This window comes from Streptococcus sp. ELY_125 (assembly GCF_058314535.1).
On the sequence record NZ_JBZFUM010000018.1, the window covers coordinates 1 to 46,817 of the forward strand.

The window sequence follows — 46,817 nt, forward strand, 5'->3', positions numbered from 1 at the left end:
TAATCTGGCTTTTCTTTGTGAAACATGGCCTTACCTCACAAACTGTTTTCTTTTAGTATACTCCTAAACAGAGCAAAAAGCTCTTAGAAATGTAATTCCAAGAGCTTTGTCTTCAGTCTGAAAGGCAGGTCATTGAACCTGCCTTTTTTATTACTTAAATATTATTTATAGAAAATTACTTAAAGCCACGCATCTCAGAATATTTTCTAATTTTTTCTCCTAAATAACTTTCAGGATGTCTTTGTAAGTAATGTTGACTCCTATAAATAAGACTATCACCATTCTTCATTTTTATATGTTCTAAAATAAGCGGCCTTAAGATTTCCTTATCCCCGATTTTCAAATAATTTAGAATTTCATTACCGTACTGATATTTTTTGACATAGCCTAGATAATTACCTTGCCAATGAGAGTCATCTTCTCGAAAACTTTGAAAACTACTTAAGGAATTCAGTAGCTTTTCTGATAATTCCAAAATATAAGTTGCATACAAAGCATCTATATCTTCATACTCAAAATATTGTTCTGTATATTTGCCAAGTATTTCATCAACGTTATCCTTATTGAGACTATTAAGTAAATCACTATCCCATAATTTACCACTGACTATACTCTTTATTTCATCTGATTCAATGCCACCTTGATATCTACGCATTTCTTGCTGAATTGAAATAATTGATTCTAAACTTTGATACGTACTATTATCTTGAACATATTGTTCCTTATAACCGTAATAGCTCCTCCCATCAATAAACGTATCAATTTTTTCTTTTAAAATATCATAATAAAAACCATTCAGGTAGTCATTGATAAATGCTAATTTATTGTTGAATTTCTGTTCACTCTTTGCCCGTTCGTCATAATATTTCCAAAATAAAGTGTCAACATTTATAGCTTTTTCTCTAGCTCGAAAAATTCCTGTCATAAACAATTCAAAGTGTTCTTCAAAGAGAATGTTGTATACTTCTCTGACATCAACTACCTCTAATCTAATTTTTTCAAATTCAATATTAAGCGGCATATAGCCCAAAACTATTCTCCAAAGATTTTCATCATATTTCTCAAAAAGAATATCTAAAATAATCATTGATGATAAAAAAGATTTTAATTTCCAATGTTCAAAATCATTACCAAAACAAATTTCGTCATAAGATTCAAACATTAGATTACGCTCTATATAACTATTTTTTTCATTATCGCCTAACCCCATTTTTGTTCCATATTCATCTAATTTACAATTATTTAAAACATCTTCAATTGCATTAGGAGTATAAAGATAACGATTCTTTGAGGTCACCTTTCCCCTTCTAATAAGACTAATCAATGGAGCATTATTTGAAGAAATTTCTTTATTAGTAAGCTTTTTATATTTCTTTTTTATACTTTTATCCTGCCCCGTAAGCCAATAAAATTCTCTAGAAGGTCTTAACTTTCGTTCTGAATTTATAATCTTAATTGTAGAATCTAATCTTAATGAAGCACAATCAATAAAATATTGCTTTGTTCTCTTAAAATTCATATTTCCTCTATTAAAAAGTGGTATTTTTTAGCCTGTTTTTTATAAAAAACACCTAAATTATACCACTTTTTTGTAGATATAATGTAATTATCCCTAATAAAGGGAAATTTTTAAGTCCTAATCGATGCGCATCAAATGGACGGATAGAAACTCAAACATAGCTACATCTATAGATGATTTCTGTGTTCATAGTTTCGCCGTTTCTTTGGTGTGCTTTTTCGTGCCCTTATTCGGCTGGCTAGTGTGTTTCTAATCTGTCCAAGGACGGAAAGGAACACGTTATGGCTAATAAAGTCAAAAACAAACGAAACGCAAACATTACTAAAGCTGTTAAAGCTGGTGACTGGTCTAGTGTAGATAAATTGCTCAGTCAGCCATTTGAAAATCTGAAACGTAAAGACAGGGATTACGGTTTATCTAGCCTCAATGCTGAAGTTAGAACTGAGGGAGAAGCTACAGAAGTTATAGATTTATATGCTGACAATACTTTCAATCCAATTGAAGAGTTGCTAGTAAAAGAGCGGAACGAATATCTTTATGAAGCTCTCTCAAAACTTACAGAAGATGACCGCCACATTTTCTTAGAGATGACTTTAAGTAGCGCTTCTGCTCTTCAGTTAACACGGGAAACTAAATATAAAAGTCATAAGACTGTTCTAAGCCATTATCAAAAGGCTCTGGATACATTAAAAGAAGAACTAAAAACTTATTTTTAATTTTTTTAGACAGGAATTACCAATTTCCTGTCTTTTTTCTCCTTATAGATGAGGAGGAAAAAATTATGACCTAATCAATAGTCCAGCTCATGACTAAAACCGAGCTATAGACTACTCTAACGCAATACAAAATGAAAGATATGAGGTAACTCACATGAAAACACGTAACCGTAAAACTGGCTATTCTGCTAATACTGCTAAAGAATACATTGACAACAAACAGGCTATTCACTGCCTTAGTACCGAACTAGAATCACAGTTAAAGTTTGAAGATAATCAGCCTACCGGTGAAATCATTGCCTATAAGGCTTGGTTCTCTCAAAAAGGACTCCCTCCTTTCCAAGTAAAATTTGAGTCAGAAATTGACTTGCCTAGCTATATGGCTATGGTTGAATTTGACACTCTTGAAGCTTGTGAAGTTGGCTTTAATGTTTATTTCCGTGCTCAAAACATCAAGGAGATTAAATAATGACTAAGAGAGAATTAGAACAATACCTACTTCAATCCCTGAATATGGGACTTGGAGCGCTGATGCAAGGTGAGACTAGCTATACAAACAGCTTCGACACCAAAATTATGCCTGATGGGTTCCTATTTATTCCACGGCTTCCAGCAGGTTATATCATTGATGATGACTTGTATCAAAAAATCTTCCTGATTGCCAATGCATCACTTTACCCACGCTATACCCTGCTCAAACAGAACTCTGCCTATTTCATGGCACTTGATACGGATGATATTCATGTACAACGTGGACTATTCTTTCCTTGGAAAAAAGGCGTTTCTGAGCGTTTAGTTATCTCAGACCTAGAGGAATTTGCTGGGGGACAAGATAAATATATCTTGCCTATCATGAAGAATCTATCTCTTAACTATAACAAGGTCACTTCACTAGCTATCGCTGGGAATAGTGGTTCGGGTAAGTCCTATGCGCTCACGTACTTCCTGAGCTTACTCAAAAACTTCTCAGAGCTTATCATTGTTGACCCTAAGTTTGATACTCCCTCACGCTGGGCACGTGAGAATGGCATTGCCGTAATTCATCCTCAAAAGAATCGTTCTAAATCAGATTTTGTCAGTGAAATCAATGAGAATCTTAGTTCTTGCTTGGGACTCATTCAGCAACGGCAAGAAATTTTGTACGACAATCCTGAACATCAATTTGCTCATCTCACTATTGTTATTGATGAAGTCCTAGCTTTATCGGAAGGGATCAATAAAACGATAAAAGACTCTTTCTTCTCTCTACTTTCACAGATTGCACTCCTTGGTCGTGCGACTCGTGTTCACCTTCTTCTGGTTAGTCAACGTTTTGACCATAATACCATCCCTGTTTCAGTCCGTGAACAGCTTAATGTTCTCATTCAGATTGGTAATATCAATAAAAAAACGACACAGTTCTTATTTCCTGACCTTGACCCTGAAGGCATTGTTATTCCGATTGGCAAAGGAACAGGCCTCATTCAAATCATTGATAATGAACACCCTTATCAGGTACTTCCCCTTCTTTGTCCTACTTATTACACCAAGAAAGGTATTTTGTAGCTATGAAAAAAAGCTTCTTTCAACGAACATATAACCTCGTTAATAACCTACTTCTATTGGGATTCCTCAGTGTGGTTATTAGTCTGGCTATGAGTTATCTCAGCTTCTTAATTGGAGAAATAACTATATCAAGCCTCACAAATGAAATCAGTCTCATTCAATCAAAGCTAAATATAACTGAATATTACACCAGCTTTTTAGGTGCTCTGCTAGTAATTAGTGCTATCTTTTTGATAAATACAGAACTACTGGAGCGTTTCTTGCGTGATTCTATTCTGAATTATTTCAAGTCCATCTATCAAACGATACGCTTGCGGCACTTCTTGAAACAGGATGAAAAATCTGAATCAGTTATTACCGTTGATAATCAGACGACTATTACAAAGTTCAATCCAATTCTCAAGAACTTCAATAAAACCGTCAACAAGTGTACTGTAGATGTCCGAAAAGAATCCGTCTCAGTCTTTATCAAGTATCCCAGCACTCAGCAAGCACAGCAGTTACTAGGAGAAATGGAAGCTCATATCAAAGAAGAAATTTCAAGCAGAAATCCTAATTACTACTTCTCTTCTCCAAGTAGGGAAGGTAATAAGCTCTGGTTCAAAGGTGCTAGAAGATAAACTAAAGGCGGTACTTGGCTCACAAGGTGAAAGCCAAAAGTACCGCCTTTTAAAATCTATCAAAGTCATGTAATGGGGCTACTACGACCCCCATTACATCAATAATCAGTAATCACTATTACCAAACTACTGGCAAACATCTCCTAATAGATAAGACCAATAGAAATGAGGTGACTGCCTTTGGCAAAAGATAAACGTTCTAACAAATGGACATTTCTACTCTATAAAGAAAGCGCTCCTGACAATTATTTGAATATTCTTGAAGAAATGCACATTCCATTTGTTCTAAGTCCTTGGCATGACAAAGATATCAATAAAGAGACTGGGGAATTTAAAAAAGCTCACAAACACGGTGCTCTGTTCTTTGATTCTTTAAAAAGCTATTCCCAAGTTTCTGAATTATTGACCAGTAAGTTAAACACACCAGCTCATGTAGAAATTGTGATGAGCCCTAAGGGAATGTATGACTATTTTATACATGCGGAAAATCCTGACAAAACTCGCTACAACATTGAAGATATTGAATCAGGCTGTGGCTTTGAGTTGGATAAGTTTCTTATTGATAACAATAGTGATGAATTTCTCTCGTCTGTCATCGATATTATTGAGGATCATAACTTCACGGAATTTAATAACCTAGTCAGATACGCACATCAAGAAGACAAGATGTTACTAAATCTCATTGTAGATAAGACCTACTTCTTTGCCAAATATCTTGATTCACGAAGACATAGCACTAACAATGAAAGGAAAACGGATGATTAACATTGTAGATAAAGATGACCTTATGGTATTAACAGGGTATTCACAAAGTCAGTGTAAAAAATTGATTCGCAAAGCAAAAATCAAATTAGTTTCTGATGGATTCTCTTGGTATGATAATAAGCGTGTTGGACGCGTTCCAATCAAGACTATAGAAGACATACTCGGCTTTAAGTTATCTTATAAAAATGGTATAATTCATGATGTACTTCAAAATGCTGGTCTACATGATACAGGAGAACAGCAATGACAGTTACAAAACAAAAAAAACGGAAAATGGTCTGTAGATATCAGTGATGGTTTTAGTCATTTGACAGGCGAGCGTGTCCGTCACCGTAAAAAAGGGTTCAAAACTCGTAAGGAAGCTGAACAGTATGAAGCAGATTACAGGCTTAATCATCTTCATAAGAACAAGCCTAATGATAAAATAAGTATCAATTACCTCTATTCTCTGGTCCGTCAAGAAGACCAACTAAGGGGAAATAAAAGAGGAACAGTTGATACTCAAGAATCCTATTATAACCAGTATGTTTCTAAATTTTTCGCTAATGCTGATATGAGACTTGTTACCATTAACGATATTAAAGAATATCGTGATTGGCTTGTTCAGATACCCAGTGTAAAAGGTGGAACGTTATCTAATACTCATATCAATCAACAGATGATATTCCTGCATAAATTGTTTGATGTTGCAATTGCAAAGCGATTTAGGAATGACAACCCTTGTAACGGTCTTAAAAGACTACCTGAACAACACAAGGAAATGTCCTACTATACTCCTGAGCAATTCAAACTATTTGATAGTCTCTTTAATGAGGAAGAATATCGCTATCAATTACTCTATCGAGTATTAATGTATACAGGTGCACGCCTTGGAGAAGCCTTGGCTCTCACTTGGAAGAATGTGAATTTCACTGAAAATTATATCGATATAACACATAGTGCTTATTATCGAAAAAATCAAGTTCACATTGGAACGGTTAAAACAACTCAATCAAGAAGACGCATCTATATACATTCTGCTTTTGCTACTGAGTTACAAAACTGGAAAGAGAAACAAGGAAATCTTCTTTCAGAATTTACGGATGACCTTGATAGCTTACAAATCTTTCAAGATTCTCCTGAAGTTCTGACATCATCTAATGTTACTAACTTCAGGACAAGATTCAAAAAGAGACTACCTAAGAATCTTAAAATGATTCGTAATCATGATTTCAGACATTCTCATGCAGCTTTCCTAAGCAGTCAAGGACTACGGAATGGAGAAGGAAAAGATTATATCTTTTTCACCCTCATGAAACGTTTGGGGCATTCATCCATTAACACAACTATCAATGTTTACTCTCACCTTTTCCCATCTCAACAAAAAGAGGTAGCCAATGCTTTTGACAGCTTCTAAAAAGTGGTCACAATTGGTCACCACCCAAAAAATAAAAGGGTCTAAACCCTTGATACGAAAGGAAACTATTAATCTTATGATGAATATGCAAAACATGATGAAGCAAGCCCAAAAACTGCAAAAACAGATGGAACAAAAACAAGGCGAGCTAGCTGCCCAAGAATTTATCGGCAAGTCAGCTCAAGATCTAGTTGTTGCAACTTTTACAGGCGATAAAAAATTAGTCTCTATTGACTTTCAAGAAGCCGTCGTTGATCCGGAAGATCTTGAAACCCTATCTGATATGACAACCCAAGCTGTCAATGATGCGCTGACTCAAATTGATGAAGCAACCAAGAAATCGATGGGAGCTTTCGCTGGTAAATTGCCGTTTTAAAAAGAATCGCTTGGATATTTTTCCAAGCGCTTTTTTAATCTTATCAACCGATTTTATTGGGTGATATAGATCTCCATATTAAAAATCTTAGTTAGGATATAAAAAGTAAGTCCATTGAGCAAAACCAGCGCTCCCACGATCATCAGCGTTAATTCAACACCAATTAACATCACACCTGTACTCTGTGAAATCATTAGAGTCACTAAGGGCAGAACCAATAACATAGAAACTGACTGAGCTGACTTGCTGGTTTTGATATACTGGGAGACCCCTAAGACCAAAAAACTCGATAACATCACAAGCAAAGGAGAAACCAAGAGTCCGCTCATTAACCAAGTCATATTAGGAAAAAGCAACTGCTTAAAGATATGATAGCCCATCACATCGACAACCACAGCATAAACGAACATGGCCATCCAAGTCACTAAAATAGCTGGAATCATAGAGGCTAGCATTTTCCCAATGATAAGATTACGGGTACTGATAGGGGTGCTGAGCAAGCCTTCCAAGGTCTTATGTTCCTTTTCTCCAATAAAGCTAAAACTAGCCATCAAATTGGAAAAAATAATCGGTAGCATCATAAAAAGAGGAAGCATAAAAAATACCAAGATGGCATAAAGTGGTGCTAGCTGACTATCAATAGTCTTGGGAAGAATTGACATCGGGAGATGATCAATGAAACTCTTCATACCATTGATAGAGCTAAGGAGAGCTTCGTTGGTTCCAAGCGATAACAATAATCCGGGAAGGATAAGGCTAAAGAGTAGAGGGAGAAAAATGAAAAGCCCTAGAATACTCTTATCTGAGAAAAAATCCTGCAAATCCTTACGGACAATTACTAGAATTTGTCTCTTATTCATCTTTTGCACCTCCTATGACCTCTAAATAAAGGTCGGTTAAACTAACAGATTCACGGACTAGGCTATAGAGTTGACAGCCTTGAGTCGTCAAATCTCGCACTAGGTGAGGAATCCCCTGACGTGTGATGTTTTTAACAAGGAGATAGCCCTTTTCAGCAGATGCTTCACCATATAGTTGAGCTAGTGTCTTCCCTATTGCTAATGGTTCCACTTCCAAGTGCAAGGGCTGCCCATCATCATAACTAGCTAGTAGGGGTTGCAAGTCCCCAGCTAATAAAATCTTTCCTTCTGACATAATAGCCACCTCATCTACTATCTCCTCTAAGCCGTGTAACTGGTGTGTACACATCAAAACGGTCGTTCCACGACTGGCAACGAGTTCCTTTAAGTAACTGAGGAAAGATTCTACCATTTGCGGATCTAATCCTGTAGTAGGTTCATCCAAAATCAAAAGCTTTGGCTGATGTAAAATCGCTCTAGCTAGAGCAGCTTTCTGGCGATTTCCTTTGCTGAGTTTCCCAACTGGTTCGTCCAGATAAGTCTCTAAATCCAAGCGTTCCACCACTTCACTGATCGCTTGTTCAATATCAGAATCATCAAGACCATAAAGCTGACCCCAGATTCTTAGATTTTCTTTGACAGATAGCTGCTCGTAGAGGTTGCCGTCATTTTGAACCCCAATATGCTTTAATAAATCAGCACGATTCCTTGTTGTTAGTGATTCCCCAAAAAGCTCAATCCTTCCGCTATCTGCTTTTAGCATTCCTAAAATAGTCCGTATCAAGGTAGTTTTCCCTGTCCCATTAGGACCTAAGAGGGCAACAATGCGACCCGCTTCTATATTTAATTCAACACCCTTAAGTACCGACTTATGTTTGAAATTTTTTGTTACTTGTTGACAGCTTAAAATGGGTTTTATCATTAGTCCACCTCCTTAGCCAATTCTAAGCAAAACGATTTTTGCTGGCAATGAGGGCAGGTTAGTTTTCGTGTCCTCGGTGTATGCGAAGCGAAAATAAAGGCTTTAAGCGAAACATTAAAGATTCGATGACAGTTCGGGCATAGATAAACGACGCGTCGATGATATCCGTACATAATCCCTGTCACGATGAAAAAAATGATTGGTAAAGCAAGCACAATCGTCCATTCATAGTTGCTACCATCAACAAAACTTGCATAGACAATGGTAACTGCCATCATCAGCACTAGACTGCCCCATAATTGCCATTGCAATCGACGCCAGTGTTTTTGATTTTTCATGCTTAGCGAAATGTCTGAAAGAGCTTTAAGAGACTGATTATCCTGTTTCTTCTTAAGCCTGTCAAGCAAATTGACAGCAGTGTCAAGTTTGCCCTGTCTATCGCTGATTTCTGCCTTTAGCTCTGTAATACGGTCGTTTAATAGCATCTGCAAGATCTGACTGACATTATCTTCAACCAAAACCTTTTTAATGTCTTCAATGGAAAAATCCATCTCCCTTAGAAAACAAATCAGTTTGAGCTGTTCAGCATCATGTTCTGTGTAGATGCGACGCCCACCTTCGGTTAATTGCGACGGTTTCAAAATGCCACGTTGATCGTAATATTGCACTGTCCGCACCGAAACACCAACCAACTTAGCTAATTCACCAGTCGAATAAGTCTGAGACATCTCTTTTATCTCCTTATATAAGATACAAAGGGCCGGTTCGCTGGACCAAAATCTCATAGGAGATCGACGACATGTGCTTAACACACGAGGAGGTCGATCTTTTTCCCGAGGAAATTAGGCCCGTGTTTAAGTTACTAAGATACAAGGGGCGACCGCGGATCAAGCCAAGCTGAACTTTCTTCCATTTACCCCTTGTTCTCCTATATCCTAGCAAATGACGCTGCGTTACATGCAAGCCAAAACATCACTTTTTTAGTATTTATTAATCGAATAAATCCCCCAAAGCTGCAAACGGATTGTCGCCATGCGCTTCTTCCTGCTGACTAAGGTAATCCTTGTTACTATCCAGTTCTAAAAAGGCTTTGTAAACACGCGCCGTCATTCGAGCATCCTCTAAGCTATCATGCCCACGTCCCTTGATACCCAAAAAGTCAGCTACACTTGTTAATTTAAGATTGACAATACCGTTTAAATCAGTCGAACGGCGCTCATAAGCCTCATCAAAAATATCAAGGGCATACTGCTTACTCAAATCCAAATCATTCTCAGCCAGAATGGGCAGGTCTGATTTTTCAGCATTATAGCCGATCAAGGGGAGCTCACCGATAAATGATTTAAATTCAGCCAGAACTACTTCTAACTTTGGTGCTGAGGCAATCTTATCTGCTGTAATCCCTGTTAAACCATTAATAAAACTTTGCAAAGGTACATCCGTATACACATAACGATCAAAATGACTGACCTCCTCATGATTTAGGATCCTCACGGCCGATATTTGAATAATATGACTGACATCCTCTACCCTATTAAATTCTAGATCAAAAGCAATATAAGCGTCTAATTTTTTCATGATATATCCTTCTTTTCAATAAAAAAACTGTCCTAAGACAGCCTCTGTATTTTCAATTACTTGCCACCAAACACCCGAGCAAAAAATCCTTTCTTTTGTGCACGAGCTTGCTGAATTTGAATCTCTTCAACTTGTGTACGAGCCTCATCCAATTCCAATTTAAGATTTTCACTGTCCTGCATAGCCGTTAAAGTCAGCTGTTGCTGCTGATCCAGCTGCTTATCTTTCTGGGCAATCTGGACATCCTTGATACTGAGCTGCTCATTCATAGAAGACAGCTGAACATCTTTGGCTTTAAGCTGATTATAGAGACGCTCAATTTCAGCATTCTTCTCATCAACCAAGATTTCCATTAACTCGCGCTGCTTAGTTTCTTCACTAACAGGTTCATCTTCAAAAATCGTCTTCTTATAGATTTCCTCGAGCTTAATTAAACCGTCGCGATTGACAACTGTAACGCCCTTCTCATTTTTATCGACAAACTCCTCAGGCAGAGTCTTGACACGATTATTTACTGCTTGGCGACTGACACCAAGAATTTCAGCTAATTCGCTGACAGTCTTTTCAATAGCCATAAAGTCCTCTTTTTATCCGAAAATTCTTATAAAATAGTATCATAATAGGCCTTTACTGTCAATCTACAGGGAATCCCCCCACAAGTACGCAAAGAAAATAGACATCATAAGATGTCATTGTGCGCATTTCAGCGTGAAAATTAATGGACAAAATAAAAGGTTGTTTTCTGAAAAGTTAGTCTCTAGTATTTTTATTTCTATCTACTTAACTATGCTTACCTCTGTAAGATAGGATAATATGGGTAGTTGATAGATTTGAACTAGTTGCTCCTTTTCAGCAATTTTACTAAAATTTAGATAACAACTCATCCAACTATTAACATTAACAGTAATCATCAAAACTGGTTCCAGCAACAATCCCATGCTATAATAAAGCTATGACACATTATCACACAATTATTATCGGAGGGGGACCAGCCGGTATGATGGCAGCCATTGCCAGCAGTTACTACGGCTTCTCCACCCTCCTGATTGAAAAGAATAAGCGCTTGGGTAAAAAATTAGCAGGAACTGGTGGCGGCCGCTGCAACGTTACTAATAGTGGAAACCTAGATGATCTCATGGCTGGTATCCCAGGCAATGGCCGCTTCCTCTACAGCGTCTTTGCCCAGTTTGATAATCACGATATTATTAACTTTTTCAAAGATAATGGGGTTGCCCTCAAGGAGGAGGACCACGGTCGGATGTTCCCTACGACCAATAAGTCACGCACCATCATCCAAGCCTTGGAGGATAAAATAAAGGAGTTAGGCGGCCGCATTTTGACTGAAACTGAGGTCGTATCTGTCAAAAAGGATCATGATCGCTTTGTACTTAAATCAGCCGATCAGTCCCTTACTTGCGATAAACTCATCGTCACAACGGGAGGTAAATCCTATCCGTCAACAGGATCGACTGGGTTTGGTCACGACATTGCCAGACACTTTAAGCTGGAGGTTACGCCCTTAGAAGCAGCTGAAAGTCCGCTATTAACTGATTTTCCTCACAAACTACTGCAGGGGATTTCTCTGGACGATGTCAATCTCACCTATGACAAGCACAGTATCACCCATGATTTACTCTTCACTCACTTTGGTTTATCTGGCCCAGCCGCCTTGAGACTCTCGAGCTTTGTCTCGGGTGGCGAAACCGCCCACTTGGATCTTTTGCCAGCTATGAATCAAGAGCAGCTGAGCGCCTTTCTTGAGAAAAATCGTGAAAAAACCATTAAAAATGCTCTTAAACTACTACTCCCTGAGCGACTAGCAGAATTTCTAGCACAGGATCAGCCAGACAAAGTTAAACAGCTCAACCCTAAAAAACTAGAATCCTTATTGACATCTATCAAGGATATGCCCATCAAAATAACGGGTAAAATGTCCCTAACCAAATCCTTTGTCACCAAAGGCGGGGTAAACCTCAAAGAGATTAGTCCTAAAACCCTTGAAAGCAAAAAAGTAGCAGGACTACACTTTGCTGGAGAAGTTCTCGATATCAATGCTCATACTGGAGGCTTTAACATCACTGCTGCCCTCTGTACCGGTTGGGTTGCCGGTAGTCCCCACTACTAGAGAACAGTATGACTACCTTCTTAAACAAGTATGATATTAAGTTTTCTAACAGTTTTTCTTAAGTATGCTTTTAGTGATTTTGATTATAATTATCTCATAATTCTTCTTATTTAACCCTTTGCAGCCCTAGCGGCTGCTTTTTCTTCTATTTTGATACAAGCCTTTCCCCTATTTCAAATTTAAAAAGAGTGGCTGAGTCAGTCACCCATTTTTTCTATAAAATTTCTTTTAATCGGTCAATATCTTCTTGCGTCGTTGACCAGCTGGTTGCCAGGCGAATTACCGTGTGATCATCGTCATATTTTTCCCAAAAGCTATAGACCACTTTTTTTGCTAAGGTCTTAAGCTGCTCATTTTCCACAATGACAAACTGCTGATTAGTTGGTGATTCATAATAGAACTGATAACCTTTTTCTCTCAGTATAGTTTTAAGCTGTTCTGCATAATTAAGGGCTTCTTGACCAATCTTGAGATAAAGATTATTCGTAAAGAATTGATCAAACTGCACACTAATCACGCGCCCCTTGGCAAGAAGCGCACCGTGTTGTTTGACTTGGGTTGCAAAGTGCTTAGGCTGATTATTGCTGGTAAAGACTACTGCTTCACCCAGCAAAGCCCCCAATTTAGTTCCACCGATATAAAAGACATCAGCTAACTCTGCTAAAGCAGGTAAGTCCACATCATTTTCCTTAGCTGCCAGACCGTAGCCCAAACGAGCACCGTCAATAAACAATGGCAACTCATGTACTTGGCAAACTTGGCTCAGCTCCTGCAATTCTTTATAAGTATAAAGAGCACCGTATTCAGTCGGCTGAGAAATGTAGACCATACCCGGAAATACCATGTGCTCGTGATTGCCATCAGCATAGAAATCTTCTAGAAAATGCTTGACATCACTAGCCCTAATTTTCCCATGCTCCTGCGGTAACTCCAAAACTTTATGCCCTGTGAATTCAATAGCACCAGCCTCATGGGTCGCAATATGACCTGTTCGGGCGGCAAGGACACCCTCATAGGGAGCAAGGACTGTATCGATAACGATCTGATTAGTCTGTGTACCACCGGTTAAAAAGGTCACCTGCGCTTCTGGACAGCCACTAGCCTCTCTGATTTTCTGAGTTGCCAATTCTGTGTAACTATCCAGACCATAACCGGTTAGATTCTTCTCATTAGTTTCTAATAAAGCTTCCAGCAACTTAGGGTGTGCTCCTTCATTATAGTCGTTTTCAAAATGAAGCATAGATCCTCCTTCCTAAATATCTGAAAAATCATAGAGCTGTGGATACTGGCCACACTCTGGATTTTGGGGATGGCAAATTTCACGACCAAAGAGAATCATCGCTTGATGGGCTGGCAGCCATTCTTCTCGCGGGAGCACTTCCATGACACGCTTTTCGACTTCAAGCGGTGTTGCCGATTTTTTAACAATCTCATGGTGTTTACAAATGCGCTCAACATGGGTATCTACCGCAAATGCTGGAATACCAAACCCCACACTCATGACCACATTAGCTGTTTTTCGCCCCACTCCTGCCAAGTTCTCCAACTCCTTACGAGTCTGAGGTACCATACCACCAAAGTTGTCAACCAATTGCTGGGCACACTTTTGCATGTACTTGGCCTTATTACGATAAAGACCCAAGCGTGAGATGTATTGGGATAGGTTCGCTTCACTAGCCTGAGCCATGGCTTGTGGTGTCGGATAAGCTTCAAAAAGGGCTGGTGTCACCTTATTAACCGCTGCATCAGTCGTTTGAGCTGACAACAAAACAGCTATCAACAATTCAAAATTATTCTTAAAATTCAAACTGGGCTTAGCATCAGGATACAAGGCAATAATTTCCTCAATAACCTTGCGCGCCCGCTTTTTAGATAAAACCATATCACTACTCTTTTCTACCTTAGTTATTATAGCATGAGTGATCAATCATCATTGCGCTTAAACTATCCACCGTAGCAAGGCAAGGCTGACGATACCAGTAAGAACCGCATACAGAAGATTCTTTGTCCGAACAGCAACAAAAAGTGTCGGTAGGCTAGCCAAAATTTCTAAACTATTTAGTATAGGAAGACGGCCGGTCCTCTCTGTGACCAAACTTGATAAAGTCAAAGCAAATAAAATAGTCACAGGTAGGTACCTTAAAAAACGGACAACAAGATCAGGAAGGCCACGATACTTAACTAGAATAAAAGGAGCTATGCGCGGAAGCCAAGTTACTACAAACCCCAACAAAATAGCTGCCAAAACATCATCAGTGAGCTGCATCCAACATCACCCCCACACTACAACCCACCAAGGTTGCTAGTAAAACAGCTAGAGACTCAGAAACCAGTAAGACCAAAAGGAAGTAGGAAACAGCAACAGCTAAAAGAACAAGTGCTAGTTTCCTTACTCCTGACGGTAGCATGGCTTCAAGTTGAAAAACTAAGAGACCGATAAACATAGCTATCAAGGCAAAATCTAACCCCAGCAGCTCGGGATTAGGAATAAAACTCCCCATTAAGGCACCTGCTACACTTGCCAAAATCCAAGCTAAGTAACTAAGAAGATTATTTCCGTGCATCCAATTCGCTGTAATATCTTTATTGTGAACAACTTCCCCCAAAAGGACGCCATAGCTTTCATCAGTAATTAAACTAGCTATCAAAAGATTTTGAATAAAAGGTGTCCGAGTGAATATAGTGGTTGCGTGTAGACTCATTAGCATGTTGCGCAAGTTGATCAAAAAGACCGTCACTGTAATCGTCAGTAAATCAGCCTGAGCAGCCAGCATGGCTACCATAGCGAATTGAGCCGAACCACCATAAACCAACAAACTCATCAATCCTACCTCTAGAATTGACAAACCAGCCGAGGCAGCAACCACGCCAAACGCAATTCCGATCGAGACATAGCCTAATGCTGTTGGTAAAGCAGCTTTGACACCTTCCCTAAATCCTTTTTCTCGCATATCATGCTTCTTTCAATTTTTTGAAATTTTTATCATTATAACAAATCAAAAATGCCAAAACAAGCGCTTTGACATCTACTTAATCCATCGTTTCAAAGGCAAGACTTGGTTTAGCATTGAGAGACAACTCGCCCCTATGCCCCTTTTCAAACTCAACTGCGGCCGCTAAGGCAATCATTCCAGCATTATCACCGCAAAGGCGCAAAGGAGGGATATTCACCTTAACATCCTTGATTTCCTGAGCTATCCGCTCGCGCAGCCCCTGATTAGCAGCAACACCGCCTGCAACGATTAAGGTCTCAACAGGGTACTGCACCAAAGCCTTCTTAGTCTTTACCATAAGAATATCTAAAACTGCCGCCTGAAAGGACGCTGCTAAATCCTCTAACACCAGATCTTCTCCCTTTTGTCGGGCATTGTGATGGAGATTGATAAAGGCTGACTTCAGTCCAGAAAATGAAAATTCCAAATTGTCCTCCCTGATCATGGCCCGTGGAAAGTCATAGATATCCTGTCCCTTGTGGGCTAAGTCATCAATCTCTCGACCAGCTGGATACGTCAAGCCCATGACACGCCCTACCTTGTCGTAAGCTTCACCAACAGCATCATCTCTGGTTTCCCCTATGATCTTATAGTCACCAGGTTCTTTGACATAAACTAGCTCTGTATGTCCACCAGACACCAAAAGCGCCATAAGTGGGTAGGATAGGGGGCCTGACTCACGCGCCGCCATGAGATGTCCTGCCATATGATTAACTGGAATTAAAGGAAGGCTGTTTGCCCAGGCAAAAGCTTTAGCTGCAGCCATTCCTACTAAAAGGGCACCAACCAAACCTGGGCCATAGGTCACAGCCACCGCATCTAAGTCTTCAGCCTTAAGACCAGCTTCGGCTAACGCATCCTTGATACAAAGGGTAATCACTTCGACATGATGGCGACTGGCCACCTCAGGCACTACACCCCCAAAACGCTTATGGCTTTCCACCTGACTCGCAATGATATTGCTGAGGAGCTCATCATCATTTTTCAAAACGGCCACACTGGTCTCATCGCAGGAAGACTCAATAGCTAAAATATATCTATTCTTTGTCATATTTATAAACCTCCAGACTGCCTATTGTTCCTTAAAATCACTTCGACGTATTCAACAGGCCCTATTTTTTAATACTTAGGTCTTAATCTTCTGCCAGACGCTGCATAATCAAAGCATCTTCCACAGGATGATGATAATAATCCTTGCGTCGAGCCACCTCTTTAAAGCCAAATTTTTGGTAGAGTTCCTGAGCCGGCCTATTAGACGCGCGTACCTCTAAAAAAATTGTCTCCGGCCTATGAATGATTTCTTCCAGCAGACGGCTGGCTAATCCTTGACCTTGATAGTTTGATTTTACAGCAATATTAGTTAATTCTAACTCGCCGACCAGATTTTGAATAGACATAAAGCCTATAATAGCCTGATCTTCGTAGACATAAAAATAGTCCGTATTATCCTGCTTCAGGTCTGTCAACACTTGCTGCAAGGTCCATGGTGATTGTTCATAAACATCACTTAGAATATCAAAAACAGCCTGAGCTAATTCTTCCTGTTTCATCTACACACGTTTAACATAATCACCAGGATCCGTATCCTGATGGGTCTTAAGCCAGGTTTCTTCTGCTTCTACTCGCTTCAAATAATCGGGGATAAAAGCATCGACATCCGCTGCCGATAAAGCTCTTCCTACCCGAGCAATGAGCCGAGCCGAAGGTAAACTAGGCACAAGCTTAGCCCAAGGTATGGTATCTTTAATTTGTGATTGAAAAGCTTCCACTTCCCCCACAAAAGTGACATTAGGATACTCTTTAACAAACGCCAAAACATCAGACAAACTGCTATGGCGTTCTTTAGTGACTGAGTGTCCCTCCAGATAAAAACCGGCATAAACGTTATTGCGTCTAGCATCTATCAATGGAACAATCAAACCCTCCTCATCAAGATCTGTTAAGGCTAGCAAGCTAGAAACACCAACCAGATCGATATTCAATGTGTAAGCTAAGGTCTTAGCCGTTGCAACAGCCACTCTCAACCCCGTATAAGAGCCTGGCCCCTGAGCAACCGCAACCCGATCTAAATCACTAGGTTTCCAGCCAGCTTGGGCCATTAAAAAATCAATTGTCGGCATCAGGCTGATACTATGATTCTTTTTAACCGTCAAGGATAGGTCAGCCACCAACTGATCATCTTCCATCAGAGCTACTGACAAAGCCTGATTGGAGGTATCAAAAGCTAATAATTTCATCATTTCCCCTTGTCAATTTCCTTCCTATTTTAACATAAATTAGAAGGCTTAGCACCCAAGACAACCCTATCTTTCTTAATCCTTTTTACTAATCCCTCACTTTATGGTATAATTTTGGTAGTTATAACGATTCAGGTCAAATCTATTACTCTATACAATTTCATAAAAAGCAATCAAAGTGAACCAGCTTTTTTCTGTCTTCTTTGATTGCTTTCATTTAGGTTTGCCTGACCAATCAGAAAGGATAATCATGATCTATAAAGTTTTTTATCAAGAAACAACCGACCGCAGCCCAAGACGTGAAACAACTCAGGCCCTCTATCTTAGCATTGATGCCAAGGATGAATTAGAGGGACATATCAAGGCTCGAAAATTAGTAGAAGCAAATACAGACTATAACATTGAATTTATTGAACTACTATCTGATAAACACCTTGAATACGAACAAGAGACAGATGCCTTTGAATTAACGGAGTTTTAATATGTCAAACATCAATCTGAAACCCGAAGAAGTTGGGGTTTATGCTATTGGTGGACTTGGCGAAATCGGTAAGAACACCTATGGAATCGAATATCAAGATGAAATTATTATTGTTGATGCCGGCATTAAATTCCCAGAGGATGACCTTCTAGGTATCGACTACGTTATCCCCGACTATTCCTATATTGTCGAAAATGTTAATCGCATCAAAGCCTTAGTTATCACTCACGGGCATGAGGATCACATAGGTGGTATCCCCTTCCTACTTAAACAGGCTAATGTCCCTATTTACGCAGGCCCTCTGGCTTTAGCTTTGATTCGCGGTAAACTCGAAGAACACGGTCTCCTGCGTGAAGCCAAGCTCTACGAAATCAATGACAATACAGAGTTGACCTTCAAAAATCTTAAGGTCACCTTTTTCCGTACGACCCACTCGATTCCAGAACCCCTTGGAATTGTGATCCATACACCACAAGGAAAAATTGTCTGCACCGGTGACTTTAAATTCGACTTTACCCCAGTAGGAGAACCAGCGGACCTGCATCGAATGGCTGCCCTCGGTGAGGATGGTGTCCTCTGCCTTCTCTCTGATTCTACTAACGCCGAGATTCCAACCTTCACCAACTCAGAAAAAGTTGTCGGCCAATCCATTATGAAGATCATTGAAGGTATTCATGGACGTATTATTTTCGCTTCTTTTGCTTCCAATATCTTCCGGCTTCAACAGGCTGCTGAAGCTGCAGTTAAGACTGGGCGTAAAATTGCAGTTTTTGGCCGCTCCATGGAAAAAGCTATTGCCAATGGGATTGAACTTGGCTACATTAAGGTTCCAAAAGATACTTTCATTGAACCTAATGAAATTAAGGATTATCACGCTAGTGAAATTTTAATTATGTGTACAGGTAGTCAAGGAGAATCCATGGCTGCTCTAGCTCGTATCGCCAACGGAACTCACAGGCAGGTCACCCTGCAGCCTGGAGATACTGTAATCTTCTCGTCCAGTCCAATTCCGGGTAATACAACCAGCGTTAATAAATTGATCAATACCATCCAAGAAGCTGGCGTCGATGTTATCCATGGTAAAATCAATAATATTCATACTTCTGGACACGGTGGCCAGCAGGAGCAGAAACTTATGCTCCGCCTCATCAAACCTAAATTCTTCATGCCCGTTCACGGTGAATATCGTATGCAAAAAGTACACGCAGGCCTCGCTGAAGATACAGGTGTTCCACGTGACAATATCTTTATCATGGAAAACGGTGATGTTCTTGCTCTTACTGAGGATTCAGCTCGGCGTGCTGGTCACTTCAACGCCCAAGATATTTACGTTGATGGTAACGGTATTGGCGATATCGGAACAGCTGTTTTACGCGACCGTCGCGATTTATCAGAGGATGGTGTTGTTCTAGCAGTAGCTACTGTTGATTTCAAGAGCAAAATGATTTTAGCAGGTCCAGATATTCTCAGTCGTGGTTTTGTCTATATGCGTGAATCAGGAGACCTCATCCGTCAGGGACAGCGCATCCTCTTCAACGCTATTCGCATCGCCCTTAAAAATAAAGACGCTAGCATCCAAAGCGTTAATGGTGCTATCGTCAATGCTCTGCGTCCTTTCTTATATGAACAGACCGAACGTGAACCAATTATTATTCCAATGGTCCTAACACCTGATAATGATAACTAGCTCAATAAGATACTGAGCAAAAAGTGGTTGGGAGTAAGACTATACGAATGCGATGAACACTGTTCATTTTATTCCTACTCCCCTAATTTTATAGAAAAGGCTGTTGCTTATCACTACAGATACCAACTAACAATAACAGTATTAAGTGTTGATTGGCCTCTCCATTGCGGAAGAAAACGGCCAAGATAACAGTCTTGAATTTTAATTTCTTTTTTATCACAAAAAGCCTTGCTAAGATGGTTGTTTAGCAAGGCTTTATCTTTTTTATTTTTTATCAAGATAGATTGTAAAATAAAGTGCAACAAAAAAACTCATAGAGCCTCAATCGTGTAAACTATAAGTAACCACACTAAACAGTACACGAGAGGAATCTATGAGCTACCACCATATTACCATAACTGAACGTATTAAGATAGAGGCTTACTTAGAATTAGGACTGAAGCCCAGCCATATTGCTTCAAAATTAGGCGTCAATAGGTCTACCATTTTTAGGGAATTGAAGAGGTGTCAGGGAAACTACTCAGCTTCCATAGCCCAAAAGCACTATGATTTTCGTGCTAAACGCAAAGGGAGAAAATCTATTTGTACACCAGAGCTCAAAGGTCGAAAAGTTAGGTATTGATTTTTACTTCGCAGACGCCTACTCCTCTTGGCAAAGAGGGAGTAACGAGAATTCAAATGGGCTACTTAGAGAATACTTTCCCAAGAAAACTGACTTATCCTTGATAAGCGATGAGGAATTGTATTCAGCTTTAGTTGAAATTAACCAACGCCCACGAAAATGTTTAGGTTACAGAACAGCTTTTGAGGCACTGTTGAATGAGTTTTAAAAAAGTTGCACTTATTATTGCAATTCATCTCAAGCATTAGGATAAATATAACTAACAGAACCAGGTGTCACACTGTTATTAGGATCGAACCAACCGCGATAGTTGCCGATTTCCTGCTGATCCTTATAGTTTGATTCAAGAACTTGAATTTGTCCATCAGCACTAACATCTGTAACATAAGCTACATGGCCATAGCCACCGTCAGTCCAGCAAACGATAGATCCAACTTGAGGTGCTGAACCTACAGTATAACCATCATTCGCCGCACTGCTAGCCCAGTCACCACCATTACCCCACCAGTCTCCGGCCCAACCAGTCAACTGTTTTACACCCCACGTACACTGACCAACAGGGTAGGTATTGACAGCCGTATCCACTGATGCAACAGACCCCTGATCTGCTGCAGGGGCAGCTGCATCTGTTGCAGGCGCTGCAGCTTCTGCTGGGGCTGCTACACCAGCCACTTCAACAGTCTGTCCTGGAAGAATCGTACTTGAAATAGTCATCCCGTTATTAGCTGCTAGTTGATAAGGATCCATACCGTGCTGTTCTGCAATGCTAAAGAAACTATCACCATTTTGAACAGCGTAAGTCTCAGCGTGAGCTACTTGACCAGCCAGACCAACTAATACAGCTGTTGCAGCAAAAAGGCTAGCAGTTGTTAATTTTTTATTCATGTTTATTCCCTCTCATCAGTACTATAATCTCAGCAAAAGAGCCTTAGCAGACAGGCTCAGTACTCTTTAACTGGGTTATGTGATTAGTTTAACAGAAAAAAATAACAACTCCATTAACTCCCAATTAAGAAACATCGTTATTCTAATGACATTCCTCTTGAAATTTGTTATTTTTTTAATCAAAATGACATATAAAAAGAGTTGAAACACAAATGCCCCAACCCTGAACTTTTTCCTTAAGGATCAATATAAATCTAAATAGTTGTCAACTTCCCATTGAGAGACAAAAGCTGCATAGCTAGACCACTCCAAACGCTTGGCCTCTACAAAGTTAGGATAAATATGATCTCCAAGAGCGGCCTTAACAACATCATCTTCCTGCAAGGCCTTAACCGCATTGTGCAAAGTAGAAGGCAAGTCACGGATTCCCGCTGCCTGACGTTCCTCCTCTGTCATCACGTAGATATTGGACTCGACTGGCTCTGGCGCTTCGATCTTATTTTCAATACCATCAAGACCAGATTCAAGTAAAACAGCTAAAGCAAGATAAGGATTAGCTGTTGGATCAACTGAGCGCAACTCTAAACGCGTCCCCATTCCGCGTGAAGCTGGAACACGAATTAATGGAGACCGATTTTGCCCTGCCCAAGCGATATATACCGGTGCCTCATAACCGGGAACCAAGCGTTTGTAAGAGTTAACTGTAGGATTGACAATAGCCGTGTAATTATAGGCATGCTCCATCAAACCGCCTAGGAAGTAATAGGCATTTTGGGAAAGCTGCATGCCTCTTGGATCTTCAGGATCAAAGAAGGCATTTTGACCATCCGCATTGAAGAGAGACATGTTACAATGCATCCCAGATCCATTAATACCAAATTTAGGCTTAGCCATAAAGGTCGCATAGAGACCGTGCTTACGCGCAATCGTCTTAACCACTAGCTTGAAAATTTGGATGTGGTCACAAGCCTGCAGCACATCACTGTATTTGAAATCAATCTCATGCTGGCCAACAGCTACCTCATGGTGGCTAGCCTCTACTTCAAATCCCATTTGGGTCAGAACATTAACAATTTCACGGCGCGTATTGTCTGCTAAATCAGTTGGAGCAAGATCGAAATAACCACCTTTATCATTAACTTCAAGTGTTGGATTTCCCATACTATCCATTTTGAATAGGAAAAACTCCGGCTCAGGCCCTAAATTAAAGGATTTGAACCCCAACTCTTCCATGTGACGAAGGGCACGTTTTAAATTACCGCGAGGATCACCTGCAAAAGGTTCACCTTGAGCAGTATAGATATCACAAATCAGACCTGCAACAGCCCCATTTTCCCCTCCCCAAGGAAAAACGGTCCAGGTATTAAGATCCGGGTAAAGATACATGTCTGACTCATTGATGCGGACAAACCCCTCAATAGATGAACCGTCAAACATAGCCTTATTAGACAGAACCTTATCAAGCTGCTCATCAGTAGCAGGTATCTCTACATTTTTCATTGTTCCTGCAATATCTGAGAACATTAAACGCAAGAAAGTAACATTTTTCTCTTTGACTTCGCGACGGATATCATCTGCTGTGATTGCCATGACGGCCTCCTTTTTCTAATTTCCATAGAAGACAAAAACGTAAAGCCCCTGTCTCCTAAAATATCAATCTATATGATTTCGTCATTTACATACGAAAACCACCAATGTTGGAATTGGGTGAAGTAAAACGCGCCTGATTTCGCAACTCGTCCTGAAGGATACGACGGACGTCGGCATCAGTTAATGGCTTTTGCTTGTCTTTTACTGCTTGTTTACGTTTTTCGTACTCCTTCTTAATTGCAGCAATATTAAGTCCTTCATCCAAAAAATCTTTAATTTCCAGCAAGACATCCATATCATTTAAAGAATAGAGACGACGATTACTAGAACTACGGTCAGGAGTTAAAAGACCCTGATCCTCGTAATAGCGGATCTGTCTAGCAGTTAAATCAGTTAGTTTCATAACCGATCCAATTGGGAAAACGGCTAGAGAACGCCTGAACTCTTTTTCTCGCATAATAACTGTAACTCCTTTCACATCCCATTATATCTGAAAATTCAGTCTTGTCAAGCTCGAATGTTACATTTTCTAACATAGATAAAACAACCTTATTAAGAACGGTTCCTACACAAAATCAAAGAGAAAAAACCAGCAAAACTGTTTTCAATAATAAGAAGTATTTTTAAGTCAGTAGGATCAGATTATAAATAAAAACTAAGCTTAAGTAACTAGTCTAGTTTGGTTATCTGGCTCCAATAACATTAATCCTTCCTGATCAAGCGCTTACGTAGCCAATCCACATCTATATTAACTAAAGTAGCTATAAACACTCCTATAAATGTTTCAAAGATACGAGCAACAGTATAGGTAAACGTATCTCCTGCGGGAATTGAAAGAGTAATAATTAACAGAGCAGCAACGCCACCGATGACACCCGATTTATTATTCATAGCAACATTGGTCATGATCGTCAACATCGTAAAAATCGGCACAAATACAAGCGTCACCCATAGGAGATTATCAAATAAAGCAGTTAAGCCAAAGAATAACAGTGAATAAACACCACCAATTGTATTCCCTAAAATACGAGAAGCCCCAAAATGGACACTCTTGTCAAAATCCTCTCTTAAACTAAATACGGCCGTTAAAGCACCAATTTGTAGCCCTTCAAAGCCAAATAAAGAAAAGAGGGAGAGAACTAAAAATACAGCTAAACCCGTCTTAAATGTTCGCATCCCTAATTTAAACTCTTGGGGATTAAAGCGAAATCGTCCCAATATTGAATCCTACCTTCCACAAGTTCACTTCCTTATTCATTCTATCATAGTTTTGGATGATAATCACAAAATTTTCTGATAATTCCTGCTGTCCTCCCTTCTCTATTTCCAACTTATAATACAGCCATTAAGAGAAGGGGATACTGTTTTTCAAGCGTCAGACTTAGTTTATAGTTAGGCTTTCTAACGAAGAACGGGGCCGATCGAACTATCGAATTTCTATATTTTCATAAGATCTCCCTTAGTCATCCCACAGACTTCGACGCTTTAATTTTTCTTCATAGAGGCTTCCTTTAATATACTCCGCCAACAAGTCATTAAGGATATTTAGCTCAGTTGCATAGCGCTTTTCCATTGATCGATCAAAACTTTGCTCAGCTTCTTTTATTTTAGCAATAAGATCCTCACCAGTTTGTGTCAAAGACAGTAGAGACCGGCGGCGATCGGACTCCGATATTTCTTTTATGATTAATCCTTTTTGAATCAGACTCTTCACCAATCGACTGGGGCTTCTTTCCTCACAAATTAATAATTCTCCCAAATGCTTTAGAGATAATGGACCATATTCCTTTAGCACCAATAGAACCTCACTCTGATTAGGGGTAACACCTGCAGATGACATTAAGTGAGTGTATTCCTTCATAGCTATATTATCAGCGCTTCTAAATAAATATCTAAACTGTTTTCCTAGCGAATCCATTGTTTCTCCCCACCTCATTATTCTTGTCTACTATTTTACACTAGATTAGGTAAATTGTTGACAATAAAATAATTAAAAACTAGAATAGATTTAAATAGATGACATATCATCTATTTGGCGATTTATCAAAAGGAGTTCTTACATGACCACAACCACTTCATCCCGAATTATCAAACACGCCTTTGTTACTGGGGCAACCGGACTTCTGGGTAACAATTTAGTCCGCGCCCTATTGAAGGAGAAAATCCAAGTGACCGCTCTGGTTCGCTCCATGGACAAAGCTAGACAACAGTTTGGTACCTTGCCTATCCGTTTTGTTCAAGGAGATATTCTCAATCCAGAAAATTATAAATCTCATCTATCCGATTGTGACAGCCTCTTTCACACAGCTGCTTTTTTTCGTGACAGCCATAAAGGTGGCAAGCACTGGCAAGAACTTTACGATACCAACATCACAGGAACTATAAATCTCTTGCAGGCCGCTTATGATGCTGGGATTCGCCAAGTGGTACACACCTCATCCATTGCTGTCCTTACAGGCCAGCCTAACCAGCTCATTGATGAGACCATGTCCCGCAGCCCCGATACCAAAATAGAATACTATCGCAGTAAAATTCTCAGTGAAAATGCTGCTAAAGATTTTCTGGCTAGGCATCCCGATTTATTTTCAACCTTTGTTCTGCCTGGATCCATGTATGGTTCGGGAGATATGGGACCGACTTCCACAGGCCAGATGATTTTAAATTATATGCAACAGAAACTTCCAGGGACTATCAAAGCCAGCTATAGCGTAGTTGATGCTAGAGATGTGGCAGACATCCATATCCGAGCTATGAAATATGGCCGCAAGGGCGAGCGTTATTTGGCTGCTGGACAATACATGACCATGCAGGAACTAATGAATACCTTGGAGGCCGTGACAGGAATTCCTGCCCCCAAAAGATACATTCCTCGTCCCTTGCTACGAACCCTTGCTACTTGGAATGAAATCTATCACTCAATTACCGGCAAACCTGTCTTAGTCAGTAAAGATTTAGTAGGCCTTTTTGCCAAGGAATACCAACGCACCCACTTTGATCATACTAAAACCAAAAAAGAACTGGGAGGATATTTCCGCCCAGTTGAAGAGACAATGTTAGCTACCATCAAATGGTACCGTAATCACGGTTATTTGGATTAGCACAAAAATGAGAGTGGGACAGAAGTCAATTGATATAAAAAATCGACTTCGTCGTCCCACCTCCGCACAGTTGATTAGGATAGCCGCTAACAATTGCGGAGCAAGGATTTAGGACCTCCATCAGCAGTGGTTCATTGGTGCTAAAGCACCTAATGAACTATGCAAGGGAAAGACTTCTTGACAGGGCCAACCAGTTTTTTCCCAACCACTGGCCTAGCAAATAAAATTAACCAAATAAATAAGGCTGAGAACTTCCTCCAGCCTTATTTTTGATATCGACTCTGCTTCTTTTCTGCAAAATCAAGATTTTGCAGAAACTGATGGGCTCAACCTTATTTTTCTGTCAACGCAGCCAAGCCTGGTAATACTTTATACCTTGCTAGATTTTCTAACTCACACCGCTTCGTAGAAACTCTACGCGATGTACAGAAAAAAAGAGACATCCGTCTCTTTTTTTCTAGCCTTCAAAGCCTATTTCTCAGTAAGTGCTGCAAGTCCTGGGAGAACTTTTCCTTCTAGTAATTCCATTGACGCGCCTCCACCCGTAGAAATCCATGAGAATTTATCAGCACGGCCAAGATTGATTGCTGCTGCAGCTGAGTCACCACCACCGATAATTGATTTAACACCCGGTTGTTTAACGATAGCATCCATCACACCGATTGTACCTGCTTGGAAGTCAGGGTTTTCAAAGACACCCATAGGACCATTCCAAACAACTGTCTTAGCACCAGTAAGAGCTTCGTCAAATTTAGCAATTGATTTAGGGCCAATGTCAAGACCAAGGAAGCCAGCATCTACAGCTTCACCTTCAGTGTCTTTAACCTCAGTATAGTCAGCAAATGCATTAGCTTCTTTTGAATCTACCGGCAAGACTAATTTACCATTTGCTTTTTCAAGCAGAGACTTGGCAACTTCTAACTTATCTTCTTCAACCAAAGAATCACCAATTTCGATACCTTGAGCCTTGAAGAAGGTATAAGTCATACCGCCACCGATAAGAACTTTATCTGCTTTTTCAAGTAGATTTTCAATAACACCGATCTTATCAGATACTTTTGAACCACCCAGGATAGCGACAAACGGACGTTCTGGCGTTTCAACTGCCTCTTGGATATAAGCAATTTCATTTTCAAGAAGGAAACCAGCAACCGCTTTTTCAACGTTTGCTGAGATACCAACGTTTGAAGCATGCGCACGGTGAGCTGTACCGAATGCATCGTTTACAAAGATGCCGTCGCCAAGACTAGCCCAGTATTTACCAAGTTCTGGATCATTTTTAGATTCTTTTTTACCGTCAACATCTTCAAAACGAGTGTTTTCAACCAAAAGAACTTGTCCATCTTCAAGAGCATTGATAGCTGCTTCCAATTCGTTACCGCGAGTAGCTCCTGGGAAAACAACATCTTGACCAAGTTTAGCAGCTAAGTCTTTAGCGACTGGTGCAAGAGATTTACCTTCTTTATCAGCTTCTTCTTTCACACGTCCAAGGTGAGAAAAGAGAATTGCACGTCCACCTTGTTCGATGATGTATTTGATGGTTGGAAGCGCTGCAGAGATACGATTATCATTAGTGATGACACCATCCTTCAGAGGAACATTAAAGTCAACACGAACGAGAACTTTTTTACCTTTCAAATCAACGTCTTTAACAGTCAATTTCGCCATTACATAAGACTCCTTTTTATATTAATACCTGTATTATATCACAACATAAGGGGATAAGACAATCAAATGAAGCATTTCACAAAATTCTACTCGATAAAGAGACACCAAAAAAGAGAGCCCACAGGCTCTCCTACTATCACTAATTAATAAAATTATTTAGCGATTTTTGCAAAGTATTCAAGAGTACGAACCAACTGTGAAGTGTATGACATTTCGTTATCGTACCATGAAACTGTTTTAACCAATTGAGTGCCATCAGCACCTTCAGTTACTTCTGTTTGAGTTGCATCAAACAATGAACCAAATGACATACCAACAATATCAGAAGATACGATTGGGTCAGTGTTGTAACCGTACGATTCAGTAGCTGCTGCCTTCATAGCTGCATTTACTTCATCAGCAGTAACCTTCTTGTCAAGAACAGAAACAAGTTCTGTCAATGAACCAGTTGGAACTGGAACACGTTGAGCATGACCTTGAAGTTTACCATTTAATTCTGGCAATACAAGACCGATAGCTTTAGCAGCACCTGTTGAGTTAGGAACGATATTAGCTGCAGCAGCACGAGCACGACGGAAGTCACCTTTACGGTGTGGTCCATCAAGGATCATTTGGTCACCAGTATAACCATGAATAGTTGTCATAGTACCAGCTTTGATACCAAAGTTTTTATTCAATGCATCTGCCATTGGTGCAAGACAGTTTGTTGTACATGAACCAGCTGAGATAACTGTTTCAGAACCATCAAGAACATCATGGTTAGTGTTAAATACAACTGTTTTAACATCTGATCCACCAGGAGCAGTGATAACAACCTTCTTAGCACCACCAGCATGCAGATGTTTTTCAGCTGCTTCTTTAGTAGCAAAGAAACCAGTTGCTTCAAGAACGATTTCTACACCATCGTTAGCCCAATCAATTTGTTCTGGGTCACGTTCTGCAGAAACTTTAACAAATTGACCGTTAACTTCGAATCCACCGTCTTTAACTTCAACAGTACCGTCAAAGCGACCTTGAGTTGTATCGTATTTCAACAAGTGTGCAAGCATTGCTGGGTCAGTAAGGTCATTGATACGAGCAACTTCAACACCTTCAACGTTTTGGATACGACGGAATGCAAGACGACCGATACGTCCGAAACCGTTAATACCAACTTTAACTACCATGTGTGATTTCCTCCTTATGAAAATCAAGAAAATTTTTTATTAAGGGCGAACCCTTTAACGATTTGTGAAAAGGTTAACTTGCGAACGTTCACAAAGCCCCTTCAACATGATTATTATATAATCTTTTTCTGCAAATTGCAACCACTTACTATCACCCAACCAGACAAAAAGACCAGCAAACACGCTGGTCTTTTACTGCTAACCACAGGTGAATTAAGCCTCACCTGAATTTTTCTTAATGATTTCTTCTTGAACAGATTTTGGAACATCTTCATAGTGGTCAAATACCATCATGAAAGTACCACGTCCTTGAGATGCTGAACGAAGAACAGTTGCATAACCAAACATTTCGGCAAGTGGTACATAAGCACGAACGATTTGGCTGTTACCATGTGCTTCCATACCATCAACACGACCACGACGAGCTGTTACGTGTCCCATAACATCACCGAGATTTTCTTCAGGAACCGTGATTGTTACCAGCATCATTGGTTCAAGAATAGTTGGTTGTGCAGACTTAGCTGCCTCTTTCAGAGCCAAAGAAGCGGCAATCTTGAAGGCTGTTTCAGAAGAGTCGACATCATGGTATGATCCATCATAAAGCTTAGCCTTGATATCAACCAAAGGATAGCCGGCAAGGACACCGTTTGCCATTGCTTCTTCCAAACCTTTTTCTACTGCTGGGATGAATTCACGGGGAACGACACCACCAACAATAGCATTTTCAAATTCGAAACCTTTACCTTCGTCATTTGGTATGAATTCAATCCAAACATCACCAAATTGACCTTTACCACCTGATTGACGTTTAAAGAATCCACGAGCTTGTGTAGCAGCACGGAAAGTTTCGCGATACGATACCTGAGGTGCACCAACATTGGCTTCAACCTTAAATTCACGTTTCATACGGTCAACAAGGACATCCAAGTGGAGTTCACCCATACCAGAGATAACTGTTTCACCCGTTTCAACATTTGTTTCAACGCGGAAGGTTGGATCTTCTTCAGCCAATTTTTGCAGGGCAACACCCATCTTGTCTTGGTCAGCCTTAGACTTAGGTTCAACCATGAGCTGGATAACTGGTTCTGGAACTTCGATAGACTCAAGGATAACTTTAGCCTTCTCATCAGTCAAGGAATCACCAGTTGTTGTTTCTTTCAAACCAACGGCTGCCGCAATATCGCCAGCATAAACAGTTTCAATTTCCTTACGGCTGTTGGCGTGCATTTGAAGGATACGTCCGATACGTTCACGTTTACCTTTAGTTGTGTTCATAACATAAGAACCTGAATTAAGGACACCTGAGTAAACACGGAAGAATGTCAAACGCCCTACAAATGGGTCGGTCATAATCTTGAAGGCAAGAGCTGCAAACGGTTCTTCATCAGATGCTGGACGTGTTTCATCCTCATCCGTATCTGGATTAACACCCTTAATAGCAGGAATATCAACTGGACTTGGAAGGTAATCAACAACGGCATCAAGCATTAATTGAACCCCTTTGTTCTTAAAGGCTGAACCACAGAGAACTGGGTAGAATTCGACATTGATCGTTGCTTTACGGATACCTGCTTTTAACTCTTCGATTGTGATTTCTTCACCTTCGAGGTACTTCATCATGAGGTCTTCATCAGTTTCAGCTACCGCTTCAACTAATTTTTCACGATACTCTTGCGCTTGTTCAAGGTATTCAGCTGGAATATCCTCTTCCAGAATATCAGTTCCAAGGTCATTAGTATAGATCTCAGCCTTCATTTTAACGAGATCAATAATACCGCGGAAATCATCTTCAGATCCGATTGGAAGTTGAATAGGATGTGCATTAGCTTGAAGGCGGTCATGAAGAGTGCTTACCGAGTAAAGGAAATCAGCACCAATTTTGTCCATCTTGTTAGCAAAAACAATACGTGGAACACCGTACTCAGTTGCCTGGCGCCAAACCGTTTCAGTTTGAGGCTCAACACCTGATTGCGCATCGAGAACAGTTACCGCACCATCAAGGACACGGAGAGAGCGTTGCACCTCAATGGTAAAGTCAACGTGCCCCGGTGTGTCAATGATGTTAACACGATGATCATTCCATTGTGCTGTTGTTGCGGCAGAGGTGATTGTGATACCACGTTCCTGCTCTTGCTCCATCCAGTCCATCTGTGAAGCTCCTTCGTGAGTTTCACCGATTTTGTGAATACGACCAGTATAATAGAGGATACGCTCTGTTGTAGTTGTTTTCCCAGCATCAACGTGAGCCATGATACCGATATTACGAGTTTTTTCCAATGAAAATTCGCGAGCCATTATGGTTTTCTCCTATAATCTATAATTTTTGTAAAAAACGGATAGGCAGGGACCTACCCGTTTCCACTGTTTACCAGCTTAATTGAACACGATTCGAGAGCGACCAGTCTAAAAAGATAACCCCTAGAAGTTGCAACTTTGTTGGCAGTTTCCCTTATTTTGTCTCTGCTCTCTTCGTCTCTGTATCTTAAATAATTGAGTTCGGACTAAAATTCGGGAAAAATAGGAAATCTTCCTAGAGCCCAAAGGCTCGTCGTCACATTTCCTATTTTTCCTAGAATTTTCTTGACGTCCTCACATCTTAAATTACCAGCGGAAGTGTGCAAAGGCACGGTTTGCTTCTGCCATACGATGAGTATCTTCACGTTTCTTAACAGCAGCACCTGTATTGTTAGCAGCATCCATGATTTCTTTAGCAAGACGGTCCTTCATAGTATGTTCACCACGGGCACGTGAGGCATTAACCAACCAACGAAGACCAAGTGTTGTACGACGTTCTGGACGTACTTCAACTGGGACTTGATAGTTAGAACCGCCGACACGACGAGCACGCACTTCAAGGACTGGCATGATATTTTCCATTGCTGTCTCAAAGAGTTCAAGAGCATCATTGCTTGTTGCTTCCTTAATTTGTTCGAAAGCACCATAAACGATGGTAGCAGCTGTACCACGTTTCCCGTCAAGCATAACGCGGTTGATAAGACGTGTCACAATTTTGGAATTGTACAATGGATCTGGTAATACTTCGCGCTTAGGCGCTTGATTTTTACGACTCATTAGTTCTTATCTCCCTTCTCTTATCCTTTAGGACGTTTTGCACCGTACTTAGAACGGCCTTGCTTACGATCTGCTACACCCGCTGTATCAAGCGCACCACGAACGATATGATAACGTACCCCTGGAAGGTCTTTAACACGTCCACCACGAATAAGGACAACACTGTGCTCTTGAAGATTATGGCCAATACCTGGGATATAGGCAGTTACCTCGATAAGGTTGCTCAAACGCACACGAGCAAATTTACGAAGGGCAGAGTTAGGCTTTTTAGGTGTCATTGTCCCAACACGAGTGGCAACACCACGTTTTTGCGGTGAAGAAACATTTGTTGTTACTTTTTTATGACTGTTATAACCAACATTCAGAGCTGGTGAGTCAGATTTTTCAACTTTAGATTTACGCGGTTTACGTACCAATTGGTTGATTGTAGGCATCTACACTTTCTCCTGTAAAATTTTATTTTTGGTTGATATAGCGCTTGGTGACAGCCTATATCTGTGTGTACTTTGCAACATTTGTCAGCACGTCCCTGTACACTTTGGAGAGACCAAAAGTAAAAAGTACCATTTATCATAATACTACAGTAGCACTATTTTGTCAATGTCTTGCTTTACTTTTTAAAAAAGGCCGGAATTAATCTCCTACCTTTTAATGCTTTTATTAGAAAATTTGAAAGCAGTCATTAATAATTTTAATCAGCTAGAAACTTTTAAAATAGGTTAATATCTGTTCTCTCAAATTATCGCTAAGGACTGACTTCGACACTGCCATCTTCACCAACCTTGACATTGGTATCCCCACCATTAACTTCAACACCTTCTTCACCAACATTAACGTTGGAATCTCCGCCGTTTACTTCAACGCCTTCTTCACCAGCACTGACTTTAGTGTCCTCGCTGTTGGTCTCAGCACTATCATCAGAAGTCTTTTTTTCACTCTTTTTCACTGAGCTTTGGCTGGTTTTTTCTGTTTTATCAGATTTGTCACTAGATTCTTTTTTAGAATTACCGCAAGCCGCAAGACCAACAAGCAGTGTTAGAGTTAAAACAGTTACAACGAGTTTTTGGAAGTTTTTCATATAAAGTCTCCTTTTTTATAATAATCTTAATCTATCATAAACTTTCTAAAAAAACAAGAAATATTTTAAGATTATTTTAAAGCTTCAAAACTTACCCTTAAAGTTCCAAGCAGCACCAAGCAAAGAGAGATTTATACGAATAAGAAACTGCCATTCTATTGATCAAAAATATTTCCCCGTTCAACTTCCAACTTTTGCTCTTTCACATCAATATTAGTTACTGTTAAGAGTGATTTATAGGACAAATTATCACGTTTTTCTTGACCATTGTCAGCAAAAACAGCAACACCGACTAATTCACTTTCAAATTCTTTAAGCAGGCTAATCATACCAGTGATTGTGCCCCCTCCTTTAAGAAAATCATCCACAATCAAAACACGGCTACTGGGTTTGAGGCTGCGCTTGGACAAGAACATTTTTTCGATACGGTCACTGGAACCACTAGCATAATTAACCGACACAGTCGAGCCTTCCGTAATTTTTAAATCTCGACGAACAATAACAAACGGAACATTTAGAACATTGGCTACAGCATTCGCAATTGGAACTCCTTTAGTGGCCACCGTCATGACAGCATCAATTTTTTGACCCGCAAAGCTGCTGGCAATTATCCGTCCAATACTTTGCAAGATATGAGGAGTACTGAGCAAGTCTGATAAGTAAATATAACCACCAGGTAGGATGCGATCGCTTTCCGACAGACGCTCACAAAGTCCTTCGACAATTGCTTTGGCCTCTTGCTCTGAGATAGTCGGTGTAAAAATAACCCCACCGCTGGCACCTGTAACGGTCTCGATATGACCGATATGACTATTCTCAAAAGCGCGCTTAATAATAGCAACATCTTCTGAGATTGAAGACTTAGCAGCTTCGTATTTGTCAGCAAAGGTATTTAGACTAGTCAGAGTATAAGGGTTGTTGATAAGGTAATTCGAAATAACAACCATACGTTCACTTCTTCTTAATTTCATTTTAACTCTCATTTCCTATTGATTCATTTCTATTTTATCATAAAAATCAATAAAAGACGAACATTATAGGAATGTTCGTCTTTTATTCTATAATTTAGGCTTGTAGAAAGCGCGATTATCCAGTGGAAAGATCCTTCGTGTCATTTCGCCATCATCAACCTGAGCAAGTGCTGCTGTCATCATCATCATTTCCGCATCAATATTATCAATCATGTGAATGATTTCTGCTTCCATGACCTGCGGACGAACTGGACTGCCGTATTCTAACTGACCGTGGTGACTCAAAACAACATGGCGCAAAAGCGTTACATCTTCGCGTTCATCTTCTATATTAAGCTCCAGTATAGTTTTGGTAATTTCTTCATTGACAAGAGCAATATGGCCAATCAAATTTCCGCGAATGGTATACTCTGTCCCATCAACACCGGATAGCTCGATGCATTTAGCCAAATCATGGAGCATAATTCCGGCAAAAAGCAAGCTTTTGTTGAGAGTAGGATAAATATCACCAATGCTGTCAGCCAGACGAACCATGGTGGCTGTATGATAGGCCAAACCATTTTCAAAGGCATGATGGTTGGTTTTTGCAGCAGGGTAACTGAAAAACTCTTTATCAAACTTACGGTAGAGGGTACGAACAATTCGCTGCCATGTCGCATTCTCAATCTTAAACATCATATTTTCCAAGTAGTCTTTAATTTCGACAATATCGACAGGTGATTTTTCACGGAAGTCAGCAGGATCATGAGGCTCACCTTCCTTAACGTTGCGCAAGGTAATTTGATTCACTTGAGGTGTCCCATTGTAGACTTCCCGTCGTCCCTGCATATGGACAACCTTCCCAACTGTAAATTCTTCAACATTATGAGGCTGAGCATCCCAGAGATTGCCCGAAATCTCACCAGAGTCATCTTGAAAGGTCATCGCCAGATAATCTTTTCCGGCTCGAGTTTTGCGAAGTTCAGCTTTCTTGATCAGATAGAAACCTTCGAAAGCCTCATCTTTTTTCATTTGGTTAATCTTCATGGTCATCTCCACCTCCTATTTGCGGAATACTAAGCAAAGATTGGGTGCTAGCATCCTGATAATCCTCAACTGTATCCAGAGCCTTAATAATCGCATTCGTTCGCGTCGTTAGTAGCGTATCGACCGTTTTACTAGCTGTATTGAGCTGCTTTTGTGCCTTGGTTAGCATACCGCCAAATTTTGTAAATTCCGTTTTGACATTGCCCAAAATTTTAGAAATATCATCAGCATTCTTCTGGATATTCAGTGTTTTAAAGCCAACCGATAAGGAATTTAAAAGAGCAGATAAGGTACTAGGACCAGCGACAACAATATGTTCTTCCCGTCGCAAACCATCAAAGAAAGTACTGTTGCGAACCACTTCTGAGTATAACCCTTCAGTCGGCAAAAACATGATACCAAAATTGGTTGTTTCTGGTGGATTGAGATATTTCTTTTGAATGTCTTTGGCAAAGCGTTTGAGGCTGGCTAAAAGTGACTTCCGATAATTGTCAATCTGCTCACTGTCACCAGATTCGTAAGCTTCTTCTAGGCGATAGTAGTCTTCCAGCGGAAATTTAGAATCAATAGGCAGATAAACGTAATCATTCTCATGACTGCCAGGTAGTTTAATCGCATACTCTACACGCTCTGAAGAACCCTTTACTGTTGCAAATTCCCGTTCGTACTGACTATCCGTCATGATATCCTCAATAATCTGACCTAGCTGCAGCTCTCCCATAATGCCACGAGTCTTAGTGTTGGAAAGCACCTTGTTTAGGGTGCCGACATCCTGAGCCACACTTTTCATTTCACCCAGACCTTGATTAACAGACTCCAACTGTTTCGATACAGTCTCAAAAGAGGTTCTCAGTCGACTCTGAAGCGTTTGCTCCAACTTCTCTTCAACAGTCTGGCGCATCTGGTCTAAACGTTTCTCGTTTGACCTTTGCATATCCTGAACGGCAGTCGTCAAATTTTGATTAATAAGCTCCAAGCGCTGATCTGAACGATCGCGACTGTCGGTCAGGTTTTGGTGGAGGACATCACGAATATCTGCTAGTTGCTGATAGAGCTCTGTTTTTAAAGCAGCGATTTGTTGATTAAGTTCTAGCGCCTGATCTTTTTTTGCCAAATCCAGTTGATAGGAAAGTTGTTCTGAGAGATTATCAGCATTATTATCCAGCTTTTTTTCCAACTGACCTGATAAACCAATCAAGTGCCTCACTATATAAACGGAAAGGCTCAAGCCAGCCAAACCAATAATTATTAAAAATCCGACCATTTCTTATCCTTACTCTGAATAGCAATAACGTAGCCTGTTGCTACAGTGACCTCAATAGGTTGATTCGTAAATTCGTTACTGGAATATATTTTCTTTTTGAAAAAATTATCACCCGTCAGCTCATATTTAGCTCCCTTAATCGCTAAATCTGCGCTATCTGATGTCATAAAAGAGATATAGGTCATATCCCTCACTGGTTGGAGTTGATGAGTCCCCGCTGGAAGGAAGCAAATACGATTTTGCTCATCTACTAAACTGATTTGCTGCATATAAGGAGCGATAGCTGGGTCGCTAGGGAGGAAAATATTTGATAAGGTATGATCGATACGGCCGCCAAATGCTCCGTAAATAGTCAAGACGGCTTTGGGATACTGACTCAATACGGTTTTGACTGCTAGTTCGGTATCCGTATCATTCTTCTCACTTGGAGCTTGAATCATTTTCCCTGCCTGCTGCCTAATCAAGGCTAGCTCCTCGACAGTAACAGAATCAAAATCCCCTACTGCTAAATCTAAAGGAAAGCCATGCTGCAAAAGCCAGAGACTGCCTCCATCAATTCCGACATAAACATCAAAATCCCTAGCAGGAGCGCAAGGCCTCCCACCGGCAACTAGGGCAACCTCAGTCATTGAGCGCATCCTCTAAGGTTTGGACTTGGGCTGTTAAATCATCAGCTTTAAAGAGGTAGGAGCCTGCCACAAAAACATTAGCTCCAGCCTCCGCACAGTCTGCAATCGTACGATTATCAACACCACCGTCAACCTCAATATCAAAGTCATAACCCGTTTCTTCCCGCCAAGCCGCTACTGTTTGAACCTTATCCAGCATTTCAGGAATAAAGGCCTGTCCCCCAAAACCTGGATTAACGGTCATAATCAACACTTGGTCAACCAAGGGCAGCAAGGGAACTAACGTCGATACTGGCGTTCCTGGATTGATTGCCACACTAGCCTTCATTCCTGCAGTCTTAATCTTTTGCAGACTGCCATGAATATGTTTCGTTGCTTCAACGTGGATGGTCATAATATCAGCACCAGCCTGAGCAAAGGCCTCAACATAGCGCTCAGGATCAACAACCATCAAATGACAATCAAAAACCATTTTGCTGTGCTTACGCATACTAGCAACCACATCTGCTCCAAAACTAATATTCGGAACAAACTGACCATCCATGATATCAATATGAACATAATCAGCATTAGTGGCGTCAATACGTTTGAGCTCATTTGCAAAATTGGCATAGTCAGCAGCAAGGATTGAAGGAGCAATCTTTTTTATCATGGATTTCCTACTTTCTTTTAATAATTTTCTTGTAGACTTCTCGGCGATTCTCAATTTCACTAAGGAATTGCAGGTAATTATCATAGCGTTCCTGCCAGATATGGCCGGCCTCAAGAGCTGTCTTCACAGCACAGTCAGGCTCATGCGTATGGGTGCAAGATCGGAATTTACAGCCATGACTAGCTTTACGAATTTCAGGAAACGCTTCGCTTAAGTCCTCAGCACTGCCAATCTCATAATTAAGAGAGGAAAAGCCGGGGGTATCAGCGATTTTACCACCGTAAGCGTCATATAAACTGACTGCCCTAGTAGTGTGGCGTCCCCGTCCCAGACTATCAGAAATAGTTTTGGTTTCTAAGTCTAGCTCAGGAGCAATTTTATTGAGCAAGGTAGATTTACCAACACCAGTCTGCCCCATAAAAACGCTCACTTTTCCAGATAAATAAGGAAGCAGCTCATCTAACGACCAAACAAAATCATAACCGATAATCTGGTACTGTCTACGGATTTCTTGCATAGCCATTCTATCTTCCAGCAAATCCATCTTGGAAATATAGATAATAGGCCGAATCTGCTTCCCTTCCAAAAGGACTAGGAAACGATCGAGTAAATTGCTATTAAAATCCGGCTCCTTGGCGGACATAATGACAACAGCCTGATCAATATTAACAATGGGGGGACGCACTAGACTGTTCTTGCGATTATGGATTTTCAGAATATATCCTTCTGATTTTTCTTCAGCCGAAAAGTCAACAAAATCCCCTACATAAGGCGTGTGCCCTTTCTTTCTGAAGTTTCCGCGGGCTCTTGTCTGGTAAAGCTGACCGTCCGCCTCGATGTAATAAAAACCGGCCAAAGCCTTGATAATTCTACCTTGCAAATGAACTCCTTTATCAATTTTATGGGCTTATTATATCACAAAAAGAAGGCTGGCAGTCGCTAGGAAGGGTAAAACAGCTTGCATTTTTAAAAAATTAAGGTATAATATTTTTATCTGCGGAGATGGTGGAACGGCAGACACGCATGCTTCAGGCGCATGTGCCCATACGGGCGTGAGGGTTCAAATCCCTTTCTCCGCATTTGATTGAGAAAGATTAATCACAGGTTGGTTTTCTTCCTGTGATGTTTCTTTTCAATCAATACATTTACAAAGTCAGATAAAAATGGATTTAGGTAACTCACAATTGATACTGAAGCAATTCATTTTCAAAAGACTCTTTTGGAAAGGTGGCCCAGCTTGGTACGGCACCGGACTCGAAATCCGGCAAGTGAACTTTGTTCACGCGCGGGTTCAAATCCCGTCCTTTCCTTATTGTTAGCGAGCTCTCGTCTCATATAGACGGGAGTTTTTTGTCATAAAAAGGATTGGGGGCGTTCTTTATGGCTCACGACATAAATGTGATAAATAATTCACTTTTTATTGACAGTATTTTGAAGAAGTGATATATTTATAACAGAAAGAGTTAGAAATAATTAACATTTATCTTATATAGAAAGAAGGGATAACTTATAAAAAAAGATATTTACAAACGGATGACATTCGCTATTGTGCTTCCTCAACTATTTGTCATCTGGTTAATCTCAGCTGACTCTCATCCTGTCTGGATCAAACATGTCACCTTTGGCATTACAATGGCTTTGATTTTCCTTATTTTTATCATTGTCAATACCGTCAAATTTCCTGATAAACCTGCCAAGTCTGCTCTTAAAAAGTACCTCAGCAAAAACAAAAATTCCGCTGGACCTACTTGATACCAAGTTTATCTGTTATCCCAATTATGATTGTCAATGCCGCAGTTAGTTCAAATCCTGTTAGTATCAAGCTTGCTGTTTTAGGCATAACATTTGGTTTGATAGCTGTCATTTTCGCGACTACTGTTTGGCTGATGAATCGTCACAAAAAAAGAATAGGGAGGTTGTTTACTAATGAAAAATAAAAAATGGCTCTATATTTCCTGGCTTCTGATGTTACTTTTGTGGTTTCTAACACCGCAAAGTCATCCTGCTTGGATAAAAACTACTGCCTTCATTATCGTTTTACTGTTTCAAGCTGGCATTTTTTGGCTCTTTCGCAAAGAAGCCTTTCAAGATCCAGAAGATCGTTATTTTGGACTGACTGAAAAACTGTACAGCCTAACACTTTTTGCAGCTATGGGGGTTTATACCAAAGGTATTTGGGCTCTTACTCCAAATAGCAATCCTATCTGGATAAAGCATGTCTTTTTAGGATTGGGGCTCTTGATTTTAGTTGCTTTCTTCCTCTACTTTGCTTTCAAAAAAGTGGATGAAAAGCCTGATGAACGCTTCTATGCTGACTTGGCTAAGGCTGCTTGCCTGACCTTGAGTTTGATCTTAGCTTGCTTGATGATTTTGAGCGTTATCGTCTTCTTCTTCCCATTTACCTTGACAGCTGGTATGATTTTGATCTTCGGCGCAGTTATGATTTTGGCCTTTGATATTGCTTTTTTCCTCTTTGAGAAAAGAGGTGGTTAAGATGGCTAATATCCTAACTAATCTCAAAGAATTACGCAAGGCGAAAAAAATGAGCCAGCAGGAACTGGCACAATTAGTCGGCGTGCGCCGCGAAACCATTGTTCATCTGGAAAATAATCGCTATAATCCTTCTCTTGAAATGGCTCTCAAAATCGCCGAGATTTTCCAGCTGCCCGTGGAAGATATTTTTCAACTGAATAAGGAGGAACAATCATGAAAACACAAACTTGCCCTTACTGTGGGAAAAATCAATTTGTTACAGCTAAACAAAACAAAGGCTATGCTGGTGTTTCACGTTCGGGCAGTGCCACTAAGCTAGGTCAATCGCTCTGCCTAGAAATCTGTAAAAACTGTGGAACGGTTGTTCGATTTTTTGTGGAAGAGCCTGAAAAATTAAGCTAATTAAAAAATCCTGCTCGTTCAGCGGGATTTTTTTGATAAGGTGAGCAAGCAGCAACTCAGTAAAAAGGTCAAGGCTGTCATACTGCCGGTTCCATATTTCTCAAGCAGACTGCTACTAATAAAGAGATTAAAAACAGTAGCCATGAGGGCTAGACTAGTCATCATCACCATGATAAGATCCTGTCTTCTTTTGTCCAGCAGCTGGTAAGAATCTGTCCATAAGCCAAATAAAAATAGGCAAAAAACGACCAGGCAAAACAAAAAAAGAGATTGGCAGGTCTTAGCCAAAGCGGAAAGACGGTATAAAGCCCGCCAAAAAAGAAGCCACCCAAAGGAAGTCCCAACAAAATGAGAAAATGTAAGCCAGCCTGTATGATATAAAGACTGGAACAGAGACCCGCTAAAATCTTTATTAGTTTCATAAGCTCACCTGCTTCTATTTCACTATCACTTTTAATCGAAACAACATGAGATAATATTTTAGTAATTTCAATTTCATACTTTTCTGTATCGTCCTCTCCCTATAAACTCTATAACTCCTTTATCTCTAAGAATTTGCAACTGCTGGCGAATCTTGTCCTTTATATGATTATTATTAGGAAAAATTAATTTTAATTCACTCTCAAAACTGTACATTTTTTCAAGAGTAAATTCATTTTTTTCTATTTTGTCTATGCATTTAAGGATTTCTAAAAGCCACCCTCTAGTAGTAAGAGATTGTGTTCTTAGAAAGAGAGTTTTTCCAAATTCTTTCGAAACTAATTCAGGTTCTCTAACTTTACCATTTTTAACAAGAAATATTTTTCCTTTTGAGGGTACTTGTGATAAATCAATATTACAACCTATCCAACCTGCTCTTTTAGCGGTTGGTGCGAGAGGCTTTCTCTTGATAATAGCGCTTTTTGTTATAAATTGTTTTGGCAGTACTAGAAAATTTTGAACCTCATAATTCTTTGAATAGGTCAAAAAGAAAAAATTGGGATTATTATCAGCTTGGACTCGTTCAAGCATAGTTGTATAAGCACCATCAGTTATGATTGTTGAAAATTTACCCTGTTTACTTTTCAACTCAAATTCTTCTGAACAATTAGGACAGAAAAAATCAGCCACAGGACGATTATTTTCAAAATGAGTCAAAGGCTCTTGACCACAATTTGGACAGTAAGATTGCCTGTCGACCCAATCTTCAGTTAGAATACGAGCCTTTTGACTATTATTGCTATAACCTTCAACTAAATCTAAATTGAATTGTAACTGCATAGGAACCCCAAAATGACTTTAATAGTGACAAAAGTCTTCAAATTAAATCTAAATAATATGACTAATGACCTTCTTGTATATATTCTTTTAAATCTTTCTGATCGGTAGGCATGTAATGTTGGTAGTAACTGTCGTTTCCCACCTGTTCATTTTGTAAAAGGCTGTAAGGTCATTGATTATTTTCTCTCTCAATTTCTATTTTAATCCAGTCTCTCTCAACGCATCTGCCAATCTAGCAAAATCCATAATAGACAAGGCTTCGCCACGGATAGATGGCTGGAGTTCAGCTTGTTCCAAAGCGGCTTCCAATTTAGCTTTGATATCTTCTGACTTGCCAAAGCGGTTGGTTAAATTATTCCACAAGGTTTTCCGACGGTGCACAAAGCTGGCTTTTGCGACATCAAAAAGGAAATCTTCATCTTGCACTTCCACCAAAGGCTGATTGCGGCGTACCATTTTAAGGATGGCTGAGTCAACATTTGGCGCAGGCACAAAGACCGCCCGTGGTACAATAAAGGCAACCTGAGTCTCCATATAATACTGCACTGCAATCGACAACGACCCGTAAGCCTTAGTGTTAGGCTCGGCTGAAATCCGGTCGGCTACTTCTTTTTGCATCATGACTACAAACCCTTGAAAGGGAATCCTACTCTCAATTAAGTGCATCAAAATTGGCGTGGTGATGTAGTAAGGCAGGTTGGCTACAACTTTGATAGGTAGGTCAGGATTTTTAAAGTTTTGAATTTGTGTTTGCAAGTCCGCCTTGAGGATATCTTGATTGATTACCTGCACGTTGTCAAAATCACGCAGGGTATCTGCCAAAATCGGAATGAGACGCTCATCAATCTCAAAAGCCATGACCTCAGCAGCCTTCTCCGCCAAAAACTCGGTCAAAGCCCCGATGCCGGGGCCAATCTCAATGACATTGACGTTCTGGTCAACCTCTGCCACGTCAACAATCTTCTGTAAAATATTGGTATCGGTCAAAAAGTTCTGACCGAAGGATTTTTTAAAGGTAAACCCATGACGCTCTAAAATGGCGCGGGTAACGGTTTTATCTGCGATTTTCATGACTAATCTTTCTTCTCTTAAGGAACTAAATACTGGTAAACTGAGGGCTACTTATCTTTAGTCAGTTCTTTAGTGCGCTCCAAGGCTTGATTAATCCCTTGGATCAGTGAAGCTTGCAGGCCAGCTTGAGTCATAGCCAGCAAGCCAGCAATCGTTGAACCGCCGGGTGACGTCACTTCATCTCGTAATTGAGACGGATGCCTGTCTGACTCAAGCACCATTTGAGAAGCTCCAAGCAGGGTCTGAGCTGCCAAGCGTCTAGCTGTTACTGCACTGAGACCATTTTGTACACCAGCTTGAGTCAAGGTGTCGATAATCTCATAGACAAAAGCCGGTCCGCAGCCAGCAATAGCTGTTGCTGCATCTATCAGCTTTTCTGGAATCTTCTGAACTTGTCCAGATTCGACCATCACCTCTTCAAAAAGCAATTCCAATTGAGGATTGCGGGTGGTAAATGTGGTCATTCCCTGACTGATAGCCACTGGGGTATTAGGCATCATACGAACAATCTTTTCAGTTGGCAGATAAGTTGACAATTGCTCAATTGTAACACCAGCAGCCATGGAGACCCAAACAGTGTCAGGATTATGAGCAATAGTTTCTGATAAGTCCTCCAAAATAGGTGCTATAAATTGTGGCTTAATGCCGAGAAAAACTAGATCAGCCTGTTCAATAAGCGTCTCATTAGATAAAATCTCACCACCACAGGCTTTTTGGATCTGTTCGGCCTTGACTTGGTTATGATCACTGAGTAAGAGTTCGTGGACTTCAAGCTTGGCTACTGACTCTGCAATAGCTCCCCCCATGTTGCCCAAACCGATAAAACCAATCTTCATGTCTGTCTCCTATTCTCGAATTTGACCATTACCTGTAATGATGTATTTGTAGGTTGTCATTTCACGCAAGCCCATAGGGCCGCGCGCATGCATTTTCTGCGTTGAAATTCCCAATTCACAACCCAAACCGAACTGTCCGCCATCAGTGAAACGAGTCGATGCATTGACATAGACAGCTGCTGAATCTACCAACTGGGTAAAGTAATCCGCAGCTTTAGTATTCTCTGTCACAATAGCTTCACTGTGCCCCGTCGAATGCTGGGCGATATGCTCTACGGCCTCAGCTACATCAGAAACCACCTTAACAGCCAAAATAAAGTCTAAAAATTCCGTATCAAAGTCATCTACGCCGGCTGGATGAGCGCTGCTTAAATAGGCCAAAGCTTGCTCATCAGCACGCAGCTCTACCTCTCCGGCCAGAGCTTGCTCCAACTTAGGCAGGAAGTCGCTGGCAACAGCCTCATGCACCAAAAGGACCTCCTCAGCATTACAGACTGATGGCCGGCTAGTTTTAGCGTTGACAACGATAGCTACCGCCTTATCCAAATCAGCGTCAGCATCTACATAAACATGGCAAATTCCCGTCCCTGTCTCGATAACTGGCACGGTAGCCTGCTCCACAACAGCCCGAATCAAACCTGCTCCGCCCCGAGGAACTAAGAGATCAATCTTGCCCTTGGCAGTCATTAACTCAGTCGCTGAAGTACGGCTGGTATCCTGAACCAATTCAATCACTTCAGGAGCAATACCCGCCTTTTCCAAACCGGCCTTCAGGGCTAAAACAATCGCATTGGCCGAGCGAAAAGCCTCCTTACCGCCGCGCAAAATGACAGCATTACCGCTTTTGATGGCTAGGGCTGCTGCATCGGAGGTCACATTAGGCCGACTTTCATAAATCATGCCAATCAATCCAAAAGGTAGGGAGCGCTTGACGATCTTCATCCCGTTGGAAGCCATATTTTCTTCCAAAATCAGACCAACTGGGTCAGTCAAAGAGATCAGGGCTCGAATACCTGCAGCCATCTCTTGGATGCGCTTTTCTGTCAACAGCAGGCGGTCTTGCATAACCGGACTGATAGAACCCTGCTGGGCTGCGGCCATATCTGCTTCATTTGCGGCCAAAATAGCTGGTATATGCTCTTCCAAGGCTGCAGCCATGGCCTCAAGCGCCTCGTTTTTCTGGGTCGTACTGGCCAGATTGATAGCCGCTTTATGAGCTAGCAGACTATCTAATAATTCTTGTGTTGATGTCATATTATCCCTTTCTTATAGAGCCACCCAGTCATTGCGGTGAATAAAAACTCCCTTAGCATGCTCTTGAAGCAACAGGTCTCGTAATTCTTGCGAAGACATCTTGGCACGTCCTTTACCAAGCAAATCATGCTGGGGCTGATTGTAGACCTCTACAATATCGCCGACCTCAAAATCACCACTGACCTTGGTAATGCCTGCTGCCAGTAAACTATTCCCATGGTCATCCAAAGCTTCCTTGGCTCCCTTGTCAATCTCTACATAAGCTTCTGTTCGGGCATAGAAAGCCATCCACTGCTCACGTTGGCTCATCCCCGCTTCATCTGCCAAGAAAAGAGTGCCCCGATTAGTCTGACCAACCGCTTGCAGGAGAGCCGTATCTTTCTTAGACGAGCAAATATAAACTGGTACACCGGACTTAGTCGCAATCTGAGCAGCCTGAAGTTTAGTGGTCATACCACCGGTCCCATTGCTACTGCCAGTACCAGCAGCCATTTCAAAGAGATCATCCGTGATGTTGACGACTTTATCAAAATGCTTAGCCTCAGGATTTTTACTAGGATTGTCAGAGTAGAGTCCATCGACATCAGTCAGGATAACCAGAAGATCCGCCTTGACCAAGGAAGCAACCTGAGCTGAGAGCGTATCATTGTCTCCGACCTTAATCTCCTCAATAGCAATGGTATCATTTTCATTAATGATAGGAATAGCCCGCTGACGCAGTAAAACCTGCAGAGCTTGAGAGGCATTCTTATAACGACGATCATCCGCAAAGTCATCCTGAGTCAATAAAATCTGGGCCGCCACAATGCTGTCTTTCATGAGATTTTGAGTGTATTCCTCAATCAAAAGCCCCTGACCGACCGCTGCACTAGCTTGCTTTTCAGCAATTTTTCTGGGACGCTTCTCAAATCCTAGACGCCTAAAGCCCGCTGCGATAGAGCCAGATGTAACAAGAACAATATCATGCCCTTGTTGGTGGAGCTGGGCCAGCTGGTTAGTGATACGGGCTAGTTTAATACGATCCAAATTTCCATTTTTCTGAGTCAGAGAACTTGTTCCAACCTTAAAGACAAATGTTTGTTTTTTCATTATAATGTTTTCCTTCTGCAGCCTATCTCTAGATAAAACTTCTTCTAGATTCCTTTTCATTGCTTCTACTACCTCTGGTAACAGTACAATAAAAGCCAGTCTGTCTCGTTAAATAGGTCATTTTCATAAGATGTTCTAGTATCTTCTATTTATTCTACCATAAAAAGAAGACTGGGCAAAAATTCGTCCAGTCTTCCTAATTTGGAGTAAGCCCTTGACACAAGAGGATACGACCCCAAATTTTCCATTTTTGAATTCTTTCCCTTCCCCTCTTACTCCCTTTACTCTTCTATAATAACCGCAAAATCGTCTGGGGAACGTCTGATATGCGGGTAACCAGATTTCAAAGCTTTCCCCACAGCCAGCATTAAAATAGGTTCCCAATCAGAAGAGAGTTTTAGGTAGTCCTTCATTGCTTCAAAATCCACTCCTCTCATTGGCACACTGTCATAACCATAGGCACGGACAACATGCATGAGGTTCATAGCAAAGAGACCAACATCCAGTCGTAAGCCTTCAACATCCTTATCCTCTGGGTGAAGAGAAAAATACTGACCTATCCGCTCTGAGCGGACAGCTGCCTCCACTTTTGTAACAGTACCTTTTTCCACATGAAAATCTTGCCACCACTCTAAGTCATAGGCCTTTTTATCACCAAATAAGAGAAACACTACGGAGGCTGTCTCAACCTGCGGCTGATTAGCTGATAATTTCCTCAATTCTTTTTGCTTCTCTTTATTTTTAACAACTTAAATTGTCAAATTAAGTTGGACAGTTTCACCTGACTCAGAAAAACATGATAAGGTGTTTGATAATTTAGAGATTTTCTAGGAATCTTGTTTCTCCTATCAGCTATAGCTGATAAAATGGT

At 40.6% G+C, this 46,817-nt stretch carries 50 protein-coding genes, 2 tRNA genes and 5 pseudogenes; 19 read left to right on the top strand and 38 right to left on the bottom strand.

All coding sequences use genetic code 11. The features are described from left to right. Window positions 1–175: 175 nt before the first annotated feature. Window positions 176–1,519, bottom strand: a complete 1,344-nt coding sequence (locus tag AC4HAL_RS07805; protein WP_491093703.1) for a hypothetical protein — start codon at window positions 1,517–1,519, stop codon at window positions 176–178. Between the two features lie 281 nt (window positions 1,520–1,800). Here AC4HAL_RS07805 and AC4HAL_RS07810 point away from each other — a divergent pair, with 281 nt between their 5' ends. The 8 genes and pseudogenes from AC4HAL_RS07810 (at window position 1,801) to AC4HAL_RS07845 (ending at window position 6,937) form a co-directional block, all read left to right on the top strand. Continuing rightward, complete coding sequence (locus AC4HAL_RS07810; protein WP_491093704.1) at window positions 1,801–2,235, top strand: RNA polymerase sigma factor; 435 nt, start codon at window positions 1,801–1,803, stop codon at window positions 2,233–2,235. Between the two features lie 154 nt (window positions 2,236–2,389). Then, window positions 2,390–2,704 carry a hypothetical protein gene (locus AC4HAL_RS07815; RefSeq protein WP_491093705.1) on the top strand — a complete coding sequence of 105 codons (315 nt, stop codon included), beginning with the start codon at window positions 2,390–2,392 and terminating at the stop codon, window positions 2,702–2,704. After that, window positions 2,704–3,780, top strand: coding sequence for an ATP-binding protein (locus AC4HAL_RS07820; protein ID WP_491093706.1), 1,077 nt, complete (start codon window positions 2,704–2,706; stop codon window positions 3,778–3,780). The genes AC4HAL_RS07815 and AC4HAL_RS07820 overlap by 1 nt, the downstream gene beginning before the upstream one ends. Window positions 3,781–3,782: 2 nt before the next feature. Next, window positions 3,783–4,400, top strand: coding sequence for a hypothetical protein (locus tag AC4HAL_RS07825; protein WP_491093707.1), 618 nt, complete (start codon window positions 3,783–3,785; stop codon window positions 4,398–4,400). A gap of 180 nt (window positions 4,401–4,580) precedes the next feature. Next, on the top strand, window positions 4,581–5,165 hold the full coding sequence (locus AC4HAL_RS07830) for a replication protein (RefSeq protein WP_491093708.1): 585 nt from the start codon (window positions 4,581–4,583) through the stop codon (window positions 5,163–5,165). Further along, on the top strand, window positions 5,158–5,412 hold the full coding sequence (locus AC4HAL_RS07835; RefSeq protein ID WP_003089397.1) for a DUF3173 family protein: 255 nt from the start codon (window positions 5,158–5,160) through the stop codon (window positions 5,410–5,412). The genes AC4HAL_RS07830 and AC4HAL_RS07835 overlap by 8 nt, the downstream gene beginning before the upstream one ends. Further along, a pseudogene (locus AC4HAL_RS07840) lies at window positions 5,409–6,561 on the top strand (site-specific integrase). The gene AC4HAL_RS07835 and the pseudogene AC4HAL_RS07840 overlap by 4 nt, the downstream one beginning before the upstream one ends. A gap of 76 nt (window positions 6,562–6,637) precedes the next feature. Then, window positions 6,638–6,937 carry a YbaB/EbfC family nucleoid-associated protein gene (locus AC4HAL_RS07845; RefSeq protein WP_491093709.1) on the top strand — a complete coding sequence of 100 codons (300 nt, stop codon included), beginning with the start codon at window positions 6,638–6,640 and terminating at the stop codon, window positions 6,935–6,937. 53 nt (window positions 6,938–6,990) lie between these two features. Here the strand turns inward: AC4HAL_RS07845 and AC4HAL_RS07850 are convergent, their stop codons facing one another. From AC4HAL_RS07850 to AC4HAL_RS07870, 5 genes are all read right to left on the bottom strand, one after another. Continuing rightward, entirely contained in the window at window positions 6,991–7,797 is an 807-nt protein-coding gene (locus tag AC4HAL_RS07850; protein WP_491093710.1) for an ABC transporter permease subunit, read from the bottom strand. Next, a complete protein-coding gene (locus tag AC4HAL_RS07855) occupies window positions 7,790–8,719 on the bottom strand; it encodes an ABC transporter ATP-binding protein (protein WP_491093711.1) in 930 nt (309 codons plus the stop codon). The genes AC4HAL_RS07850 and AC4HAL_RS07855 overlap by 8 nt, the downstream gene beginning before the upstream one ends. After that, a complete protein-coding gene (locus tag AC4HAL_RS07860; RefSeq protein ID WP_491093712.1) occupies window positions 8,719–9,447 on the bottom strand; it encodes a MerR family transcriptional regulator in 729 nt (242 codons plus the stop codon). The genes AC4HAL_RS07855 and AC4HAL_RS07860 overlap by 1 nt, the downstream gene beginning before the upstream one ends. A 262-nt stretch (window positions 9,448–9,709) precedes the next feature. Further along, the gene (locus AC4HAL_RS07865; protein WP_491093713.1) at window positions 9,710–10,297 is read right to left on the bottom strand and encodes a 3'-5' exonuclease; all 588 of its coding nucleotides are present in this window, start codon (window positions 10,295–10,297) and stop codon (window positions 9,710–9,712) included. Between the two features lie 56 nt (window positions 10,298–10,353). Next, entirely contained in the window at window positions 10,354–10,872 is a 519-nt protein-coding gene (locus AC4HAL_RS07870; RefSeq protein ID WP_447451813.1) for a DUF536 domain-containing protein, read from the bottom strand. A gap of 377 nt (window positions 10,873–11,249) precedes the next feature. On the opposite strand from AC4HAL_RS07870, the gene aao reads away from it, so the two are divergent. Beyond that, a complete protein-coding gene (gene aao, locus AC4HAL_RS07875) occupies window positions 11,250–12,422 on the top strand; it encodes an aminoacetone oxidase (protein WP_491093714.1) in 1,173 nt (390 codons plus the stop codon). A gap of 214 nt (window positions 12,423–12,636) precedes the next feature. Here aao and AC4HAL_RS07880 read toward each other — a convergent pair whose 3' ends face one another. The 7 genes from AC4HAL_RS07880 to tsaB form a co-directional block, all read right to left on the bottom strand. After that, window positions 12,637–13,662, bottom strand: coding sequence for a threonine aldolase family protein (locus AC4HAL_RS07880; protein ID WP_491093715.1), 1,026 nt, complete (start codon window positions 13,660–13,662; stop codon window positions 12,637–12,639). Window positions 13,663–13,674: 12 nt separating this feature from the next. Further along, window positions 13,675–14,304 carry an endonuclease III gene (nth, locus tag AC4HAL_RS07885; RefSeq protein WP_491093716.1) on the bottom strand — a complete coding sequence of 210 codons (630 nt, stop codon included), beginning with the start codon at window positions 14,302–14,304 and terminating at the stop codon, window positions 13,675–13,677. Window positions 14,305–14,361: 57 nt separating this feature from the next. Continuing rightward, on the bottom strand, window positions 14,362–14,688 hold the full coding sequence (locus AC4HAL_RS07890) for an AzlD domain-containing protein (RefSeq protein ID WP_447451809.1): 327 nt from the start codon (window positions 14,686–14,688) through the stop codon (window positions 14,362–14,364). Beyond that, window positions 14,675–15,373 (bottom strand): AzlC family ABC transporter permease, encoded by a 699-nt coding sequence (locus tag AC4HAL_RS07895; protein WP_491093717.1) that lies wholly within the window; start codon window positions 15,371–15,373, stop codon window positions 14,675–14,677. The genes AC4HAL_RS07890 and AC4HAL_RS07895 overlap by 14 nt, the downstream gene beginning before the upstream one ends. A 79-nt stretch (window positions 15,374–15,452) precedes the next feature. After that, the gene (gene tsaD / locus AC4HAL_RS07900; protein WP_491093718.1) at window positions 15,453–16,466 is read right to left on the bottom strand and encodes a tRNA (adenosine(37)-N6)-threonylcarbamoyltransferase complex transferase subunit TsaD; all 1,014 of its coding nucleotides are present in this window, start codon (window positions 16,464–16,466) and stop codon (window positions 15,453–15,455) included. An 82-nt stretch (window positions 16,467–16,548) separates the two neighbouring features. Further along, on the bottom strand, window positions 16,549–16,965 hold the full coding sequence (rimI, locus tag AC4HAL_RS07905) for a ribosomal protein S18-alanine N-acetyltransferase (protein WP_491093719.1): 417 nt from the start codon (window positions 16,963–16,965) through the stop codon (window positions 16,549–16,551). Then, complete coding sequence (gene tsaB, locus AC4HAL_RS07910) at window positions 16,966–17,652, bottom strand: tRNA (adenosine(37)-N6)-threonylcarbamoyltransferase complex dimerization subunit type 1 TsaB (protein ID WP_491093740.1); 687 nt, start codon at window positions 17,650–17,652, stop codon at window positions 16,966–16,968. Window positions 17,653–17,902: 250 nt separating this feature from the next. On the opposite strand from tsaB, the gene AC4HAL_RS07915 reads away from it, so the two are divergent. The 3 genes and pseudogenes from AC4HAL_RS07915 to AC4HAL_RS07925 all read left to right on the top strand — a co-directional run bounded on the left by AC4HAL_RS07915 (window position 17,903) and on the right by AC4HAL_RS07925 (window position 20,650). Continuing rightward, window positions 17,903–18,133: a DNA-dependent RNA polymerase subunit epsilon gene (locus AC4HAL_RS07915; RefSeq protein WP_447451805.1), complete on the top strand. Its 231-nt coding sequence runs from the start codon at window positions 17,903–17,905 to the stop codon at window positions 18,131–18,133. A gap of 1 nt (window position 18,134) precedes the next feature. Then, entirely contained in the window at window positions 18,135–19,820 is a 1,686-nt protein-coding gene (rnjA, locus tag AC4HAL_RS07920; protein WP_447451804.1) for a ribonuclease J1, read from the top strand. A gap of 373 nt (window positions 19,821–20,193) precedes the next feature. After that, window positions 20,194–20,650, top strand: a pseudogene (locus AC4HAL_RS07925) (IS30 family transposase). 29 nt (window positions 20,651–20,679) lie between these two features. Here AC4HAL_RS07925 and AC4HAL_RS07930 read toward each other — a convergent pair. From AC4HAL_RS07930 to AC4HAL_RS07950, 5 genes are all read right to left on the bottom strand, one after another. Further along, complete coding sequence (locus AC4HAL_RS07930) at window positions 20,680–21,327, bottom strand: COG3942 and LysM peptidoglycan-binding domain-containing protein (RefSeq protein ID WP_491093720.1); 648 nt, start codon at window positions 21,325–21,327, stop codon at window positions 20,680–20,682. 243 nt (window positions 21,328–21,570) lie between these two features. Further along, window positions 21,571–22,917, bottom strand: coding sequence for a type I glutamate--ammonia ligase (gene glnA, locus AC4HAL_RS07935; protein WP_447451802.1), 1,347 nt, complete (start codon window positions 22,915–22,917; stop codon window positions 21,571–21,573). 85 nt (window positions 22,918–23,002) lie between these two features. Then, window positions 23,003–23,374 (bottom strand): MerR family transcriptional regulator, encoded by a 372-nt coding sequence (locus AC4HAL_RS07940; protein WP_447451801.1) that lies wholly within the window; start codon window positions 23,372–23,374, stop codon window positions 23,003–23,005. 245 nt (window positions 23,375–23,619) lie between these two features. After that, window positions 23,620–24,093 carry an FUSC family protein gene (locus AC4HAL_RS07945; protein ID WP_491093741.1) on the bottom strand — a complete coding sequence of 158 codons (474 nt, stop codon included), beginning with the start codon at window positions 24,091–24,093 and terminating at the stop codon, window positions 23,620–23,622. Between the two features lie 283 nt (window positions 24,094–24,376). After that, on the bottom strand, window positions 24,377–24,835 hold the full coding sequence (locus AC4HAL_RS07950; protein ID WP_491093721.1) for a MarR family winged helix-turn-helix transcriptional regulator: 459 nt from the start codon (window positions 24,833–24,835) through the stop codon (window positions 24,377–24,379). Between the two features lie 142 nt (window positions 24,836–24,977). Between AC4HAL_RS07950 and AC4HAL_RS07955 the strand changes: the two genes are divergently transcribed. Next, a complete protein-coding gene (locus AC4HAL_RS07955; protein ID WP_491093722.1) occupies window positions 24,978–26,015 on the top strand; it encodes an SDR family oxidoreductase in 1,038 nt (345 codons plus the stop codon). A 471-nt stretch (window positions 26,016–26,486) separates the two neighbouring features. On the opposite strand, the gene AC4HAL_RS07960 is transcribed toward AC4HAL_RS07955, so the two are convergent. The 12 genes from AC4HAL_RS07960 to rsgA form a co-directional block, all read right to left on the bottom strand. Beyond that, on the bottom strand, window positions 26,487–27,683 hold the full coding sequence (locus AC4HAL_RS07960) for a phosphoglycerate kinase (protein ID WP_491093723.1): 1,197 nt from the start codon (window positions 27,681–27,683) through the stop codon (window positions 26,487–26,489). A 152-nt stretch (window positions 27,684–27,835) separates the two neighbouring features. Further along, on the bottom strand, window positions 27,836–28,849 hold the full coding sequence (gene gap / locus AC4HAL_RS07965; protein ID WP_447451796.1) for a type I glyceraldehyde-3-phosphate dehydrogenase: 1,014 nt from the start codon (window positions 28,847–28,849) through the stop codon (window positions 27,836–27,838). 213 nt (window positions 28,850–29,062) lie between these two features. Further along, window positions 29,063–31,144: an elongation factor G gene (fusA, locus tag AC4HAL_RS07970; RefSeq protein ID WP_491093724.1), complete on the bottom strand. Its 2,082-nt coding sequence runs from the start codon at window positions 31,142–31,144 to the stop codon at window positions 29,063–29,065. Between the two features lie 306 nt (window positions 31,145–31,450). Beyond that, window positions 31,451–31,921, bottom strand: a complete 471-nt coding sequence (gene rpsG, locus AC4HAL_RS07975; RefSeq protein ID WP_491093725.1) for a 30S ribosomal protein S7 — start codon at window positions 31,919–31,921, stop codon at window positions 31,451–31,453. Window positions 31,922–31,941: 20 nt separating this feature from the next. Further along, window positions 31,942–32,355 carry a 30S ribosomal protein S12 gene (gene rpsL / locus AC4HAL_RS07980; protein WP_447451793.1) on the bottom strand — a complete coding sequence of 138 codons (414 nt, stop codon included), beginning with the start codon at window positions 32,353–32,355 and terminating at the stop codon, window positions 31,942–31,944. A 311-nt stretch (window positions 32,356–32,666) separates the two neighbouring features. Then, window positions 32,667–32,999, bottom strand: coding sequence for a hypothetical protein (locus AC4HAL_RS07985; RefSeq protein WP_491093726.1), 333 nt, complete (start codon window positions 32,997–32,999; stop codon window positions 32,667–32,669). 155 nt (window positions 33,000–33,154) lie between these two features. Then, entirely contained in the window at window positions 33,155–33,970 is an 816-nt protein-coding gene (gene purR / locus AC4HAL_RS07990; protein ID WP_447451791.1) for a pur operon repressor, read from the bottom strand. Between the two features lie 87 nt (window positions 33,971–34,057). Beyond that, window positions 34,058–34,996 carry a 3'-5' exoribonuclease YhaM family protein gene (locus AC4HAL_RS07995; protein ID WP_491093742.1) on the bottom strand — a complete coding sequence of 313 codons (939 nt, stop codon included), beginning with the start codon at window positions 34,994–34,996 and terminating at the stop codon, window positions 34,058–34,060. Continuing rightward, window positions 34,986–36,260 carry a DNA recombination protein RmuC gene (locus AC4HAL_RS08000; protein ID WP_491093727.1) on the bottom strand — a complete coding sequence of 425 codons (1,275 nt, stop codon included), beginning with the start codon at window positions 36,258–36,260 and terminating at the stop codon, window positions 34,986–34,988. The genes AC4HAL_RS07995 and AC4HAL_RS08000 overlap by 11 nt, the downstream gene beginning before the upstream one ends. Then, entirely contained in the window at window positions 36,245–36,889 is a 645-nt protein-coding gene (locus AC4HAL_RS08005; RefSeq protein WP_491093728.1) for a thiamine diphosphokinase, read from the bottom strand. Before AC4HAL_RS08005 ends, AC4HAL_RS08000 begins: the two co-directional genes overlap by 16 nt. Then, window positions 36,882–37,541 carry a ribulose-phosphate 3-epimerase gene (gene rpe / locus AC4HAL_RS08010; protein ID WP_491093729.1) on the bottom strand — a complete coding sequence of 220 codons (660 nt, stop codon included), beginning with the start codon at window positions 37,539–37,541 and terminating at the stop codon, window positions 36,882–36,884. The genes AC4HAL_RS08005 and rpe overlap by 8 nt, the downstream gene beginning before the upstream one ends. A gap of 7 nt (window positions 37,542–37,548) precedes the next feature. Further along, complete coding sequence (gene rsgA, locus AC4HAL_RS08015; protein ID WP_491093730.1) at window positions 37,549–38,421, bottom strand: ribosome small subunit-dependent GTPase A; 873 nt, start codon at window positions 38,419–38,421, stop codon at window positions 37,549–37,551. Window positions 38,422–38,537: 116 nt separating this feature from the next. On the opposite strand from rsgA, the gene AC4HAL_RS08020 reads away from it, so the two are divergent. The 6 genes from AC4HAL_RS08020 to AC4HAL_RS08045 all read left to right on the top strand — a co-directional run bounded on the left by AC4HAL_RS08020 (window position 38,538) and on the right by AC4HAL_RS08045 (window position 40,436). After that, window positions 38,538–38,620, top strand: a tRNA-Leu gene (locus AC4HAL_RS08020). Between the two features lie 142 nt (window positions 38,621–38,762). Next, window positions 38,763–38,851: transfer RNA gene (locus tag AC4HAL_RS08025), tRNA-Ser, on the top strand. Window positions 38,852–39,074: 223 nt separating this feature from the next. Continuing rightward, window positions 39,075–39,293 carry a hypothetical protein gene (locus tag AC4HAL_RS08030; protein WP_491093731.1) on the top strand — a complete coding sequence of 73 codons (219 nt, stop codon included), beginning with the start codon at window positions 39,075–39,077 and terminating at the stop codon, window positions 39,291–39,293. A gap of 174 nt (window positions 39,294–39,467) precedes the next feature. Further along, window positions 39,468–40,034 carry a hypothetical protein gene (locus AC4HAL_RS08035; protein WP_491093732.1) on the top strand — a complete coding sequence of 189 codons (567 nt, stop codon included), beginning with the start codon at window positions 39,468–39,470 and terminating at the stop codon, window positions 40,032–40,034. Window position 40,035: 1 nt separating this feature from the next. Next, complete coding sequence (locus AC4HAL_RS08040) at window positions 40,036–40,251, top strand: helix-turn-helix transcriptional regulator (protein WP_491093733.1); 216 nt, start codon at window positions 40,036–40,038, stop codon at window positions 40,249–40,251. Then, window positions 40,248–40,436 (top strand): hypothetical protein, encoded by a 189-nt coding sequence (locus AC4HAL_RS08045; RefSeq protein ID WP_491093734.1) that lies wholly within the window; start codon window positions 40,248–40,250, stop codon window positions 40,434–40,436. Before AC4HAL_RS08040 ends, AC4HAL_RS08045 begins: the two co-directional genes overlap by 4 nt. A gap of 18 nt (window positions 40,437–40,454) precedes the next feature. On the opposite strand, the pseudogene AC4HAL_RS08050 reads toward AC4HAL_RS08045, so the two are convergent. The 8 genes and pseudogenes from AC4HAL_RS08050 to AC4HAL_RS08085 form a co-directional block, all read right to left on the bottom strand. After that, a pseudogene (locus tag AC4HAL_RS08050) lies at window positions 40,455–40,858 on the bottom strand (hypothetical protein). Between the two features lie 73 nt (window positions 40,859–40,931). Continuing rightward, window positions 40,932–41,696 carry a DpnI domain-containing protein gene (locus AC4HAL_RS08055; RefSeq protein ID WP_491093735.1) on the bottom strand — a complete coding sequence of 255 codons (765 nt, stop codon included), beginning with the start codon at window positions 41,694–41,696 and terminating at the stop codon, window positions 40,932–40,934. Window positions 41,697–41,891: 195 nt separating this feature from the next. After that, window positions 41,892–42,767 (bottom strand): 16S rRNA (adenine(1518)-N(6)/adenine(1519)-N(6))-dimethyltransferase RsmA, encoded by an 876-nt coding sequence (gene rsmA / locus AC4HAL_RS08060; protein ID WP_491093736.1) that lies wholly within the window; start codon window positions 42,765–42,767, stop codon window positions 41,892–41,894. A 47-nt stretch (window positions 42,768–42,814) separates the two neighbouring features. Beyond that, the gene (gene proC / locus AC4HAL_RS08065) at window positions 42,815–43,603 is read right to left on the bottom strand and encodes a pyrroline-5-carboxylate reductase (RefSeq protein WP_491093737.1); all 789 of its coding nucleotides are present in this window, start codon (window positions 43,601–43,603) and stop codon (window positions 42,815–42,817) included. Between the two features lie 9 nt (window positions 43,604–43,612). Further along, window positions 43,613–44,857, bottom strand: coding sequence for a glutamate-5-semialdehyde dehydrogenase (locus AC4HAL_RS08070; protein ID WP_491093738.1), 1,245 nt, complete (start codon window positions 44,855–44,857; stop codon window positions 43,613–43,615). A gap of 12 nt (window positions 44,858–44,869) precedes the next feature. After that, window positions 44,870–45,946: a glutamate 5-kinase gene (proB, locus tag AC4HAL_RS08075; RefSeq protein WP_491093739.1), complete on the bottom strand. Its 1,077-nt coding sequence runs from the start codon at window positions 45,944–45,946 to the stop codon at window positions 44,870–44,872. Window positions 45,947–46,227: 281 nt separating this feature from the next. Further along, window positions 46,228–46,695 (bottom strand): annotated as a pseudogene (locus AC4HAL_RS08080) (nitroreductase family protein); the annotation flags it as partial. An 8-nt stretch (window positions 46,696–46,703) separates the two neighbouring features. Next, window positions 46,704–46,817 (bottom strand): annotated as a pseudogene (locus AC4HAL_RS08085) (IS30 family transposase); the annotation flags it as partial.

Coding starts and splice junctions, on each gene's coding strand:
- AC4HAL_RS08035 (WP_491093732.1), top strand. CDS start 39,468: ATGAAAAATAAAAAATGGCTCTATATTTCCTGGCTTCTGATGTTACTT.
- AC4HAL_RS07985 (WP_491093726.1), bottom strand. CDS start 32,999: ATGAAAAACTTCCAAAAACTCGTTGTAACTGTTTTAACTCTAACACTG.
- AC4HAL_RS08070 (WP_491093738.1), bottom strand. CDS start 44,857: ATGACATCAACACAAGAATTATTAGATAGTCTGCTAGCTCATAAAGCG.
- AC4HAL_RS08000 (WP_491093727.1), bottom strand. CDS start 36,260: ATGGTCGGATTTTTAATAATTATTGGTTTGGCTGGCTTGAGCCTTTCC.
- AC4HAL_RS07870 (WP_447451813.1), bottom strand. CDS start 10,872: ATGGCTATTGAAAAGACTGTCAGCGAATTAGCTGAAATTCTTGGTGTC.
- AC4HAL_RS08040 (WP_491093733.1), top strand. CDS start 40,036: ATGGCTAATATCCTAACTAATCTCAAAGAATTACGCAAGGCGAAAAAA.
- AC4HAL_RS07945 (WP_491093741.1), bottom strand. CDS start 24,093: ATGCGAACATTTAAGACGGGTTTAGCTGTATTTTTAGTTCTCTCCCTC.
- aao (WP_491093714.1), top strand. CDS start 11,250: ATGACACATTATCACACAATTATTATCGGAGGGGGACCAGCCGGTATG.
- AC4HAL_RS07845 (WP_491093709.1), top strand. CDS start 6,638: ATGATGAATATGCAAAACATGATGAAGCAAGCCCAAAAACTGCAAAAA.
- AC4HAL_RS07930 (WP_491093720.1), bottom strand. CDS start 21,327: ATGAATAAAAAATTAACAACTGCTAGCCTTTTTGCTGCAACAGCTGTA.
- AC4HAL_RS08055 (WP_491093735.1), bottom strand. CDS start 41,696: ATGCAGTTACAATTCAATTTAGATTTAGTTGAAGGTTATAGCAATAAT.
- AC4HAL_RS08045 (WP_491093734.1), top strand. CDS start 40,248: ATGAAAACACAAACTTGCCCTTACTGTGGGAAAAATCAATTTGTTACA.
- AC4HAL_RS07855 (WP_491093711.1), bottom strand. CDS start 8,719: ATGATAAAACCCATTTTAAGCTGTCAACAAGTAACAAAAAATTTCAAA.
- AC4HAL_RS07880 (WP_491093715.1), bottom strand. CDS start 13,662: ATGCTTCATTTTGAAAACGACTATAATGAAGGAGCACACCCTAAGTTG.
- AC4HAL_RS07890 (WP_447451809.1), bottom strand. CDS start 14,688: ATGCAGCTCACTGATGATGTTTTGGCAGCTATTTTGTTGGGGTTTGTA.
- AC4HAL_RS08005 (WP_491093728.1), bottom strand. CDS start 36,889: ATGACTGAGGTTGCCCTAGTTGCCGGTGGGAGGCCTTGCGCTCCTGCT.
- glnA (WP_447451802.1), bottom strand. CDS start 22,917: ATGGCAATCACAGCAGATGATATCCGTCGCGAAGTCAAAGAGAAAAAT.
- rpsG (WP_491093725.1), bottom strand. CDS start 31,921: ATGAGTCGTAAAAATCAAGCGCCTAAGCGCGAAGTATTACCAGATCCA.
- tsaB (WP_491093740.1), bottom strand. CDS start 17,652: ATGAAATTATTAGCTTTTGATACCTCCAATCAGGCTTTGTCAGTAGCT.
- rpsL (WP_447451793.1), bottom strand. CDS start 32,355: ATGCCTACAATCAACCAATTGGTACGTAAACCGCGTAAATCTAAAGTT.
- AC4HAL_RS07950 (WP_491093721.1), bottom strand. CDS start 24,835: ATGGATTCGCTAGGAAAACAGTTTAGATATTTATTTAGAAGCGCTGAT.
- AC4HAL_RS07955 (WP_491093722.1), top strand. CDS start 24,978: ATGACCACAACCACTTCATCCCGAATTATCAAACACGCCTTTGTTACT.
- tsaD (WP_491093718.1), bottom strand. CDS start 16,466: ATGACAAAGAATAGATATATTTTAGCTATTGAGTCTTCCTGCGATGAG.
- AC4HAL_RS07860 (WP_491093712.1), bottom strand. CDS start 9,447: ATGTCTCAGACTTATTCGACTGGTGAATTAGCTAAGTTGGTTGGTGTT.
- nth (WP_491093716.1), bottom strand. CDS start 14,304: ATGGTTTTATCTAAAAAGCGGGCGCGCAAGGTTATTGAGGAAATTATT.
- fusA (WP_491093724.1), bottom strand. CDS start 31,144: ATGGCTCGCGAATTTTCATTGGAAAAAACTCGTAATATCGGTATCATG.
- AC4HAL_RS07805 (WP_491093703.1), bottom strand. CDS start 1,519: ATGAATTTTAAGAGAACAAAGCAATATTTTATTGATTGTGCTTCATTA.
- AC4HAL_RS07810 (WP_491093704.1), top strand. CDS start 1,801: ATGGCTAATAAAGTCAAAAACAAACGAAACGCAAACATTACTAAAGCT.
- AC4HAL_RS07865 (WP_491093713.1), bottom strand. CDS start 10,297: ATGAAAAAATTAGACGCTTATATTGCTTTTGATCTAGAATTTAATAGG.
- proB (WP_491093739.1), bottom strand. CDS start 45,946: ATGAAAAAACAAACATTTGTCTTTAAGGTTGGAACAAGTTCTCTGACT.
- rpe (WP_491093729.1), bottom strand. CDS start 37,541: ATGATAAAAAAGATTGCTCCTTCAATCCTTGCTGCTGACTATGCCAAT.
- AC4HAL_RS07825 (WP_491093707.1), top strand. CDS start 3,783: ATGAAAAAAAGCTTCTTTCAACGAACATATAACCTCGTTAATAACCTA.
- AC4HAL_RS07895 (WP_491093717.1), bottom strand. CDS start 15,373: ATGCGAGAAAAAGGATTTAGGGAAGGTGTCAAAGCTGCTTTACCAACA.
- AC4HAL_RS07835 (WP_003089397.1), top strand. CDS start 5,158: ATGATTAACATTGTAGATAAAGATGACCTTATGGTATTAACAGGGTAT.
- AC4HAL_RS07815 (WP_491093705.1), top strand. CDS start 2,390: ATGAAAACACGTAACCGTAAAACTGGCTATTCTGCTAATACTGCTAAA.
- AC4HAL_RS07915 (WP_447451805.1), top strand. CDS start 17,903: ATGATCTATAAAGTTTTTTATCAAGAAACAACCGACCGCAGCCCAAGA.
- AC4HAL_RS08030 (WP_491093731.1), top strand. CDS start 39,075: ATGACATTCGCTATTGTGCTTCCTCAACTATTTGTCATCTGGTTAATC.
- rimI (WP_491093719.1), bottom strand. CDS start 16,965: ATGAAACAGGAAGAATTAGCTCAGGCTGTTTTTGATATTCTAAGTGAT.
- AC4HAL_RS07960 (WP_491093723.1), bottom strand. CDS start 27,683: ATGGCGAAATTGACTGTTAAAGACGTTGATTTGAAAGGTAAAAAAGTT.
- rnjA (WP_447451804.1), top strand. CDS start 18,135: ATGTCAAACATCAATCTGAAACCCGAAGAAGTTGGGGTTTATGCTATT.
- AC4HAL_RS07995 (WP_491093742.1), bottom strand. CDS start 34,996: ATGAAGATTAACCAAATGAAAAAAGATGAGGCTTTCGAAGGTTTCTAT.
- gap (WP_447451796.1), bottom strand. CDS start 28,849: ATGGTAGTTAAAGTTGGTATTAACGGTTTCGGACGTATCGGTCGTCTT.
- AC4HAL_RS07820 (WP_491093706.1), top strand. CDS start 2,704: ATGACTAAGAGAGAATTAGAACAATACCTACTTCAATCCCTGAATATG.
- AC4HAL_RS07850 (WP_491093710.1), bottom strand. CDS start 7,797: ATGAATAAGAGACAAATTCTAGTAATTGTCCGTAAGGATTTGCAGGAT.
- AC4HAL_RS07940 (WP_447451801.1), bottom strand. CDS start 23,374: ATGCGAGAAAAAGAGTTCAGGCGTTCTCTAGCCGTTTTCCCAATTGGA.
- purR (WP_447451791.1), bottom strand. CDS start 33,970: ATGAAATTAAGAAGAAGTGAACGTATGGTTGTTATTTCGAATTACCTT.
- proC (WP_491093737.1), bottom strand. CDS start 43,603: ATGAAGATTGGTTTTATCGGTTTGGGCAACATGGGGGGAGCTATTGCA.
- rsmA (WP_491093736.1), bottom strand. CDS start 42,767: ATGAAAATCGCAGATAAAACCGTTACCCGCGCCATTTTAGAGCGTCAT.